Raw genomic sequence first — 57671 nt, forward strand, 5'->3', positions numbered from 1 at the left:
TAACAAATCATTTACGTGAAATGTTACCAATCGTATATACACCAACAGTAGGCGTAGCGATTCAAAGGTATAGTCATGAATACCGTAAACCACGTGGTGTGTATTTATCAATTAATGACCCGTCAGGTATTGAAGACGCATTTGCCAATATCGGTGCAACAGCTGAAAACATTGATTTAGTCGTTGTAACAGATGGAGAAGGCATACTTGGAATTGGTGACTGGGGTGTTGGTGGTATAAACATCGCAATCGGGAAATTAGCTGTTTATACGGCTGCAGTTGGTATCGATCCTAGCCGTGTATTACCGGTAATTTTAGATGTAGGTACAAATCGTGAGGAACTATTAAACAATCCATTTTATATTGGAAATCGTCACCCTCGTATAACTGGTGAAGCTTACGATGAATTTATTGATACATTTGTACAAGCAGTGAATAAACAATTCCCGAAAGCACTTTTACATTGGGAAGACTTTAGCTCTCGAAATGCACGAAAAATTTTAGATAAATATCGTCATGATATTTGTACATTTAATGATGATATTCAAGGTACAGGTGCAGTTTCACTGGCTGCAGTGTTATCGGCAGTGAAAGTTTCGGGTGTACCTTTAAGTGAACACCGCGTTGTTGTGTTTGGTGCTGGTACGGCTGGAATCGGTATCGCAGATCAAGTTAGAGATGCAATGGTCCGCGTTGGCGTATCAGAAGAAGAATCATATAAGCGTTTCTGGTGTATTGATCGTAACGGGTTAGTTACAGATAATATGGAAGATCTTCTTGATTTCCAAATTCCATATGCAAGAAAAGAAGCGGAAGTAAGTGAGTGGAAACAAAATGATGTGATCGGACTTGCTGAAGTTGTGAAGCATGTAAAACCGACAATTTTAATTGGTACATCAACTGTTGCAGGAGCATTCAAAGAAGAGATTATTAAAGAAATGGCTTCTCACGTAGAAAGACCAATCATTTTACCGATGTCGAATCCGACGCCACTTGCTGAAGCAAAACCAGCTGATTTAATCGATTGGACAGAAGGAAGAGCATTAGTTGCAACGGGAAGTCCATTTGAACCAGTTACATACAACGGTGTAACGTATGTGATTGGACAATCAAATAACGCACTTATTTTCCCAGGTCTTGGTCTTGGAACAATTGTTGTACGTGCAAGCGTCATGACGGATGGAATGTTCGCAGCAGCTGCTGAAGCAGTTGCAAGCATGGTAGATACAAGTCAGCCAGGAGCACCTATCTTACCAGAAGTTGAAGAGTTACGTAATATCTCGGAAATGGTTGCAATTGAAGTAGCGAAAGTTGCTGTTGCAGAAGGTGTTGCTAGAGAGAACTTAAGTGATAACGATATCAAGATTGCAGTGAAAGAAGCAATCTGGGAGCCAGAGTATCGCCAAATAAAAGCGGTAGAAAAGGTTAGAATATAGAAATAAAGCCCGTTTATATAATAAGCGGGCTTTCACTTTTACTACTGATAAAAAGTATAGGAAGTGGCATCTTTGAATTGGAATCAGTTATGGAAGAAAGATATATCCCTTTTAATTATATTAATGATAGTTGTTCCGATTGCTGGAGAGCTTAATTTTCATCCTTTTAACGATACGTTTCGTGTTAGCTTTGGGACACCGCTTTTCTTCTTTTTATTACTATTTTTAAGAAGAATACCAGCAGCGGCTGCAGGTATTCTTGTCGGTATATGTGTAGTATTATTCCGTGTATGTCTTGACTGGGTCCTGCAAGGTTCATTTCATATGACGGAATCATTTTATTTGCGCTATCCTGTGTTCTTTTATTATTTTATTTATGGAAGTCTTTTTTCGTTTTGTAGGGTGAATAAGTTTCATCAGAAACCAATCGTTATTGGGTGCCTTGGAATTACAATTGAAATTATCGCAAGTATGTCAGAACTTGCAATTTATCATATGGTAGTGCTCGGTACAACAATAACAGTTTCTGAAGTGAATAAATTAATTATTATTGCTATTTTCCGTAGTTTCTTTGCACTTGGCTTTTTAAATATGATGATTTTATATGAAACGAAATTAAAAGAGTCACAAGTCCGAAAAGAAAATGAAAAAATGTTCATGCACCTTTCAAATTTATATGTAGAATCTGTTCACTTGAAAAAAACGTTACAAAATGCAGAATTGATTACACAAGAAGCATATCAACTATATCGAAATTTACAGACAGATGATGATTCCAGTAGTAAAACAGCATTGAAAATAGCAGGAGAAGTGCACGAGATAAAAAAGGATAATCAAAGGATTTTTGCAGGGTTATCTAAACTGTTATTAGATAAAAATGTGGCTGAGTATGTAGAAGGACATGAGCTTACAGAAATGATCGTAAGAATAAATGAGAAATATGCTGAAATGCTAGGGAAAGATATACGTTTTTCTAAACATATAGAAGGTGAACACGCTGCATATCACGTGTATACAGTGCTATCAATCTTTAATAACTTAGTTGCAAATGCAGTGGAAGCAATTGAAAATAGAGGTCTCATTCGTATTAAGTTATATAAACGAGATCAACATGTAATCTTTGAAGTAATTGACGATGGCCCTGGTATTGCACAAAAGTATAAGAAATTAGTATTTAAGCCCGGGTTTACTTCCAAGTATGATCAAACAGGAACACCTTCAACAGGTATTGGACTTTCTTACATACACGAAATGGTTACAGAGCTCGGCGGAGAAGTAAGGTTAGAAGACAATGAAACTGAAAAAGGGTGTAAGTTTATCGTTTGTTTACCGGAGTGCAGTTTAAAGCGGGAAGGGGAATAGGTTTGTTTTATTATATCGTAGATGATGATGAAGTTTTCCGTTCGATGCTTTCGCAAATTATTGAGGATGGCGATCTTGGGGAAGTAATTGGAGAATCGGAAGATGGAGCATTTATTGAAGCAGAACAGCTAAATTATAAAAAAGTAGATATTTTATTTATTGATTTATTAATGCCGATGAGAGACGGTATTGAAACAGTTCGTCATATAGCCTCTTCATTTACTGGGAAAATTATTATGATTTCTCAAGTTGAGTCGAAACAACTCATCGGTGAGGCGTATACACTTGGTGTAGAATATTATATTACGAAACCACTAAACAAAATAGAAGTAGTATCTGTTGTACGAAAAGTGATGGAGCGTATTCGTTTGGAACGTTCTATATATGACATCCAAAAATCATTAAATAATGTGTTTCAGTGGGAAAAGCCGCAAATGCGTAGTGAAACAGTGCAAGAAGGAAAAAAGATATCAGATTCAGGACGCTTCTTACTAGCAGAACTCGGTATTGCGGGAGAGAACGGAAGTAAAGATTTACTTAGTATGCTGGAATATTTATACGGACAAGAAAAGGCACAAACATTTGAATTTGGATTCCCTGCGTTAAAAGATATTTTTCACCAAATAACATTAAAAAAATTAGATCATATAGCTTCGGATGCAGATATAGATAAGGAGAGAAAAGCATCTGAACAACGTGTAAGAAGAGCGATTTATCAATCATTGAATCATTTAGCCTCCCTCGGACTAACAGACTTTTCAAATCCAAAATTTGAAAGCTATGCTCCAAAATTTTTTGATTTTACGATAGTTAGAAAACGGATGACAGAAATGACAAAGGATGAACTAGCAACTTCTGGCCATATACGAATTAATACGAAAAAATTTATTCAAGTGTTATATTTTGAGGCGAAACGGTTGATGGAGATAGAGTGAAGAAGGTGCTTATAAATAAGCATCTTTTTTTGTTCAATCAATATTTTATATTTTCTCGTAGAGCATGTAAAATGTTAAGTAAGAGAAAATGGTTTTACATTAAGGAAGTGTCAAAACAATGAGTTTTACATTAAATAAATCGATTATAAAAGAAGTATGCGGAGAGACCTCATATAAAAGAGGCGAAGCTTATTATAAAGCAAATAAAGTAATCGTGAATCATTATGATGAAACGAAAGAAATTTGTGAGGCGACGGTAAAAGGGAATGAAGATTTTCATGTTACAGTAGAAAAAGCTAAAAAAGGTGATGTAGTTGCGAGATGTAGTTGCCCTTCATTAGCGTCTTTTCAAACGTACTGTCAACATGTTGCAGCCGTACTGATACAAATAAATTATAACCAGCAAACGGGCGTCATGCCCCCTGCAAGTAGTGAAAAAATGAGCGGGAATGCCGAATTAACGAGCGGAATGTTTCAGTTGTTTGCAGAAAAACCACTGAGGCCAAAAAGTAAACAACACCGTTTTGATACACGTGAAATATTAGATGTGGCGTTTATCTGTTCACCAGTAGCGACGAAAAGTGGTGGGGCCCTTCTTGGAATTCAGTTAAAACTTGCGAAAACATATTTTATAAAGCATATTAGAGAATTTCTTTCTAAAGTGGAGAAGAGAGAGACTTTTCATTGTTCTAATGAATTTACATACACACCAGATGTACATAGCTTCAGGCAGGAAACGGATGTGGTTATTCAGCAGCTTATTAAAATGTATCATAATGAAAAAATGTATGAAGATGCGTTAGAAGTACATGCGAAACAAGATGAAAGTATGATATTCATACCGCCAGCTTCGTGGAAAGATATGCTCTCTTCACTTTCTAAAGTTGCGTATGTACAGCTGAAACAACATGAGCAACTGTTTCATGGCTTACAAATTTCAAACGGTTTATTGCCATTACATTTTGAGTTTACGAAAGGAAATAATGGTGGATTCACACTTCATATAGACGGCTTAAATCGTGTTCAAGTTATGGAAATGTATAACAACGCTCTTTATGATGGGAAATTATATCATTTACCTATGGAAGATTGTATGCGACTTATTGAATTGCAAAAGATGATGAGTCGCTCAAATAGCAATCAGTTTTATATTCCTGAAAGTAAGATGGAACATTTCGTCGCGAAAGTTGTGCCAGGATTAATGAAACTTGGAACGGTACGAATTGATGAAGTAATATCAGATCGTGTTGAAACGCCGTCGCTAAAAGCAAAACTGTATTTAGATCGTGTGAAAAATCGCTTATTAGCCGGTCTGGAATTCCACTATGGAAACGTCATGATCAATCCGTTAGAAGAAGACGGACAGCCGTCTGTTTTTAATCGTGATGAGAAAAAGGAAAAAGAGATTTTAGATATTATGAGTGAAAGTGCCTTTGCGAAAACAGAAGGTGGTTACTTTATGCATAATGAAGAGGCTGAGTATAACTTTTTATATCACGTCGTTCCGTCGTTAAAAGGCTTAGTTGATATTTATGCGACGACAGCAATTAAATTACGTATTCATAAAGGGGATACAGCTCCTCTTATTAGGGTAAGAAGAAAAGAAAGAATTGATTGGTTGTCATTTCGTTTTGATATAAAAGGAATACCGGAAGCGGAAATTAAAGGTGTATTAGTGGCTCTTGAAGAGAAACGCAAATATTACCGATTAGCGAATGGTTCTTTATTATCACTAGAGAGCAAAGAGTTTAATGAAATTAATCAGTTTGTAAAAGAATCAGGTATTCGAAAAGAATTTTTACAGGGGGAAGAAGTGAATGTTCCGCTTATTCGGAGTGTGAAATGGATGAATGGACTTCACGAAGGTAATGTTTTAAGTTTAGATGAGTCTGTGCAAGATTTAGTTGAAAGCATTCAAAACCCAAAAAAATTAAAGTTTACAGTGCCGCAAACTTTACATGCTGTAATGAGAGAGTATCAAGTATACGGATTCGAGTGGATGAAAACACTTGCCTATTACCGTTTTGGCGGTATTTTAGCAGACGATATGGGACTTGGAAAAACGCTGCAAAGTATTGCTTTTATAGATTCTGTTTTGCCTGAAATTAGAGAAAAGAAACTACCTATATTAGTCGTTTCTCCGTCATCTCTTGTTTATAATTGGTTAAGTGAATTGAAAAAATTCGCTCCGCATATTAGAGCAGTGATTGCAGATGGAAATCAAACAGAGCGGCGAAAAATCTTAAAAGATATAGCGGAATTTGATGTCGTAATTACGTCATATCCATTACTGAGAAGAGATATAAGATCGTATGCAAGGCCATTTCATACACTATTTCTTGATGAAGCACAGGCGTTTAAAAATCCTACAACCCAAACTGCAAGAGCAGTGAAAACAATTCAAGCTGAGTATCGTTTCGGACTAACGGGAACGCCTGTCGAAAATTCATTAGAAGAGTTATGGTCTATCTTCCATGTCGTATTTCCAGAATTATTACCAGGAAGAAAAGAATTCGGTGATTTAAGGCGCGAAGATATAGCGAAGCGCATTAAACCTTTCGTATTAAGACGATTAAAAGAAGACGTATTACAGGAGCTTCCAGATAAAATAGAGCACTTACAGTCATCGGAGTTATTACCGGATCAAAAGAGGCTTTATGCTGCTTATTTAGCGAAGTTAAGAGAAGAAACGTTAAAACATTTAGATAAAGATACGTTACGTAAAAATAAAATTAGAATTTTAGCTGGTTTAACAAGACTGCGCCAAATCTGTAATCATCCGGCTTTATTCGTTGATGATTATAAGGGTAGTTCAGCTAAATTTGAACAACTGCTAGAGATACTAGAGGAATGTAGAAGTACTGGTAAGAGAATTTTAATCTTTTCTCAATTTACGAAGATGCTGTCTATTATTGGTCGTGAGTTAAATCGTCAAGCGATTCCATACTTTTATTTAGACGGGAGTACACCGTCACAAGAACGTGTAGAGCTATGTAATCGGTTTAACGAGGGGGAAGGGGATCTATTTCTCATTTCTTTAAAAGCTGGTGGTACGGGTCTTAACTTAACGGGTGCCGATACAGTTATATTATACGATTTATGGTGGAATCCAGCTGTTGAACAACAAGCAGCTGATAGAGCATATCGAATGGGACAAAAAAATACAGTACAAGTTATAAAATTAGTAGCCCACGGAACAATTGAGGAAAAAATGCATGAACTGCAAGAGAGTAAGAAAAATTTAATCGCTGAAGTGATTGAGCCGGGTGAAGAGAAATTATCATCAATCACGGAGGAAGAAATTCGAGATATTTTAATGATCTAATATAAAAAGCTATGCCTTCAAATGTATGAGGGCATAGCTTTTTTGTTGTAATAATTATATTTTGTTTTGTACAAAGTAAAGAAATCAAATGTTATTTAAATTACTTCTTTGTACCTTTACTTTTGTATGGCTTTGCAGCTGCCTTTTTTTTTGCACTTGATTGCCAACGATTCCATCCTTTACTTCCTGTACCTTGTCCTACACCTTTTTTCGGTTTTGCTTTCGTTTTACTCATATGATCACTCCGTTATATAAAAATCTTATTTGATAATAGTCAATGATTTAGAACATACTCTTTATAAATGACTATGATTGCTTTAAGTAAAAATAAACTGCTTGAATGCTATAGTATAACACGAATTTGCACGTAAACTGAAAGGAATTACAAAGAAAATGAAAATAATACGAAATACTGCGGATTCTATATTTCGAACGATTACATTACTTGTTGTGTATACGTTAGTTTCGGTTAGTGAAACATTTTTTGGATTGACGAGACAGAAAAAGTAAAGATGTTAAATTAGCAACAATCAATAAAGCCGTAAAATAAAGAATTGAAAAATATTTTGAAACTTTTTGTTGACTTTCTTTATTTTTTGTATAGAATAATCATTAATAAAATGTTTCAGAGATGTGACAACAAAACGACTATGAAAGGACGAGTAGTAGTAGGATGTAGTCTAAGCGAGTCAGGGGTGGTGTGAGCCTGATACGAAGCCTATTATGAAAAACCTCCTGGAGTTGCTAACCGAAATCCTTTATAGGAAAGTAGACTTAGCCGGGAACTTCGCCGTTACAAGAAGAACAGTATCGAGATATTTCATCTCCGTATTGTATAAGTGAGCAACCTCTGTTGCTAATTTGGGTGGTACCGCGGAACCAAAGTCTTTCGTCCCAGTTTTTTGGGAAAGAAGGGCTTTTTTTGTTGGCTTCTTTTCACAACATCCAAACATTTTAGGAGGAAACCACCATGTATCAATCATTAATGACAGTAAGAGAGACTCAAATCGCAATTAAGGAAGTTAAAACATTTTTCGAGGATCAATTAGCAAAACGCCTTGAACTATTCCGCGTATCTGCACCATTATTCGTAACGAAGAAATCAGGATTAAACGATCACTTAAACGGTGTAGAACGTCCAATTGAATTTGATATGTTACATTCAGGAGAAGAATTAGAAATTGTCCATTCACTAGCGAAGTGGAAACGATTTGCATTACATGAATACGGATATGAAGCTGGTGAGGGTTTATATACAAACATGAACGCAATTCGTCGTGATGAAGAACTTGATGCAACGCATTCTATTTACGTCGACCAATGGGATTGGGAAAAAATCGTTCAAAAAGAATGGCGCACTGTAGACTACTTGCAAGAAACAGTACAAACAATTTATGGAATATTCAAAGATTTAGAAGACCACTTATTTGAAAAATATCCGTTCCTTGGAAAGTATTTACCAGAAGAGGTTGTTTTCATCACTTCCCAAGAACTAGAAGATAAATATCCAGAACTAACACCGAAAGATCGTGAACACGCGATTGCGAAAGAACATGGCGCAGTCTTTATTATCGGAATTGGTGATGCACTTCGTTCAGGTGAAAAGCATGACGGACGCGCAGCTGATTATGATGATTGGAAATTAAACGGTGACATTTTATTCTGGCACCCAGTATTACAATCTTCATTCGAATTATCATCAATGGGAATTCGTGTTGATAGTAAATCACTTGATGAACAGTTAACGAAAACAGGTGAAGACTTCAAACGTGAGTACGATTTCCATAAAGGTATTTTAGAAGATGTACTACCATTAACAATTGGTGGTGGTATTGGACAATCAAGAATGTGCATGTACTTCTTACGTAAAGCACATATCGGTGAAGTTCAATCTTCTGTATGGCCTGACGAGTTACGTGAAGCTTGCAAGAAGGAAAACATTCATCTGTTTTAATAGAAGAGAGAGGATAACTCAAAGAGTTATTCTCTCTTTTTTATTGTGTAAACGAATGGTTTACAGTGAATTTTACCAATAGTTTCTTTCTTTTTTATCTCCTATTATGTAATAATTTGTTAAAGGAGGGGACGTTATGAGCTTAGGACAACAACTTAAAAAATTAAGAGAATCAAAAGGATTTTCGCAGAAAGATGTTGCTAAAAAGATTGGTATAACGAGGCAAGCGGTGTATAAAGTGAAACTTTAATCAGTGGGCGATTTATCCTACTGATTATTAGTTGAACCAATCGGGCTTTTATAGGCAGTTAATCGCATCTGGCTGCCTTGATTGTGCTCAAAAGCTTTGATGAGATTTACTGCCTGTTAAAGCGGGGTAAGTGGGAACATGATAAAAGTTGCCCTGATATTGAAAATTTGATCTTATTGAGTGAAATGTATAATGTTACGCTCGATGAGTTAATAAAAGGGAACCAAAATTTAAAAGAGAAAATACATATTGATGAAGATGAAGATTTTGAGAAAGAGAATGAATTTGGTTTCTACATTGGCTTTGGTTTGCTAATTGTGAGTGCTTTCGTTGATTATGAAGGAATGCAAGAGATCTTATTAGGAATAGCACTATTCATGATGGTTTTTTACTCTGGCGTGAAGAAAGTTATTTTGAATGAGTTCAGATCGCTTTTTAATAGAAAAGATATATATGATAAGAAGTGAGAAGAGTCCGTTATATTTCCTAGGAAAGAGTATAACAAGTAATTGAATTGTTTTATAATGATTTTGGGATGTTGATAGTATGTTAAAAAGTTTAAACAATCATAACCCCCGTTCTAAAGCTAGGACGGGGTTCAAAATTTAAGTTTTATTAAGCGTAAAGTTCTTTCAAATATTTTTACTTCGGTAAAGACTTCTAATAAAACATTACTTATTTATTACCGAGTTCTTCCGCTAAACCGATTAAAATTCCTTCGGTTCCACGAATGTAGCAGAGTCGATACGAGTTCTCATACTGAACTACTTCACCAACGAGCTGAGCACCATGCTTAGTCAGTCTCGATACCATTTCGTCAATGTCTTCAACGGTGAACATGACGCGCAAATAACCGAGGGCGTTTACAGGAGCTGTCCGGTGATCTGCTATAGTAGGTGGGGTGAGAAATCGCGAAAGTTCAATTCGGCTGTGGCCATCTGGCGTAACCATCATAGCAATCTCTACGCACTGAGAACCGAGTCCAGTTACGCGGCCAGCCCATTCACCTTCAACAGTAGCTCGCCCTTCGAGATTCAAGCCAATCTCCTCGAAGAAAGAGATTGCGTCATCAAGTGATTCTACAACGATGCTGACATTGTCCATTCGTAGTAATCGGTTGTTTGCCATAGTTTTTATCTCCTTTTATGTATAAATTTATTATTTAATTATCCTCATAATTATACTAAAATCTCTTCTAAACAAAAAACATCTTGTCACAGTGTAGGAAAATGTGACAAGGTGTTTTCGGGCATAGTATATAAAATCTTGTTAACGAATAACACTTCGTAAACCCTTTACTATTGAAATATGCGAGAACTTTATTTCGTGAATGCTATCATTTCAAAAATTTGATAATGTAATTGCTATTCGATAGAATAACTTCGACTTTCCCACAAAACAGACCTACCCTGTTTCTATTTATATAGGAAGGAAATAGATTCATATATTTTTTTTAAGTTTTACCGGTGGAAATTAACTCATCTGCACTAAAGGCTCAATTTTTGCCATAAATGATTGATGCAGCGCCTCAACACCTGTTACTAAATGAAGGCGGTCAATAACGACAGATACTTTAATTTCTGATGTACTTACCATTTTAATATGAATATTTTCTTCTTTTAAAGTAGTGAACATATTCGCAGCAACTCCTGGATTAGAGACCATACCAGATCCTACAATGGATACTTTTGCTAAATGATTTTCATATTCTACAGATTCATAGTGAAGTGTTTCTTGATTTTGTTCCAATACCTCTAATGTTTCTTTTAAATCATTAGAATGGATTGAGAAGGAGAGGTGAACAGTTCCTTCATTTGTAATACTTTGAATGATGATATCTACATTAATATGTGCTGTTGCTAATGTAGAAAAAACTGTTGAAAGTGCACCTTGTTCCAATCCTTTCATTGTGACGCGTGTAATATTATCTTCAAATGCAATACCTTTAACGATTGATTGTTGTTCCATGTTACATTCTCCTTTTACAATTGTTCCGTTTTCTTGTTCCATACTTGAGCGAACTTCTAAAATGACATTATGATTTTTAGCAAACTCAACAGCACGCGGGTGTAATACACCAGCACCGAGGTTTGCTAGTTCTAGCATTTCGTCATAAGAAATTTCATCTAATTTATAAGCATCTTTTACAACTCGTGGGTCCGTCGTATATACGCCGGTCACATCCGTGTAAATATCACATTTTTTTGCTTTCAGTGCAGCAGCTAATGCAACAGCAGTTGTATCAGAACCACCACGGCCAAGCGTTGTAATTTCATGGTTTTCACTGATTCCTTGGAAGCCAGCTACAATAACAATTGTGCCTTCAGTAAGATAAGACTGAATTCGATCAGTATTAATTTCAGTAATCCGTGCACTACTATGTACAGATTCTGTCGTAATACCAGCTTGCCATCCTGTTAATGAAATCGCGTTATAACCTTTTGCTTGTAGTGCCATCGTTAATAATGAAATAGTAACTTGCTCTCCTGTTGATAGAAGCATATCCATTTCGCGTTTACTCGGATTTTCTGAAATCGCGTTAGCGAGTGCTACGAGTTCATCTGTGCTTTTTCCCATCGCTGAAACGACAGAGACGATACTATGTCCTTGTTTATATTCTTCAATAATTAAATTTGCTACATGTTGAATGCGCTCAACGCTTCCAACAGAAGTGCCACCAAATTTTTGTACAATCGTTTCCATTACGAATTCCTTCTTTCATCCATTTTTAAGAATAGATTAGGACATATATAAATCCCAATATTCCTGTAGTTACCAGAGAAAAACAAAAAACACCATCTCAAATAAGTGAGGATGGTGCTGTTACAGGAAAAGGGAAACAGAAAACGGAGCTAATAAAAAAACCGCCAAAAAAGGAATACCATAAAAATGATATCTCTTTTTTGTAGATAGCTCTTCATACATACACGTCTGTACATATGACAGTTCTGTTTCTATTCGAAAACAGCCCCAATCGATAAATGCAGAGATATGTATCGATTTCGGCAATACTTCCTTTCATCTAATTTCATAGACATCTCTGTGTCTCCATTAGAATACTCATAAGTATCGCAACCTCTATCTCACGTTTTAGGCGAGAGTGTTTGATTTATGAAGTTGTTGGTAACATTTGTTTTATAATAATTTAAATTTTTCGGGGAATCAAGTGTTTTATATATATTTTAAAAATTCTTTCTATTTATGAAAAAGTTTGTGAAAAATGTAGCAAAATAAATTCATAGCATGTACATTAAATTTATAGTGTATTGGAGGTGGAAGAATGAAGAGGAAAAAGCCTATTTATGTTTCGACAGAAATGAACACAACAATGGAGAAATTATGGGATCATACGCAAGAACCAGATATACATACAGAATGGGATGCTCGTTTTACTGAAATTTCGTATTTAGAGAAAAAAGAAGGAGAACCGCAGAAGTTTTTATATAAAACAAAGATCGGATTTGGGCTTGAAATAGCTGGTGAAGGGGAATCGATAGGTGAAATAAGAAAAGAAACGGGTGAAAGAATTTCTTCTTTAAAATTTTGGACGGATAATAAATTATCACTTATTCAAATAGGGCGTGGTTATTGGAAGTATACACCGCGTGAAGAACACATTCATTTTGAGACACAATATGATTATGATACGAGGTTTGGTCGTATAGGGAATATAATAGATTTCTATATTTTTCGGCCTTTATTAGGCTGGGCGACTGCTTGGAGTTTTGATGCGTTAAAATTATGGATAGAAAAGGGACTTCATCCTAAGTTACTAATTAGAAGAACAATGACATATTGGCTCGTATGTTTTTTATTTGCATTTGTATGGATGTATCAAGGAATAGTGCCGAAACTAGTGTTTACTCATTCAGAAGAAGTAAAAATGCTATCTGTTATGATTGGTTCAACTGAACATAGTATTTTTGTACTTAAAATAATTGGATTACTAGAACTTATTTTTGGTGTCATATGGTTGTTGCCATTTCAAAAACGAAAAGTATTTATCATACATATTTTTATGTTAATAGCCTTAACGATAGTGGCGGGATTTACGAATATCGTAAGCTTTACAGAGCCGTTTAATCCAATTACATTAAACGTTCTACTAATGGGGTTATCGATTGTCGGTTATATAAATAGTTTTGATTTACCAAGTGCAAAAAATTGCAAGAGGAAGAGAAAGTGATAATGTATGGCTAATATTTATGAAAGACTATTAGGGGATTCTTATAAAAAACTTCATCCAAAATTACAGAAACGCTATGAGATTACGGAAGAAAATAGCTTTACTGGAGAAGGAAAGATGGATGAAATTTACGGAGGTTCTTTTTTCGTAAAATTAATATTAAAAATTGCATCGAAGTTTAGAATGTTTTTCTCTGAGCGTGGGAAGGAAGTGCCATTTACAATACATAATATCGCTGAGCGAGATGAACATGGAAATGAATTTGTTCGGTGGAATCGTACTTTTTATTTTCATAATAAGAAAAGGTATTTTAATGCCATTATGCAGTTGGATGAAGGGAATAATGAAATTGTAGATTATTTTGGTGAACCGCACATACTTGTTTCTACGTTGAATTTTCATATTGATGAGGTGGGGGCAATGCATATTTCTTCAAAGAAACAATGGTTTTATATGTTTGGAAGAAAAGTCCCGTTACCTAGATTTTTATACGGAGAGGCCAAAATTGTAGAAAGTTATGATGAAACACTACAATGTTTTCGAATTCATGTACAAGTACGCAATCCGTTAATTGGTTCATTATTTTCATATAAGGGAACATTTGTGGAGAGGAAATAAATGATATGAAAAATATAATAGTTGGGCTTGCTTGTTATATTATTTTTCTAATATGTGAGTGGTCAAATATAAACCCAGTGGAAGCAATTATATTATTATCTATTTTGTTATTTATACCGATGTCATTTTGCATCATTGATAAGAAAACAAGAAATGGATCATATGTATCCTTTTATAAACTAGTATCACTTTTATATCCAATCGCAGCAATTAGTGCAATGCTAGCTTTCGTAACAAATCACTATTTCTTTGCGTTACTTTGGTTTGTATATACAGGAATTGTTGCGTTATTTGGGATAAGTAGATTACTAGAAAGAGGGTGGAAACCGTTAGAGGAGACAGCTATCGATAGTGCGTTTATGTATTTGTTTTTAGGTGGTTTCTGGTTTTTTGCTTCTGTAGCAAAGCTTTCCATTATGCACTTTAGTTCCGACATTGTTTTGCTTACAGCTGCACACTTTCATTATTCGGCATTTCTATTGCCGTTATCAGCTGGTTTAATTGGGAGAAAAAGAGAAAAGAGAAGTAAAGTATATGATGCTATTATGTTTATCATCGTCATTTCACCTATGACAGTTGCAATAGGAATTACGTACTCAAGAGTATTTGAATTTTTTGCAGTGTTCCTATATTTATGCGCTATTTATGGTTATGGGATCTATGTTTGGCGCACGAAATTTAATGCTATTAGTGCAAAGGTTCTTCTGATCATATCGTCTAGCACACTCATGGTAACAATTATGTTTTCACTTATATATTCATATGGAAATTTGAAACATGTAATGACGATTACAATTGCTCAAATGGTTTGGATTCACGGTGTTGCCAATGGAATTGGAGTAGCGTTACCAGCATTTGTTGGTTGGATGATTGAAAAGAGTGCTCCGAATTATAAATATTACGGGAAACCAATGAGCAGGTTAAGAGGAAATACGACAGTTGGGGAAGCGTTTTTACATAACAGGAATTTAATAGATAGCAAGGAATACAAAGGTTTAGTTAATAAAATGAATGAGTTTCATAGTGATGCATTTGACGTGACCAAGATTTCTTTAAGTATTATTCGTTTCTATGAAAATACAAAAGAGTATGAGTTACAATCGCATATTAAATGGAATCGTTGGTTCCACCCGCTTGCATTTTGCTATGAAAAAATGAGTAAGCGTGTAGGACAAATACATTTAGGAATGGGCGGCAAGTGGGAAACGATGCATGGCTCTATCATCGGGGTAATAGATGAGAAGGATGGAAGAGAGAATGTAAGGGCTTGGCTAAGAAAAAATGAAGCAGGAGAATCTATTTTTGTAGCTCTTTACTCAAAACATACACATGAGAATGAGACATACATGAATATCGGATTACCTTTACCATATTCGAATATGACGGGGGTTTTGAAATTATGTAATATGAGTAATGATTTAATCATTACTAGTAAGCTGAGAAAAAATGGTAAGGGAGATGAGGGGATTTATTTACATACTCGTTTCTTTACAATACGGTTACCGTTAGCAGAGACTTTTATTATTAAAGAGTGCACGGATCAACTACTAGAAGCTAATCATAGAATGTGGATATTTGGGGTTAAGTTTTTAGAAATTGATTATGAGATTAAGAAAATAGAGAAGAAGTAAAAAAAGCTTGGAGAGATTCCAAGCTTTTCTACGTATGGGTAATTGTCATAGCAACTTGTTTATCTAAGTCTCGGTCCCAAACACGTTGAATTTCAAACGAACCTTTTTCAAAAAATAATGGGAATCTTTCTTTAAACCAATCTTGCATAGGAAGGTTTAATGCTGTATCGATTGGTACCCATAATAATTCGCCTTCAGGAGGATTCAAAAGGAGTTCACCTTCAAATGAATCTGTCCAATAGTTAAATACCATATATCGAACATTTTCTTTCGGATTTACGTATTCATCTAATCCCTTAAAAGTTAAATTTGAAACAAATAATCCAGTTTCTTCTTTTACTTCTCGCTGAGCAGCTTGAACGATACTTTCTGGAAAATCTACTTTACCGCCAGGAGCGATGTAACCAGGGAAGCCTAGATGATCGGGGCGTTTTATAAGTAAGACTTCATTATTTCGCTGGATCATACACATTGTATAAATACGGTGCTCTATATCTTTCCAATTGTTGCTCATATGAATCTCTCCTCTTATAAAATCTTATAGTTTTTAACTATAGCTATGTATGACAAAAAATACAATAATAATACAAAATTATACAATTTTCAATTGACTATTACTAATTTTCAGAACTATAATTAGTCTGTTACATAAAAACATTGTACTTGAGAGGGGAATATATTCTATGAGAAATAGAATAATCGCAGCAGGAGTAATCGCAGCTAGTATATTATCTTATTCATCTAGTAGTTTCGCACAAACAAAAAAATTTCCAGATGTCGTAGCTAAACATTGGGCAGAAGATTCTATTTACTATTTAGTAGATAAAGGTGCAGTTACAGGTAACGATAAAGGAATGTTCGAGCCTGGAAAAGAAATCACTCGTGCAGAAGCAGCTACAATGATGGCTAAAATCTTAAACTTACCAATCGATAAAAATGCTAAACCATCTTTCGGTGATTCTCAAAACGATTGGTACACTCCATTCATCGCAGCTGTAGAAAAAGCTGGTGTTGTTAAAGGGAAAGGCCCAGGCGTCTTTGACCCAACTGGGAAAATTGACCGAGTTTCAATGGCCTCTCTTCTTGTAGAAGCTTACAAATTAGATTCTAAAGTAAATGGTACTCCAGCAACTAAATTCAAAGATTTAGAAACATTAAACTGGGGTAAAGAAAAAGCTAACATCCTAGTTGAATTAGGCATCTCTCTTGGTACTGGTGAGAAGTGGGAGCCTAAGAAAACTGTAACGAAAGCAGAAGCAGCACAGTTTATTGCAAAGGCTGACTCACTTAAAGTAGGTAATCCTTTAGTAGAAAAGGTAGTTATTATTGATCCTGGTCATGGAGGATTTGATCCAGGGAATCCAGGGCAAGGTGTAGAGGAAAGTAAAATTGTATTTGATACATCTTTAAGATTACAGAAGTTGCTAGAAAAAAATACACCTTTAAGACCTTTGTTAACACGTGAAGAGAACGGAAATCCAGGAAGTAACAGGAATGAATCTCTTGCGAATCGAGTGAAATTTGGTCAAGAGAACAATGCAGATATATTTGTAAGCATTCATGCAAATTCTTCTGAAAATCATGATGGTCATGGAACGGAAACATATTATTATAAAAAATCCAAGCGTGGAGAAGAGACACAGATTGAAAAGGATAGTGAAGTATTAGCGAAGAAAATTCAAACACGAGTAGTAGAAGCACTACATACAAGAGATAGAACTATAAAAGACAATCACTCACTTTATGTAGTAAATAATAATACAGTACCAGCAGTTTTAACAGAGCTTGCCTTTATTGATAATGATATAGATAATGGTAAATTAGCTACTGAATCAGGAAGACAAATTGCTGCTGAGGCAGTTTATGCTGGGATTTTAGATTATTATGAATGGAAAGGTTTCGATGTTTCTAAATATCGTTTATCTAAATAAAAAACATGAATTGTTAAGTCCATCATCTATATAGGGATGATGGACTTTTTATATGGGTTTATATAATTTTGTATCAAAATAAAAAGATATATCGTATTATACCGATTATAAATAAAATAATGGTAGATTAGTTTATTTTTATCACGTATAATTTTACTGTTAACGACTTAAGAGTTTATTAGTTTAATAGGGAAAATTATACGATAAAGGGAGGCAAGTTAACACGGGACAAGCATATACATAACGTGTTAAAAAATTTATGAAAAAAGTTATTTCTAATGTGTTAGCAGTGACAGTCGCACTTCAAGTAGTGATGGCTCCAGCAACTTCGTTTGCATCCACAAAAGAATTTCCAGACGTTCCGAAAAATCATTGGGCGCTTGAAGCGATTACTGATTTAACGTCAAAAGGGGTTATTGCAGGTTACGATAATGGTAAATTTGGCTTTGGAGATGTTGTAACTCGTGAGCAAGTAGCAGCATTAATGTATCGCGCATTAAAACCAGAAGTAAAAAGTGATTATAAAAATCCATACTCTGATATTAGTGCAGGAACGACGATGTTCCCAAAAGAAATTTTGGCATTAACAGATATGGGGATTTTCGTAGGTGATGGTAAAGGGACGTTTAGACCGAAAGAATCATTAACTCGTGCTGAAATGTCTGTTATTTTGCAAAGAGCATTTAAATTAGCAGTAAAAGCACCACATACATTTAATGATATAGATGAAACACACTGGTGGGCAAAAGAAGCAATTAGTGCATTGCAATCCAATGGTGTAGCGGAAGGGAATGGGCTTGGAGGATTTGATCCCTCAGGTGTATTAACACGTGAAAGCTATGCACAACTACTATATAAAGCGATGAAAATTAAAAATGATGTTCCTGTTGAACAGCCATCGTATATTAATCTAGATGTGACATTACCATCGAACGTAACGGCACTAGAGATTGATAATTTCATAAAAAAATCTCACCCGGACAGTCCGCTTATTGGAACTGGTAAAGATTTTATTCAAGCACAAAATGAGTATGGTGTGAGCGCATTATACTTAGCTTCACATGCAATCTTAGAATCTGGTTACGGGAAATCAGAAATTGCATATCGTAAACATAATCTATTTGGACTAAAGGCATTTGATTGGGATCCATTTGCATATGCAAAATATTTACCATCGTACGGGCAAAGTATTTCGTACAATGCTGATTATGTAAGAAAGAACTACTTAGAAGAAGGTGCTCCTCATTTCAATGGTTACACATTACCTGATATGAATGTTAAGTATGCAACAGATAAAGCATGGGCTGGAAAAATAGCTAATATTATGGAACGTATTAAACCGTTTAACAAGAAAGATTATGAAAATGTAAAACGATTAGCGAAAAATCCTAATACATTAAATGTAAATGCACTAGGCGAAGCGATTCCATATAAAGATTATGCAAAAGATGCAAAAGCTACAGTTCAATCGGTAGGATCTTACTACCAAGTTCCATTTCCGTTTAACAATCCAATTAAGAGTGTACCAAATATTACACAAAATGAAGTTGGAAAATTAGAAAATGGTACAAAAGTAAATGTATATCGTGAAGATCCAAATGGTTGGGTAGAATTTTCACTTGAAAATGCTCAAGAAAAATATTGGACATTGAAGCAGAACTTAAAATTATAGACAAAAAGGGTGTTTTCATTTATGAAAACACCTTTTTATATTTTGACCAATAATTTAACAGTTTCATATATAATTAAAGGCATTAAAGTTTGAATTTTCTGTTTTATTTTTAGTGTTAACTTAATTTGAAAAGAGGAGAGAGGTATGCCAGGAGAAATACGAACAGAGAAAAATGTAAGTTATGTTGGTAAATTGATATTGCCGGTTAAAGCGTCACCACATTTTAAATTTTTATGGATTGGGCAATTACTTTCGACTTTAGGTAGTTCGATAACGATGGTTCGCTATTGTCATAGGTGGTGAGATAACGATTATAACACTAGCTATATTAGGACTTGTAACAATTAGAATAGCGTTATGTGTACCAAGTATTCGACGATTTGATTGATGATATAAGGGAAAGGGGAACGACTTATATGATTATAGAAAACTTGAACGATATAGTAGCAAAGGAATTGGTCAGCCAATACACTTTGCAGGAAAAGGTTTTTGAAGCAAAAAATTTCATAGTCTATATTGCTACCCATAGAGAAAATAAGCTAGCATATAACCAACTCGTATTAATAAAACATTTTTGTAACGACAAGCCTTCCGTACATATTTGGGACAAGAAAATTAGTACAGAAGCAACAGAACTAGAAATCACAGAAGAAGTGACGGAAGCGATTCAATCTGGTTTTGTAAATGAAGAATAAGTCCTAATCAAATTAGGGCTTATTCTTCATTAAATACAAATGTTTGTTTCATTTGTTCCCCCTCATTTACCGGATGACCGTTGTAGGAGAAATTTTTTTCTTCCCAAGTAATGACGACTTTAAAATTATGGCTATTAAAGTCTAAAGGGAATACGATGTAGTCAGAGCTTGTCTGACTTTTAGAAACGTTGCTATTTAACGTAGTGGGATTAAAAGTGGCTTTAGAGGTAGGAGTGTTATCAAGTATTTCCACTGATACATTTGATACATCATTACCGATGTTTTTTACGAGTAAACTATACGTATCATATATATCTTGTTTTGGCTGCATTGCTTGTTTGTTTGCGTTATAAGATTTGTCAATTTCGATAGACCACTGTTTTGACTTTGATTCAATTGGTAGTGATTGAAATGTGTATGCACTAGCTTGTATTGGTAGTGCTAAACAGATTAGTGCAAAGAGAGAAAGTATTTTTCGTTTCATTTTTAGAGAGCTCCCATTCTGTAACGGATTTATTTGTTATTATCTTCTTTTTGTGAGAGGGTATACCATAATTCAATTGTAAAAAATATAGTCTCTTTTAGTGAATAAGATGGAGATATTTCTCTTGGTTTAACCAATCGACTGCAGCAATTGCGTTATGGATTGGAACGATGTATTTATTCATAAAAAGAAAACCGCATGTTGTTTCCTTAATTCCAGCAATATTCATGACACTCATGACTGTAATTTACATTTTGAATGCGAAAATTGGTTTTAATATCTCGTTAACCACATCTTATATGGTAGATGTGATTATTACCGTTATATTAACTGCTGTATTCTTTATAAAAGCTGTGAAAAATAAAAATGAGAATATTGAAGTAGATGTGCAATTAGAGAAGGAAGCTGTGTAGAAATTTTTCTAATGTTAAAAAATTTCCAATAATATGTTAAAATAACATTGTCATACAACAAGGGGGATTTGTTTTATGGGAAATGGACATCTTGCTAAAGTAGATGTAACGAAAAGAATTGAATCGAAATCTAAGTACAATAAGAAGTTAGAAAAATATCAAATGCGCTTATTAGCATTGCAGCAAATTGTAAAAGAAGAAAAAATCGCAGTTATGCTCGTTATGGAAGGTTGGGATGCGGCTGGAAAAGGTGGAGCGATTAAGCGAGTTACGGAACACCTTGATCCGCGTGGGTTCCAAGTAAATCCAATTGGAGCACCAGCACCTCATGAAAAAAGGTACCACTACTTGCAACGTTTTTGGCGGAAACTACCTCAATACGGGCAAATTACTATTTTTGATCGCTCATGGTACGGCCGTGTGTTAGTTGAGCGTGTTGAAGGGTTTGCTACAAAGGAAGAGTGGACGAGAGCGTATGATGAGATTAATGATTTTGAAAAACTATTAACAGATGATCATTATATAATAGGGAAGTTCTTCTATCATATTAGTAAAGAGGAACAATTAAAGAGGTTTAAAGATAGAGAAAAAAATCCTTTGAAAAGATGGAAAATTACAGACGAAGATTGGCGTAACCGTGAAAAATGGGATGAGTATGTTGAAGCAATGGAAGACATGTTTGAAAAAACAAATAAGCCAAATGCAAAATGGCAAATTATCGCGAGTAACGATAAATTATACGCACGTTTGAAAACGTTGAAGGTAATTATTTCATTAATTGAGGATTACCTTTTAGAACGTAATATAGAATTACCTTCTTATTATTATGAAATAAAAGAGGGAAAGACAGAAGGCTTTGAAACTATTCAAGATGAAGTTGTAAAATAGTAAAAAGTTTGTATATGAAATATAAAGTAGAGTTACCCTGTAATTTTAGATAATAAAATTACAGGGTGTTTTTATTTAGAAACATTTTACAATTAACGGAATAAGGTATATAATCAATAATCATATTAACAATGTTAATATGATTATTGATTATATACAGTATGGAGGTTTTATTTTGAAGGGAAGAGATGTTGTTTTAGGCTTGTTAATGGGAAAAGAAATGGCTGGTTATGATATTAAAATTGTGTTTGAAGACGTATTTACTCATTTCTTTGATGGGAGTTTTGGAATGATTTACCCAACGTTACGACAGTTGGAAAAAGAGGGGAAAATAAAGAAAGAGGTTATTATGCAAGAAGGAAAACCGAATAAGAAAATGTACTTTATTACAGATGAAGGGCGTGAAGAGTTTTATCAGTACATGCAAACAGATGTAGAGAAAGATGTTTTACGTTCAGATTTTTTAATGAGGATGTATTTTGGTAATTATAGCGATGACAAAGCGATAAAAAAATGGATTGAGGACGAAATTGAAAGAAAAGAGGTATACATTGCGGATCTTCGTTTGAAATATGAAAAGTGGAGAGAAGGTATTACTTTTGTTGAGGAAATTTCACTTGATGTAGGTATTGCAACATATAGTGCACAAGTAGAGACGCTGAAGAGAAAGTTAGAGCAGTTAGAAGCGAAAGAAAATAATAAAACAGAAGAATGAAAAATGTGTTCAAAATAAATAAAGGGGTAGATGAACATGGAGCAATCAAAGGGTATTAAGATTGTCTTTTTAATGTGCTTAGGTATATTTCTTTGTATGATTGATACAACGATTATGAATATAGCTTTACCAGCTATACAAACAAGTGTGAATACTTCATTAGAAAAGATGTCTTGGATATTAAATGTTTATACGATGACGATTGCAGTACTAGCCATTCCACTAGGACGGATAGCTGATATTTTTGGGAAAGCAAAGATGTATATTCTTGGTTTGATAATTTTTGGTGGTGGATCAGTGCTTTGTGCTTTTGCTAATACGGGCGATTTTCTCATCTTTTCTCGTTTTATACAAAGTATTGGTGCAGCAATTTTATTTCCGACAAGTATGGTAATCGGCGTATCAGCAATGCCATTAGCAAAGAGGCATGTTGCACTTGCAATTTTAGGTGTAACACAAGGACTATCAGCCGCAATGGGACCAGTAATAGGTGGAATTATTACACAAAATTTCGGTTGGAGATGGGTGTTCTTCGTAAATGTTCCAATTTGTATTCTTGGAATCATTTTATGCTGCATTATGCTGCAAATAAAAAATGAAGAACGTATTATCTCAAAAATAGATTGGGTAGGACTACTATTAAGTAGCACAGCAATTTTTTCTTTTACTCTCATATTAGTAAAAGGCAATACATGGGGATGGCAAAGTAATATTGCTTTGTCTTGTTATGCAATTAGCACTATTTCTCTTATTCTATTTGTTTTAGTGGAAAGAAAAATTCATAATCCGATGATAAATTTAAAATTATTTAAAGATCGAATGTTTGTAGGAGCATCTATCGTTGTTATATTAAGTAATTTATTTTTAATTGGAGTAACAGTATTGCTTCCGACATTCTTGACGAAAATACAAGGTCGAACGGAAATTGAAGCAGCTTTTTTAGTAACACCTATTTCAGCAATGATATTTTTTGTTTCACCAGTTGCAGCAACTTTAATTAAAAAACTCGGAAAAGTAACTATTATTTTGTCAGGCTTTCTTGTTATGGGTCTATCTTATTATTGGTTGCAAATGATTGCTGTTAATTCAACAAATATAGAAATTATTATTCCATGTATGATATTAGGTGTTGGATATGGTTTAGTAGTAGGGCCAATTACAGTTTTAAGTGCGTCTTCGTTTGAAGGAGAATTATTAACTGCTTCTCAAAGTGTTGTATCGATGTTGCGGCAAGTAGGAATTGTATTAGCGGTCGCAATATTTGTATCTAACTTAACTCACAATTTATCTGTAAATAAAGAGAATGTATATCGTTATGCAGAAGAAAAAGTGAGCAATATTCATGTGAATCGTGCTCAGCAAGCTGAGGTATTACAAATAGCAAAAGAAAAAATAGAGAATCAAAGTATAGAAAAAAATATAGAAAAGCAGCAAACTGAAACATTTGTAGGGTTAAATAAAGAGAAAAAAGACGAATTAATTCAACAAAAAGTGGATGAAGTATTAAATGCTATCCCAGTAGAATATAGAGATATAAAAAGAGAAGAAGTTATGAATCAAGTGATAAAGGAAGTTGAAAAGCAAGAGGAAATTGTAAAGAAAGAGGTACTCGCATTTTCAGATGACGTGAATCATTATGCTAAGAATCAGATGGCGATGAGTTTTACAGATTTATATAAAGCGAGTGTACCAATTATTTTAGTTTGTGCTTTAGTAAGTTTGTTATTTTTGGGAGGAACGACTTTGAGTAAAAAGAGAAGGGAAAGAGTGGTAGAGGAAGTGTAAAAAAACAGGCTAATAGTAGCCTGTTTTTTTATTGTTTTCTTCTTGCATATTGCGAGTAGTAGTATTTTTAATATAGCATGAGAGAAGACGAATTTGGTTAGAGAGTTTTTTAGAATGAAAGAGAAGAATGGGAAATGCCATTGAATATGTAACGTTAAACATAGTACATTAACAAGAGGGTTTAATTTTAAAGGGAGGATGAGGAATTGTTGGAGAAGGCGGGGGCTTTAAAAAGTAATCGTATGTATACAGAAGAAGACCAACAAAAATTATATAAACGAACATTAATAATCGTCAGCATCTCACAAATGTTCGGTGGAGCAGGGTTAGCGGCTGGAATTACAGTAGGTGCACTCCTTGCGCAGCAAATGCTTGGGACAGATGCATATGCAGGGTTACCAGCTGCTATGTTTACAATGGGATCTGCGGTAGCGGCTTTCTTTGTTGGGAAATTATCGCAAAAACATGGTCGCCGCATAGGACTTGCAGGAGGTTTTATAGTAGGTGGGCTAGGGGCTATTGGAGTTGTGGTGGCAGCTTTAACAAATAGTATTATTCTTTTACTAGTTTCTTTACTTATATATGGCGCGGGCACAGCTACGAATTTACAAGCACGTTATGCTGGAACCGATTTAGCGAATAAAAAGCAAAGAGCAACTGCTATTAGTATTACGATGGTAATGACGACTTTTGGTGCAGTCGCAGGTCCAAATTTAGTAGGTGTAATGGGAAGGTTTGCTCATTCAATTGGAATTCCTGAACTTGCTGGTCCGTTCATATTATCGGCAGCAGCATTTATACTAGCTGGTCTTGTTCTATTTGTTATGCTTCGTCCAGATCCGTTACTTATTGCTAATATGATAGAAACATATAAACAAGAGCATACATATAAAGGGCAACCAGTAATAGGAGAAGCGACAGAAAATAAACGAGGTATTACAGTTGGGGCAATCGTAATGATACTTACTCAAATCGTGATGGTTGCAATTATGACGATGACTCCAGTTCATATGGGGCATCACGGTCACGCTTTAAGTGCAGTAGGACTTGTGATTGGTTTTCATGTAGGTGCAATGTATCTTCCATCTCTCGTTACAGGAATGTTAATTGATAAAATTGGAAGAACTACGATGAGTATAGCTGGCGGAGTAATTTTACTAGCAGCAGGTGTCATAGCTGCAATAGCGCCGAGTGATTCTTTAATACTATTAATTGTTGCTTTATCTTTACTTGGATTAGGATGGAACCTCGGTTTAATAAGTGGAACGGCTCAAATTGTTGATGCAACTATACCTTCCACACGTGCAAAAACACAAGGGAAAATAGATGTGTTTATTGCGCTAGCGGGAGCCTCAGGTGGAGCGATGTCAGGAATGGTAGTAGCGAATTCAAGTTATGCGGCATTGTCATTAGCAGGGGGCGTTTTAGCTTTCATGCTTATTCCTGTTGTGATATGGGCTCGGACAGGTAAATAAAATTAAGAGAGTAGAAGCAGCGTTCAAAGTGGGGTAACCAATCTTTGGATGCTGCTTTTTTGTAGTTAGTTGTATAAAAGAAAAATGTTAGTTTAAATCCCACTCCACAATAAGGCCTAAATGCGTAAGACCACCGCCAAATCCGTATAGTAAAAGTGTGTCTCCGTTATTTAATTTCCTTTCCTTTCTAGCTAAATCTAGAGCGAGTGGAATAGAGACAGAAGATGTATTCCCCATATATTCTACGCTCGTTAATGTTTTTTGTATTGGAATTTGAGATTTTTCACAAATAGATTCGATCATTCGTAAGTTAGCGCTATGAGGAATGAACCAATCTATATCATCTATTTGCATATTTGCGGTATGTAATAGTTCTTTTATACCTGCTGGTACCGTACGTGTTGCCCATTTATATACTTCTCTCCCATTTTGAACGATTTTTTCTTTTATTTGCAGTGGTGTGCCATTCATAGTAGTAGATAGATTTGTTCTGTATAGATGAATGCCACCAGCACCATTTGTTCCCATGTGAGCGGCGACAAAGCTTGGTTTGTTTTCATCTCTTTCTAATAAAATAGCGCCAGCACCATCACCGAATAAAATACAGGTCGTTCTATCGCTGTAATCAGTAACTTTAGATAATGTCTCTGTTGCTACGACAAGTACTTTTTCATGTGATCCAGAAGTAATCAAGCTATTACCGATGTGCAGGCCATATGTGAAACCAGCGCAAGTTGCATTTAAATCAAATGCTATTGTATGAGGTATGCTGAAGTGTTGTTGTATTTGACACGCGACACTCGGAAAAACATAGTCAGCGGTTGTTGTAGCGACGATGATACAGTCTATATCTTCTAAGTTCTTTTTAAAAGTTGTACATAAATTTTCAATTGCTTTAATGGCTAAGTGTGAGGAGTATTCGTCTTCGCTCGCGATTCGTCTTTCCTTCATTCCTGTTCTTTGTACAATCCATTCATCATTCGTATCAATCATTTTCTCTAAATCGTTATTAGATAATATTTGATTTGGAACATAAGTACCAATTGCAGTAATACGAGATTTAGAATGCATGAGAACATCTCCTAACTTATTTTTATAACCTGATACTATTATTAGGTTGTAAAAATGTCAATAAAGACTTTTATTGTATTGAAACGAAAAAGCTTAACTTACTTTGAAGGAATTTGGCGAGTGTTGTAAAAAATAATATACGATAAGTTTTTAAAATTGATAATGAAGAGAGTTGGGCTCTTTGAAAAGAATTTTGTATATATTGCCTGTTGTCATTATTTGTAGCTTTATTCTTATTATTTTTCCAGGGAAATCTTATGCTTGTGATTGTATTAACGTATCAGCAGAAGATGCATTCCAAAAAAACGATGTAGTATTTGAGGGGAAGGTAATTGAGGTTGGAAGGAAAGAAGGGATTGGGATTGAAGTATTATTTGAAGTGAAGGAAATTTGGAAAGGGACAACTTCTTCGCAAATTATTGTATATACAAATGGTGGTGATTGTGTGTTTCACTTTGTAGAGGGAGGAGAGTACTTAGTATATTCTTCTCAAAGAGGATCTGAAAAACAATTACACACACATAGTTGTAGTGGAACGAAGAGATTAGATGAGGCAGGAGCGGACAAAGTGGCTTTAAGTCAAATTGCAAAAGAGTCTATTCCGACGAAGAAAGTCGATTTAAAAGGGGAAATGGTGAGTAGTTTAAGTTGGTGGCAAGTTTCTATCATTTCCATTGGGCTGTTATTGATAATTACTTTTGTTATTTTTGTTGTGAAAAGCACTCGCAAAAAATGACGATTAAAGTAAAAATATAAGGATTTTCTTTCGCGTGATATAGGTTGTTAAACCTTGTGAAAGCGAATTACTTATGCTACACTTTATGTAACTTAAAATGAACGGAGGGGCTTCCTTTGATCTTAATCAGATTACGTCTCAATACTTTGTGCCAATAATTGAATAGCGCTCAAAGGCTCTGTCTGTGTGCAGAGTGAACGGGATTGGTCTGCCTATTTTAAAGGAACCCTTTATTAAGCTTATATGTGAAAAAGAGGGAGGGACGAATACGCCCTCTTTTTGTTTTGCCTTTATAAATAGAATGGGATCGTATAGGTGAACACTTATTGTGGATGCGTATATGATCTTGGGACTTTTTGACTATGAGATAGGACGAAAGTATAACTTTCTTCTATTTCTTTGGTGAACCCTTATCCGTTTACGAAAACACAGGCAGTAACCTGTGTTTTTTATTTTACGTAATCGAAATGGAGGAATAAATATATGGAAGAATTATTACAAAGAGCAGTTTTAGTTGGAGTAAATTTAGGTAATGAAGATGATTTTGCATATTCAATGGAAGAGCTAACAAATCTTGCAGAAGCTTGTGATGTAGAGGTAATTGGGCAAGTGACGCAAAATTTACAACGAGTAAATCCGTCCCATTATATTGGAAAAGGAAAGATTGAAGAAGTAGCAGCCTATGTAAATGAAGTAGATGCGAATATGGTAATCTTTAACGACGAATTATCTCCTTCACAAATTCGAAATTTAGAAGCGGATTTAGATTGTAAAGTTATTGATCGTACCATATTAATTTTAGATATTTTTGCGCAGCGTGCGAAAACGAAAGAAGCGCAGTTGCAAGTAGAGGTAGCGCACCTTCAGTATATGATGCCTCGTTTAATCGGTCTTCGTGAATCGTTAGGAAGACAGAGCGGCGGAGTTGGTACGAAAAATAAAGGTGTCGGTGAGAAGAAATTAGAGTTAGATCGTCGTAAAATTGAAGAACAAATTTCAGTTTTAAATAAAGATCTAGAAGCACTTGTTGCCCAGCGTCAAACGCAGCGAAAGCAACGTAAGAAAAATGAAGTACCAGTTGTAGCATTAGTAGGCTATACGAACGCCGGAAAGTCAACGACGATGAATGCGATGCTTGAAATTTACAACGGTACAGAAGAGAAACAAGTATTTGAAAAAGATATGTTATTCGCGACGTTAGAAACATCTGTACGAAATATTGATTTGCCAGATAACAAATCATTTTTATTAACAGATACAGTTGGATTTGTAAGTAAATTACCACATCACCTTGTGAAAGCATTCCGTTCAACGTTAGAAGAAGTAGCGGAAGCAGACTTACTTATTCACGTTGTAGATTACGCAAATCCAAATTATGAACAGTTAATTGATATTACAAATGAGACGTTAAAGAAAATTGGAGTAGAAAATATCCCGACGATTTATGCTTATAACAAATCAGATATGGTAGATGTTGAAATTCCGAAAGTACAAGAAGACCGCGTTTATTTATCAGCGAAGAAACATGTTGGGATAGAAGAGCTTGTCGAAATGATTCGTTCACACATTTATAAAGAGTATACGAAGTGTGAAATGTTAATTCCGTATGATCAAGGACAGGTAGTTTCTTATTTCAATAATCATGCGCACGTTTTATCTACAAGTTATGAAAACGAAGGTACAAAACTAGAGGTAGAATGTAAGACGAGTGATTACGAAAAGTATAAGCGTTTTGCAATTTAATAAAGAAGGCGATCCTAATATATGTTAGGATCGCCTTTTTCTTATTCTGTAATAGAGGCCCACTTATAAGAATAAATTCCTGCAAATGGACGAATAACAACACCTTTTACTGTTGGACGTTCTAAATATACAAGCCCTGATTGGAATATTGGAGCGATAGCTGCATCATCTTCAAGTAAGATTTTCTCTGCATCTTGGAACGCTTTCCAACGTGCTGGTAAATCAGTTGCTAAAGTAGAGCTCGTTTTCTCAATTAATTCGTCGTATTGTTTGTTTGAATAGCTCATCTTATTAAACGGTCCGTCAGTGACAAACATATTTAAGAATGTTGTAGGATCAGGATAATCTGGTCCCCATGTAGAAAGTGAAATTTCATAGTCACCATTTCCTTCACGATCTAAAAATGCTTTTACTGGAAGTGGCTGTAATGTGATTTTAAGTCCAGGTAAGTTTTTCTCCAGTTCACCTTTTAAAAACTCGCTAATTTTTTTATCGTTAGACTCATCTGTTGTTATGATTGAAAGAGAGGCATTTTGTAAATTTGTTTCTTTTTTCGCAGTTTCCCATAGTGATTTAGCTTCTTTCACATTTGTTTCTACTTTTACATTACTTGTACTGCGAAAGTCTTTATTATCAGGTCCTTTTACGAATCCTTTCGGAACGAATGCATTCGCTGGTATAGAACCATTATTTAAAATCGTTGTTGCGATTCCTTGTTTATCAAAAGCGAGCGAAATAGCTTTTCGAGCATTCTTGTTTGCTAATAAAGGATTCTTTTGGCTAAATCGGAAAAATGTCATAGAAGGACGTTCCATTTTCTTTAAGCTCGGATCTTTTTGATATTTATCAACAAACTCTGAATTAATCGTAATTCGGTCTACTTGTTTGCTTTCAAATAAATTAACGGCTGTGGAAGTATCTTTTACGATATTTACATTAATTTCACTTAACTTCACATTTTTATTATCCCAGTAGTTCGGGTTTTTTGACATTTTATAACTTGTATCATGTTTCCATTCACTTAATTGAAACGGCCCGTTATAAACTACATTTGCAGCTTCAAGTCCGTAATTTTTCCCTTGCGCTTCTACAACTTTTTTGTTTTGAGGATAAAATGTTGCAAATCCCATTAACCCTAAAAAGTATGGAACAGGGTGTTCTAACTGTACTTCAAGCGTTTTATTATCAATCGCCTTTACACCAAATGAATCAATTGGTAATTCTTTTTTATTTATTTTTTCAGCGTTTTTAATATCGAACATAATATGTGCGTATTCAGAAGCAGTTTCTGGATTTATAGCACGCTTCCATGCATATTCAAAATCATGAGCAGTCACTGGATCACCATTTGACCATTTTGAATCGTGTAATGTGAATGTATATGTTTTTCCGTCTTCGCTCAGTGTGTATGATTCAGCTGCCGCGGGAACAGGTTTATTGTCAGGACCAGGCATATATAATCCTTCCATTACGTTGTTTAATGCAGCGTAAGAAAACCCATCAGTTGCGATAGATGAATCAAGTGTAGAAATTTCCCCAGCTTCTACAATGTTTAATACTTGTTTTGAAGATTCTTTTTTCTTTTCTCCGGTAGTTGTTGCCTCTTGTTTTTGACCACATGCTGTTAAAAACATAGATAATGTGATTGAGAGTGCAACGATTCCTTTAGTTTTTTTCTTCATAGTTGTCATCCTTTCCTTCATCTCTGTCCTAGTATAAAAGAAAATATAGAAAATTTCTATAAATAAATCCGATAAAACATATAGAAAAAATATATTATTAAAGAAGTGATATTTCTGGAAAAAGAAATGAAACCAGTATAGAATAGAAATGTTTTAAAAGTCAGAATTTATCTAGGTTAAAGTTTTACTTTATTACACTATCTGTAATAAATATATATTTTGTACAGGAAGGAGAAATACACGTATGCAGGCAGTTTCGCAAAAAAACACTGTTGAAACACCGACGATATATCGAATACTATTTGCGATTAGTTTCGGTCACTTTTTAAATGACTCGATGCAAGCAGTCGTGCCGGCATTGTTTCCTATTTTGGAAAAAACGATGAATTTATCCTATATGCAAGTAGGGTGGATTGCGTTTGCATTAAATATGACGTCATCGATCATGCAGCCGGTCTTTGGTATGTATTCAGATAAGAAGCCATCACCATTTTTATTACCGCTCGGTATGTTTTCGAGTATGCTTGGAATGATTGGACTTGCATTTGCACCGAACTTTATTATTGTTATTATTTCTGTTTTATTTATCGGATTAGGTTCCGCAGTCTTTCATCCAGAAGGTGCTCGTGTTGCTTATATGGCAGCCGGTGCAAAACGAGGTTTAGCGCAAGCGATTTATCAAGTGGGAGGAAATACAGGGAATTCTCTAGCTCCTATTTTTACAGCGTTAATTTTCGTTCCGCTTGGCCAAATTGGTTCTTTAGGTTTTACCGCATTTGCAGCAGTAGGAATTGTATTATTAATTTTCGTATCAAATTGGTATAGGAATGAATTAGCAACTGGCGCTGTGAGAAGAAAAAAGAGGGCTGCGCTTGAGGCGGAAAATGCGATTGTAAGTACACATATTAAATTTGTTATTCTACTTCTTGTTTTTCTTACTTTTGTACGTTCTTGGTACGGTGCTGGTATCGGGAATTTTTATCAATTTTACTTAATTGAACATTACGGTTTATCTATAAAAAATGCTCAGTATTTCGTATTCGCATTTATGATTGCCGGTGTATTAGGAACTTTCTTTGGTGGACCGTTAGCAGATCGATTTGGAAAGAAAACAATTATTGTATTTTCAATGATAGGTTCGGCGCCACTTGCCCTTTTATTACCTCACGTTTCGCTCGTGTGGGTCGTACCGCTATTTTTATGTATCGGTTTTATTAGTTCAAGTAGTTTTAGTGTAATTGTTGTTTATGCGCAAGAGCTTGTTCCTGGAAAAGTAGGGATGGTATCTGGGTTAATTGTAGGGCTTGCGTTTGGACTCGGAGCTTTAGGATCTGTAGTTCTTGGGAAATTGGCGGACATATATAGTCTACAATTCATTATGTTACTATGTAGTTGTCTACCATTAATTGGACTTACTTCTTGGTTATTACCAAGTGATAAGAAAACGATAGAATAGGGGATGCACTATGAAATTATGTGAAAATGTTACAGAATTAATAGGAGATACACCTGTCGTCCGATTATCTAAATTTATTCCAGAAGACGCAGCAGATGTGTATGTAAAACTAGAAATGTTTAATCCGTCACGCAGTGTGAAAGACCGTGCTGCCTATAATTTACTGCATGTTGCAGAAGAGAATGGTCTCATCAAACCAGGAGATACAATTATTGAACCGACAAGCGGAAATACAGGAATAGGCTTAGCAATGAATGCAGCTGCGAAAGGGTATAAAGCGATTTTAATTATGCCAGACAATATGTCAAAAGAGCGTATAAATTTATTGAAAGCATACGGAGCGGAAGTAGTTTTAACACCGGCAGAACAAAGAATGCCAGGAGCAATTGCGAAGGCATTAGAACTGCAAAAGCAAATTCCAAATAGTTTTATTCCACAACAATTTGAAAATCCAGCAAACCCGAATATTCATCGTTATACGACTGCACTTGAAATTTATGAACAAATGGATGGCGAGCTTGATGCATTCGTAGCAACGGCTGGAACTGGTGGAACTATTACAGGGACTGGGGAAACGTTAAAAGAGAAACTACCAAACTTATATATTGCAGTAGTAGAACCGAAAGGATCACCTGTTTTATCAGGCGGTGTTCCAGGTCCTCATAAACTAGTAGGAACAAGTCCAGGGTTTATCCCGAAAAATTTAAATACAGAAGTGTATAGCGAAATTATTCAAATTGCAGACGAAGAGGCTTTAACGACAATGAGAAACTTAGCTAGACAAGAGGGATTATTAGTTGGGCCGTCTTCAGGAGCTTCTGTTTACGCAGCGATTATGATAGCGAAACGATTAGGCGCTGGTAAAAAAGTTTTATGTATTGCACCTGATACAGGTGAGCGTTATTTGAGTATGGGATTATTTGAATGAAATTGATAGAAACACCTTAATAGTGAACATGTCGCTATTAAGGTGTTTGTTTTAGGGGATAAAAAGGGGGGAGAATGACAATGAAACTATTAAAGCCAACATATGAATATGGTAGACAAATTAAGGAGTATAGGCAGGCATTTTTACGTGTTGGAGAACAACCACACGGCAGTAGTTCTTTACAAAATTTTGATTCTCTCGATGAATGGTTTGAAAAAGTGAGTAAACAAGAAGTGGGAGAAAACTTACAAGGTAATCGAGTACCGTCTAGCCAATTTTTAAGTTTTGAAAACGGGGAACTTATAGGTTTTGTGAATATTAGACATCGATTAAACGAAGAATTATTGCGGGAAAGCGGTCATATTGGATATAGTGTTCATCCGAATAAACGTCGCCAAGGTTACGCTACAAAACAACTACAACTTGCATTAGGTGAAGCACAAAAGTTAGGGTTGCAGAAAGTGTTAATAACTTGCTATAAAGTTAACATTGCTTCGGCTAAAACGATTCAAAAGGTTGGCGGTATGTTAGAAAATGAAGTAGTTTCTTCTCATACTGGGGAAATTGTTCAACGTTATTGGATAGAAATATGATTTAGTGGGAATTTGAAAAGGGAATAAAATACGTGATATCGAAATAGATAAATGAAAATTAAGGGTGTACTGCGATTATAGGGGGAAATGAAGTGGGATTAAAAGAGAAAGCAATAGAAATGTCGGAGATTTATAGGAGAAATCCGAAGATCGAAGCTATTATTTTAGCGGGTTCAGTAGCTAGAAAGTTAGAAGATGAACATTCAGATATAGAATTACATATTTTATGGTCAGCGCCACCAGAGGACGTGGATCGTAAAGGGCCTATTAATCATATTGGTGGAACAATTTTGTCATATTACCCTTACGAGGAAGAGGAATGGTCGGAAACGTATTTGACAAAAGAGGGAATTAAATTAGAGATTAGTAACTTTTTAACTGAAACAGTAGAGAAAGTTATTTTGGATGTGGTGGTTCAATATGATATAAGTTATGAAAAACAATGTATTGTATCATCCGTTCATGATGGTGTTAGTTTGTATGGAGAAGAGAAAGTGAATGAATTAAAAGGGAGAGTGGTAGCATATCCAGAAGATCTAGTGAAACGGATGATTTCAGAAAATCTTTGGTTAAGCAATCGCTGGCATAATCGAGAGGCACTTTTAAAACGAAAAGATTGGCTTATGCTATATGATGTTATTTGTGAAGTGCAAAGAAATATATTTGGGGTCTTATTTGGTTTGAATAAAATGTATGTACATCACCCAGCGTTTAAATGGATGTCATATAATGTGGAACGAATGAGTATTAAGCCAGAAAATCTAAACGAGCGAATGGCAAATACGTTAATAGGGAAACCCGAGTATAGTGTACAGGAATTAGAAGTGTTAATCGAAGAAATATTACATTTAGTAGAACAACATGTTCCAGAATTACATATTGCGGAACAACAAAAACGTATTCAATATGCGAAATAAACAAGAAGGGATGTAACAATGAGTTACATCCCTTCTTGTTTATTTGATTAATTTACTTAGTACGGGTAATCGTTGAATTCTATCACCAAGAATATGTGAAGCAAGTCCGCTTGTTAGGACGAATAAAAGGTAAACAAGCCCTCCTGCAGCGCCACATATAAAGACAATGAGAAGTGATTCCATATAAGATTGTCCAGGAATTAACCATTTTAAAATTGCTTTTAATGCAATTACTACAGCAGACATTGCTGCGGAATAAATCGTGATAAGAAATACTGTTTTTGCTGTTTCGCCAATTTTAAATTCCGCAAACTTAACGATGCAGTACAACATAATAACATTTGAAACGAGGTATCCAAGAATTGTTCCAAGTACAGCACCGTGTCCGCCAAATAAATGTAAGAGCGGTGTATTTACTAAAACTTTAACGAGAATACCGGCTGAGAATGCAATCATTGTTTTTCTTTGATAATCGATTCCTTGTAAAATAGCTGCCGAAACTGTGAAAATCGCACTTAATATAGCAGAAGGTGCAAATGAAATTAAATATTGTGATCCACCAAGTGCAATTTCAGGATTTACATAAACCATACGGAATGCATCGTAAGCGATGCTAGCAAGACCGAATGCAGCTGGGATAGTGAAGAATAACAAGACTTGAAATATCTTTGAAATTTGTTCTTGTAATTCTTCTAGTTTCCCGCTTGTATAAGATTTCGTTATAGCTGGAATGATCGTTAACGAGAATCCAGTTGCAAGTGAAGCTGGAATCATAATTAACTTTTGGGCATAGTTTGTTATATAAGCGAACACTGCATTCGCTGTTTCTAAAGGTTCTCCCATCGCTCTAAGGACATCAGCTACAGTATATTGATCTACTAACGTATAGAGCGGGATTGCAATACCGACAAATACAATTGGGATTGCATATCGAAGTAATTCCATATAAATATTTTTTAATGGAATATTCGATGCCCTTGATTTTAATTCACCTTCGGGAGGTTTTAATCGGTTATACTTTTTCCAGTACATCATTAAAATAGAGACGCTGGCAAGTGCCCCGATAACAGCGCCAAACGTAGCAACTGCAACAGAAGAAGCTACGGAACCCCCTAATAGTTTTGAAACGATAAAACTACCAACTAAAATGAAAACAACGCGTGCAATTTGTTCTACGACTTGAGAAACAGCACTTGGTTTCATATGCTGAAATCCTTGGAAATAACCACGTGTAACACTCATAGCTGGTACGATAATAAGTGCGAAACTTAATGCTCGCATCGTAAGTGTTACGTCGGCAATAAATTGTGGATCTGGCGTTTTCGAACGAATAATAAATTGTGATATGTACGGTGCTCCAATAAATAAAATTAAAAACCCTAAAAAGCCCATAAACAACATTAATTTTACGCTAGAGTTGTATAATTTTTTGCTTGTACTATAATCACCAAGCGCATTATGCTTTGCAACAAATTTGGAGACGGCAATAGGGATACCAGCTGTTGAGAAGCTTAATAAAATACCGTACCAAGAGTATGCATATCCATACAAAGCGACCCCTTGCGTCCCAACTAATAATTGAAAAGGGAAGAAGTATATAAAACCTAATATACGTGAAATCATTGTCGCACCGCTTAATAAAGCAGTTCCTTTTAAAACTTTTGAAGTAGACAAAATTCTTTCCTCCTACTCGTGCTGTCTTGCATTCATCGTATATTACTATAAACCTGTTAGAGAAGTTAACATAGTATGAAACATAAATATTCTAATATTATTCATTTAAAAGTCATATTTTACATTTTAAAATAGAATGTAATACATAAAAATTCAAAATATAAGTTGACACTATTTTTAATGTATGATAAAAATGATAGTAATCAATTCGGAAAATAATATTTGGGCAATGAAAGGGTATAGTAGTGAATATCTCCCTATTTCAGAGAGCTGATGGTTGGTGTGAATCAGTATATAGATTATTCATGAAGTTCGTCCTGGAGCATCTTTCATAAATCTCACATTATGAGGAAATGAAAGACGGTAGTTTATACCGTTATCAAATAAAGTGGTGAAGATTGTTTCACAACTAGGGTGGTACCGCGATATTTATCGTCCCTACGTATTTACGTAGGGACGTTTTTTATTTAGGTCCTAACTTTGGTGTGGCTTCATAACTAGGGTGGTACCGCGATATTTTATCGTCCCTACGTATTTGCGTAGGGGCGTTTTTTATTTAGGTCCTAACTTTGGTATATCTTCATAACTAGGGTGGTACCGCGATATTTTTGTCGTCCCTACGTATTTACGTAGGGGCGTTTTTTTATTATTAGGGAGGAAGTGAACGTATTAGAAAAGAGTATTGATAGAACAATATAAATACTGAACTGAAACAAAGAAAAAGAGACAGAGAGGAGATTAACAAATGAATTCACAGCAATGGACATCGAAATTAGGTTTCGTATTAGCTGCAGCAGGTTCAGCAATTGGTCTTGGGGCGATTTGGAAATTCCCATATATGGCCGGCATCGGAGGAGGCGGGGCGTTCTTCCTTATTTTCATCGGTTTCACATTATTAATTGGTTTACCGCTATTATTAGCTGAATTCGTTATCGGAAGAAGTACACAAAAAGAGGCTGTTGATGCATATAGAGAAATCGCACCAAAAACATTATGGCCATGGTTAGGGAAATTAGGGATTGTAACTTGTTTCATATTACTTTCTTTCTACAGTGTTGTAGGGGGATGGATTTTATTATACTTATGGAATGCAATTACAGGTAGACTATGGGAAGGAAATGGCGCATACGAAGCTACGTTTGGTGAAATCATTTCCAATCCTTATTTAGCAGTAGGAGCACAGTTATTATTCATTCTTATTACTATTTTTATCGTAAGTAAAGGCGTACAAAACGGTGTTGAAAAAGTAAATAAATATTTCATGCCAGCGCTATTCGTTTTATTCTTTGTATTAATTGTTCGTGCCCTTACATTAGACGGCGCGGGAGAAGGAGTTCGTTTCTTCTTACAACCTGATTTCTCACATGTAACATCAGAAGTTATTTTATATGCGATGGGTCAATCGTTCTTCTCATTATCGGTCGGTGTAGCAGTAATGGTAACATATAGTTCATACTTACCGAAGGAAGAAAGTTTACCGCGTTCAGCATTTTCTATCGTAGCTTTAACATTAGTAATTACATTACTTGCAGGACTTGCAATTTTCCCAGTTGTGTTCGCATTTGGAATGGAACCATCTCAAGGACCAGGACTATTATTTATCGTATTGCCGGCTATTTTCAGTAAAATGGCGTTCGGAAAATTATTCTTCATCGTTTTCTTATTACTATTCTTCTTTGCTACTATTACATCAGCAATTTCGATGTTAGAAATTAGCGTTGCATCTTTAACTGCAAAAGGTAAAGGAAAACGTGAAAAAATGGCTTTAATCGTAGGATTATTAATCTTCGTTGTCGGGGTACCATCAGCATTATCATTTGGTATATTAAGTGATCTGAAGATTTTCGGAAAGACAATCTTTGATTTAGCGGACTATGCGGTTAGTAACGTACTAATGCCACTTGGTGTTTTATTAGTTTCCATCTTTGTTCCTTTAAAAATGAAGAAAGATGTATTAATGAAAGAACTTGGTGTAAGTAAAAATAAGGGCTATAAATTATTCGTATTATGGTTATTCTTACTTCGCTTTATCGCACCAATTGCGATTATTATCGTATTCTTAAATGTACTTGGCATTATTTAAAAAGAAAAGTAGCGTATCGTTTTATGATACGCTACCTTTTTATTTTGCTCTTTTTTGTAGTTCGTTTACTGTTACGAACTGATAGCCCTTCTTAGATAAAGAGTCTAAAATACCTTCAATGGTCTGTAAACTTTCATTAGACTCATCATACATAGAGTGCAGTAAAATGATAGAACCTGGTTTTACATTTTTATTAACGTAGTCAATTTTATCTGCCGCAGATTTATAAAAAGTATCAGGCTCAAGATCCCATGTAATCGTTTCGATATTATTTTTATTTAAATAATATGGTAGTCCAATTAATTTTTTTCCGTTAGGGGGTCTAAAATCAATTTCGTCTGTAAATCCTGTTTGGCGAATTAATGAATTTGTTTTTTCTATTTCTTCTTTAATAAAAGAAGGTGTTTTGAAAACCATTCTGTTATGAGAATATGTATGGTTTCCAAGTTGGTGTCCTGATTGTACGATAGCTTCTCCTAACGATAGATTTTTCTCTAATTCATTTCCGATTAAAAAGAAAGTAGCTTTCGCATTGTATGTATCTAGTAGTGGTAATATTTGTTTTACATTGTTAGTAGGACCATCATCAAAAGTTAAAGCAATTATTTTTTCATTTGTTTCTACGCGATTTGTTAAATCTCCAAACAATTGAAAACTTCTTGCATTCATCAATTTGTATGTTCCGAATAATGCTACAGTAATAATGAATAATGTAACGATTGTAATGATTATTTTCTTCTTCATAATGTAACCTCACTATAGTTTTTGATTGGACTAAAAAGTATTATATCAAACTAAGTAATTTCATGCTTTAAAAAAGGATGTGGATGCAAGGGGAAGGGATTTATCATATAATAAAATACAAAAGGTATATTAGGAGGTGTTTATATGGCGATTATAATTCAATTGCCAGACACTGCAGCGTCTCATGCAAAGCCAAGTATGGAAATGGCGATACTTTGCGTGAGGTAGACAAGTAATATACAATCGCCTAAATGAGCTCGTATCATTTTTTATATTTGGCTTTGCACCTTATTGAAATGAACCATAAAAAATAAGGGGCGAGCAGAAATGAAATACGTAAAAGCTGCGACGGTTTTACCAGAAAGTTTAATTGCTGAAATTCAAAAGTATATACAAGGTGAAACAATTTACATTCCAAAACAAGAAACGAAACATTATAAATGGGGTACACGATCTGGAGGAAGAAAACAACTAGATGAAAGAAATAAAGCCATTAAAGAAGCGTTTAAAAGCGGAATTGCTATTCATCAACTTGCAGAAGAGTATTTTCTTTCCGGAGAAACGATTAAAAAGATTGTGTATTCTAAATGAACATAAAAGAGTCTAGTTCAAATATTAATTTGAACTAGACTCTTTTTGCTTTGTATCTATTGGATATGAATGGGCATGATAATAGCAATATTGTGCCGTTTTTTTATTAAATAGGCTACATAGCATTTGAGTGAAAAGCAGAAAGGTGAGCAACTATGAATCATATTGGACAAATAACGATAGAGCTTTTAATTGGTTTCTTTGTTCTATTAATTGCTACAAAAATACTAGGGAAAACACAAATATCTCAGTTAACACCCTTTGATTTTATTTCTGCTATCGTCCTTGGTGAGCTCGTTGGAAATTCAATATATGATCCTAAAATTAAAGTGTGGTCTATATTATATTCAGTATTTGTTTGGGTAATTTTAATTTATACAATAGAAGTGATAACACAAAAAATAAGAGGAACAAGAAGGTTTTTTGAAGGATATCCTTCCATTATTATCCGTAATGGAAAGATTGATCGTGAACAATTAAGTGTAAATCATTTGGACATAAACCAATTACAACAAATGCTTAGGCAACAAAAAGATATTTTTTCAATTCGAGAAGTTGAATATATGATATTGGAACCTAACGGAAACATAAGCGTTCTGAAAAAGAGCAAATATGAATCTCCCACTATAAATGATTTAAGCTTAAAACATAAGCCTGTATACTTACCGATTTCATTAATTAGTGATGGAAAAGTAGTGAAAGATAATTTGAGAGAAGCAGGCTTTGATGAAGGATGGCTTTATAAACAAATAAAGCAAAAAGGGATTACTAAATTTGAGGATGTATTATATGCAGAATGGAAAACAGACGATGGTTTCTTTTGTCAGGAAATGGAGCGGTAGAACATAATCGGAGTATGTAATATTCGTTTCTAAGTTATCTTTTACATATCAAAAAGCTGAATCATTGTATACAATAAGACTAGATCAACAATTTGTATGGAGTGATAAAGATGGAAGCTTTTATTAGAAGTGATCAATACAATTTTATAAAATCACAAGCTTATATTTTAGCAAATGGGCACGCAACGGCAAATGATAGAGGTGTAATTCAAGCGTTAAAATCACTAGCGATTGAAAAGATAATACATGTATTTGAGAATTTAACGGATGAGCAGAAAGAGTTAATTGATACGGTATTAACAGTTCAAAATAGAGAAGATGCAGAATCGTTTTTACTGAAAATAAATCCGTATGTCATTCCGTTTCAGGAAGTTACAGCGCAAACATTAAAAAAATTATTTCCTAAAGCGAAAAAATTAAAACTTCCTGATATGGAAGAACTGAACATGAAAGAATTATCTTATTTAAGTTGGATTGATAAAGGGTCAAGCAGGAAATTTATTATAGCGAAAAATGATAAAAATAAGTTTGTTGGTCTGCAAGGTACGTTCCAAAGTTTAAATAAAAAGAGCATTTGTTCATTATGTCATGGACATGAAGAAGTAGGAATGTTTTTAGTTGAAATTAAAGGTGATGTACAAGGAACATTCGTTAAAAAGGGAAACTATATTTGCAAAGATGGTGTAGCTTGTAATCAGAATATGAAATCACTTGATAAATTGAACGATTTTATTGAACGATTGAAGAAGTAAAGAAAAAACCTCTAGTATTTAAACTGGAGGTTTTTATTTTTTGAAGAAGTAATAATAGGCTTCTTTTGTAGCTGTAAATTTATAAAAAAAGTCGGGTCATTTATAATGAAATTAGATAAAAATATCTATTTGGATACAGTTGCTTATATGCAAGGAGGTAAAACATGAATTACAAAGAGATATTAAAAGTGAAACGGTGGCCTAAAGGTACGATAGCGACAGGTCGTGGTCATACAGTTGCTCTTAAATCGGATGGAACAGTTGTGGCAGTGGGGCGAAATAAAGAAGGAGAATGCAATGTAAGCCGTTGGTGTGATATTGAAGCAGTCGCAGCGGGCAATGTTCATATGGCGACGAACACGGGTAATGCTCATACAATCGCTCTGAAAAGTGATAATACTGTGGAAGCGGTGGGGTGGAATAAGCATGATCAATGTGATGTAAACGAATGGCATAATATCGTATCGGTTGCGACAGGGTGGCGTCGTACCCTTGGCCTTAAACCGGATGGTACGGTAATAGCGGTGGGCCGAAATAAAGAAGGAGAATGCAATGTAAGCAGCTGGCGTGATATTGTGACGGTCACGGCGGGTGACTGGCATACAGTCGGTCTTAAATTGGACGGCACAGTGACCACTGTGGGGAATAATCGATATGGCCAATGCAATGTAAGTGGATGGCGTGGTATGGTGGAGTTGGCGGCAGGTTATCTTCATACTGTTGGTTTGAAATCGGATGGAAAAGTGATGGCAGTGGGTAATAATAAACTTGGTCAATGCGATGTAGGCAGCTGGAAAGATATTATGGCAATAGCAGCTGGTACGAATCATACAATCGGACTTAAATCAGACGGTACCGTGGTGGCAGTCGGCTGGAATGAGTATGGTCAATGTAATGTAAGCGATTGGCGTGATATTGTAGCGATAGCGGCGGGTTGTGCGCATACGGTCGGTCTGAAATTAGATGGTACGGTGGTAGCAGTAGGTGATAATACATATGGTCAATGCGATGTAGGTAGCTGGCGTAACATCCGATTGCCTAGCAAATAGTTAATTCACAACAAATCACTAGTAATATTATTCTAGTTTAGGAGTAATTATGGAATAGGATATGTAGATAAGAACCCTTTTTAAAAGAGGTTCTTATTCTTTTTCCATAAAATGAGTGTCTAAATGGAATTTTTGAACAAACTTTATTTCAAAGCTACAGTAGAAAGTATAAATTACAAATAAAGCATAGGAGAGCTGAAGAAATGCTTAAAAAGTTTTTGCTTTCTTTACCGGATGTTTTACTTGTATGCATTGTTATCTACATAACATACACAACTACTCTTAGTTTTGTACAGATGTTAGTAATTTCAATTGCAATCGGAATCGTCGGTGGTCTTGTTATAAGAATTTGTAAGGATGTATTCACGTATATAAGGTGGACAATTAAACAGAGGAAATCTTGAATATGTTGTACTGCTATTAGGAGGAGAGGAAATGAATAAGAAAAAGAGTAGAGTAAAAAATGAAATAGCACTTTGGACATTAACAGCGGTTGTTCTCATCATTGTATGGTACTTTTTTCAAAGATAAAAACGCATCGCACTTTGAAAAAAGAGTACGATGCGTTTTTATTATTTTTTTTGCCAATTTTCTTTTATAAAGTCTTCACGGCCAGATTCTTTTTGCTCAGTAGCATATTTCTCCGGATTTTTTTTATAAAAATGTTGATGGTATTCTTCAGCCTCATAAAAAGGTGCAGCCAGGCGAATTTCAGTTACGATTGGTTCTTTAAACATACCGCTTTCTGCAAGAGCTTGTTTTGATTTTTCAGCAAGCTCTTTTTGCGTTTCATTATGATAAAAAATAGCAGTGCGATAAGATGGACCGCGGTCAAAGAATTGTCCGCCATCATCAGTTGGATCGATTTGTGGCCAATATAAATCTAGTAATTTTTCATATGGAAAAATAGAAGGGTCGAATGTAATTTGTACAACTTCTAAATGACCAGATGTACCAGCTTTTACTTGTTCATATGTTGGGTTTTCTACATGACCACCTGCATAGCCAGAAAGTACTTTATGAATACCAGGAAGTTCATCAAATGGCTTTACCATGCACCAAAAGCAACCGCCTGCGAAGGTTGCGAGTTCGTATGTTTTTTCGGACATTGTTGTAATCCTCCTAAATGTATATGTTTTATATAGTATTATACAATCTTTTTTATTGCGCAATAAAAAAGATTTAGAAGTAAAGAAAAATTGAAATATATTTCTTTATAAAGTCTTTAAAATTCCTTCAAAGTTTCTTTTTTTCTGAGTGTTATGATGTAAATCGAAGTGAATATGTGAGGTGATAGGCAATGAATCCACGTATGAAAATTAATAGTTTACAACAAAAAATGAAAGAGAGACTAATATGAAAAAGGAATTTATACAAAGCGATTTAAGAAATATATTGATTGCGGCATGCTTACTATTAGGGTTAGTTATTTTTGGATATTTTTTAATAAATAATTACCCAGGTACAAATGAAAAAAAGAAGTTAACAGATGCAACATCTACTTCAGAATCAATTACATCTATTGATAATTCAGATGCCAAAAAAAGGGTTACAAAAACTTTTAATATTACGGCGAAAGTAGCAAGTTTAGATTTGGGAGATGGGAAAAAGATAGATGCATGGACCTTTGATGGAACATCACCGGGTACTCAAATTAGAGTTAAACAAGGTGAACGTATTGTTGTAAATTTGAAAAATGAATTGCCAGAACCCGTTACAATCCATTGGCATGGATTAGATGTTCCTGCAGCGGTAGACGGTGTTCCAGGTGTTACGCAAAATGCTATAAAACCAGGTGAAACATATACATACGCATTTAATGCTGATCAGGTGGGGACATATTGGTATCATTCACATCAAAAAAGTGCAAAACAAACGGAGCGGGGACTATTTGGAACCATTGTTATTGAACCGAATAAACCAGCTGTAAAATATGAAAAGGATTATACAGTGGCGATCCATGAATGGAAAACAGGAGCCATAAAAACCGGTAAGCATAATGGCGAACAAGATAAAGATTGGGATAGCTATCCTAGCAATCATATTCGAAATGAAAAGGCGCAAACTTTAGAAGGCCCGTTAATGATGCCAAGTAATGATCAACTCAAAGATTTATCTGATGGAGATGATTACGATGTATTTACATTAAATGATACAAGTGAGGGACTACGATTGGATGCAAAACCAGGTGAAACAGTACGCCTTCGCTTAATTAATGCTGGGAATAATACGCATTTAATGACATTAGTTGGGGCGCCATTTCAAATTATCGCACTAGATGGTCGTGATATAAAAGGTGGGGACGAGCTAGATAAAGCAATTCTTCCGATGGGAGCTGCACAACGTTATGACCTTGTTTTTAAAATGCCGGAAACAACGAGTGTAAAACTTATTAATGTGGATCCATCTAAGAAAATGAATCGAATGTTAACGACGACGATTGGGAACGGTTCTTTGCCGAAAAAACCTATTGATATAAAGAGTTATCCATGGTTTGATTTTACGAAATATGGAGAAAAAGAAGTTGGCAAGTTTACGATAGATTCAAAGTTTACAAAGGTCTATGATATGGATTTGGCAGAAGGTGTGAAAGATGTAAATGGACAAGAAAAATGGGTGTATACGATTAATGGAAAGACATCACCTGATATTCCACCCATTAAAGTAGAGAAAGGAGATAAAGTTAAGATTCGCTTTAAAAATAAGGGAGAAGAAATTCATCCAATGCATTTGCATGGACATACATTCCAGGTTATTTCTAAAAATGGTAAACCAATGGAGGGAAGTTCGATTTACTTAGATACAGTTAATGTTTTTCCGGGAGAAGAATATGAAATTGCTTTAGAGGCAAATAATAGTGGACTATGGATGGTTCATTGTCATCATCTCGTTCATGCGGAAAAAGGAATGCATACGATGATGAATTATGAGGGGGTAACTACTCCATTTTCTACCGGAGATCACTCAGGTAATCATCCAGAATAATAATACGGAGGTTTTCATGCTTTATAGAATGATAGTATTTATTTTAACAAGTGTAAGTATATTTTTATTTTCTCATAGTAGTGTATTTGCTCATACAAGTGTTGTAGGAGCCACCCCTAAAGAGGGTGAGGTTCTTACAGTACAACCGGAACAGATTATTCTTGAATTTAGTGAACCAGTTACAGGAAATGTAGTCAATATTGAACTGCTAGATCCAAGTGCAAAGAGAGTGCAAGTATCAAAGGTTGAAATATTAGATAATCCAACAAAAATAAAAGTGAAATTACCAAACTTAAATAATGGTACTTACACAGTAAGGTGGTCTATGATTTCTGCAGACGGACATCCGAGTAAGGGAGGCTATCCCTTTTCAATTGGAGAAGAAGTACAAACTAATGTAGTGGTAGAGGGAAATGCGAGTAGGAGTGGCTCAGTATTTTCAGATGTTATGATAGTAACACTACGCTATATTGTAGAGGGAATGATTTTAATTGGAGCAGGAGTAAAGTGGCTCGATATGCTTGTAAAACGTTATAGATTACCTTCCATATTGCAAAGAATGAAGAATATGAAAAAGATTTTTTTCTCTATACTTGTAGTAGGATTAATAGCCGAATTAATAGTGTATAAGTCAATTATTCCGAAGGAGAGTTTACTTATTCATTCGCCATTTTCAGTTATTATTATGATTCAACTGCTATTATTGGTTCTTATGTCTTTGCAGCATATGGGGAACGAATGGTATGCGCTAATTTGGGGATTTCTTGTTGCGAGTTTTTCTTTCACAGGCCATGTATGGATTGCTAATCCAAATTGGGCAGCAGTTATAATTAGAATGGTCCACGTTATGAGTATAGCGGTGTGGCTAGGAGCACTTATTTATTTAGCTCTTGTTATAGCGTGGACAACATTATACAAAATTACATTTGATCAAAAGAGTTTCCGTAAGCATTTTAGTAGTATTGCTGGTATTTCATTTATTCTAGCATTTCTTTCTGGAGAATTAATTGTGTTTTTACAGACAAGGAATTGGGTACTTTTTAATTTTAATTCAATATGGACGAACCTTTTAAATATAAAGATTCTTACTGTATGTATAATTACAATTGTAGCATGGAGACAAACGAAAACATGGGGTATCGATATTGGAACAGTTAATCGCCGTTTATTGCTCTTAGAAATTGTTCTAGCTATACTCGTATTATTAGCTGGTATTTGGATGAGTCAAGTTTCGTTTCCGGTGAATTCTGTAACAAGCTAAAATTATAATGTTCATAGGAGTTCTGTAATGTCAATCCGTATTAGATTGCTGTTGTCGTATGTTGCGATGGTAATTATTCCAATCGTTTTTTGCGGTATAGCAGTTATGTTGATTAGTGTTACTTTATTTGGTGATATTCGTATTGCAAAAGCAATCATTGGTCTTAATCAAAATAGTCATTCTCTCATTGATAAAGAGCAGGAGGGAGCTATTCGTACAAAAGAAGATGAAGATGATATTTTTAGTAGGTTGAAAATTCTTTCATCGTATGCTCCAGATAAATTGGAGGATATAAATTTTTTAAAGGAAACTGATAAAGAATTAAACGATAATCAAGCAGGATTACTAATTCGAAAAAATGATGAGCTTACATATTCATCCCCATATTTTAAAATCTCTTCGTTTGATAAATACCTACCCGCATTTGAAACGGAAGGACAAAGAAAGGGAATGGATGTGAAAATAGAGGGTAATTCTTTTTACTATAAGCAATTTGATTACTACGATGAAGAGAAGGATAAGGTAAGTATTTTTGTATTTGAGTATGTAAATCCTTTAGAAGAAATGATTAGAGAATTTTTCCCGTATTTCGTATTCTCTTTAATACTTGGGTTAATTATTACGAATGGAATATTAACATATTTTATATCACGGAGTATTATTAAACCATTGCATTCATTAAAGCAGGCAACTGAAAGAATTCAAAAGGGTGATTTAGATTTTCAAGTAAAGCCACTTGCGAAAGATGAAATAGGTGAATTAAGTTTATCGTTTGAAGAGATGCGTGGCAGGTTGAAGGAATCGGTCGAGTTGCAAATGCAATATGAAAAAAATCGTAAAGAGTTGCTTTCAAATATTTCTCATGATTTACGGACGCCAATAACGGCTATTAAAGGTTATGTACAAGGAATTAAAGAGGGTATCGCTCGAACTCCAGAACAATTAGATAAATATTTAACGATTATTTATCATAAAGTGTTTGATATGGATCAATTAATTGACGAGCTTTTTCTCTTTTCAAAACTTGATTTAAAAGAGGAACCGTTTCAATTTGAAGAGGTTGAAATTAATCAATACTTATCTGATTGCATAGAAGAACTACAGCTTGAATTACAAGATAAGGGAATTGCAGTGAGATGGGATACTCAAAAGGATACTTCTATTTTGGTAAAAGGTGATCGTGAAAAATTACGACGTGTTATTACAAATATCATTTGGAATAGTGTGAAGTATATGGATAAAGAAGAGGGCTATATAGGAATTCGCATGACTGAATCTATTGATTATGTAACGATTTACATAAAAGATAATGGGGTAGGAATAGAAGAGAAAGCATTACCTCATATATTTGAAAGGTTTTATCGTGCAGATCATTCTAGAAATTCTAAAACGGGTGGAAGCGGACTTGGTTTGTCAATTGCACATCAGATTATCACACAACATGGTGGTGATATTTGGGTAGAAAGCAAAAAAGGTAAAGGGACGACGCTGGCATTTACATTACAAAAAATCAATTAGAAAAAGGAGAGCATCTTGAAAAGGATTTTAATTATTGAAGATGAAGCTATTATAGCAGAGTTAGAAAAGGATTATTTAGAGGTTGCTGGATATACAGTAGATATTGATTACTCTGGTGAAAAAGGTTTACAAAGAGTTCTTCTGGAGGATTATGACTTGTTAATTTTAGACATAATGTTACCGGGAATAGATGGATATGAAATTTGTAAACAAGTTCGATTGAAAAAGGACATCCCAATACTTATGGTGTCCGCTAAACAAGAGGAAATCGATAAAATTAAAGGGTTAGGTTTTGGAGCAGATGATTATATTATAAAACCGTTTAGCCCGAGTGAAATGGTGGCACGTGTAAACGCTCATCTAGCTCGTTATGATCGTTTAACAGGAAAACGAGAACTAATAAAAGATGAAATTCGTATTCGAGGGTTGTTTATTGATAAATCAGCACGACGTGTATTTGTAAATGGAACTGAGGTCATGCTAACAGGAAAAGAATTTGATTTATTAACTTGTATGGCAGAACATCCAAATCAAGTATTTAGTAAAGATCGTCTCTTTGAAACTGTATGGGGGATGGATGTAATTGGTGATGCAGCAACGGTTGCTGTACATGTGAAAAATATTCGTCACAAAATTGAACTCGATCCATTCGATAAATCATACATCGAGACAATTTGGGGAGTAGGGTATCGTTTTACACAGTGAAAAAGGCCAGCAAAAATGCTGGCTTTTTTTGCGTAAGTAGATTAAGAAATTACAAACAAGATCCTCCGCTCACATCAATTAATTGTCCAGTAACCCACCGGCTGTCTGGAGAAGCAAGAAATGCCGCGGTATCGGCAATGTCTTCTACTTCACCTAAGCGATTAAAAGCGGAAATGGTAGTAGCGTACTGTTTCATCATTGGGTCGCTCAAGAGTTCCGCATTCATATCTGTTTTAATAAATCCAGGAAGTATTGCATTCACTGTTATTCCTCGTGCTCCGAGCTGTTTTGCTAGTGTGAAAGTCATTGTATTAATAGCGCCTTTCGTCATACTATATGCAACGAAATCAGGTAAAGAAATACGAGTGGCAGCGGATGAAATATTAATAATTCGGCTATTGTCACGTAAACGAGATAGAGCTTGTTGGATGATAAAGAATGGTGCTTTTGCATTAACTGAAACCATCCTATCAAAAAATTGTTCAGTCGTTTCTTCAATAAAGGCACCAGGACCAATTCCAGCGTTGTTTATTAAAATATCAAATTTAGTACTACCAGTTCTTTTTTGTAATTCGCTATCTAAAGAACTAAAAAGGGTTTCTACACCATGTAAAGATTCAAGGTTTGCACCGATAGAAAAAGCAGATCCGCCATTTGATTGAATTTCATACACAGTTTCTTCAGCATCTTCTTTTCGATTTCCGTAATGAATAGCAACTAATGCACCGTCGTTTGCTAAACGTTTTGCAATAGCACGTCCAATTCCTCGGCTTGCTCCTGTAACTAATGCCACTTTTCCTTTTAACATAGTTTTCTCATCTCCTCATAAAATTTTATATGTTATTAAGTTGTTTTTTTATGTAGTAATGCGAACATACTTAAGTAATATATGAGGATGTGTAAGGAATTCATTCCGATTTTGTTTTGAGAAAAAATAAATAGACTTCTAGTAAAATGGATTGAATTTTAAATCTTTTTTTGGAAAACATGTTGACAATGAAAAGAACAACGTCCTATAATACGTTTAACAAATAAAAGTTAATTAAGAATTTTCTAACTTTATATGTTGTATATGCAAAGAAGAGGAAAGTAGATGGTTATGATCGTTTCAGAGAGCTGCTCCTAGGCTGTGAGAGTAGTAACAATCGAATCATTGAAGATCACCTCGGAGCATCGCTTGCGAAAGGGAAACTGAGTAGAGAGCGACGGCATCGTCTCCGGTAAAAGGACGGGGGTCTAATTGGACCTACAAAGCTTATATTTCGCGAGAAGTATAAGGAAGCTGAGTGGTAACGCGAAACTCTCGCCTCAGCAATCAAAGCTACTAAATTGTAGTAGTTGATTGCTGAGGCGAGAGTTTTTATTTTAAAAAATAGAATAAGAGAATGCGTAGAAGAAGAGAGTAAATGATAAACATTGTTTCAGAGAGCTGCCCAGAAGCTGTGAGGGTGGTAACAATTTCATCATTGAAGATCACCTCGGAGTACTACTTTTGAAAACTAGTAAAAAGTAGCGGAGTTGTTTCCGATAGAAAAACCAAAAGTCTAATTGGACTTGCAGAGTTTATATTTCGTGAGAAGTATAAGGAAGCTGAGTGGTACCACGATTCCCTCGTCTCAGCAATGGATTGCTACAAGTATGTATGTAATCGATTGTTGAGACGAGTATATTTTTAAGGTGTATATACTGAATATTCTGTTAAAAATACTCATCTCAGCAATCGATATAGAAATAGATTGCAAAAATAGAGAGAAAAAAAGAGGAGCGATGTGAGATGGGAAACCAGTACATTTATATGAATGGAGAATTTGTAGAAAAGGAAAAGGCAGTTGTTTCAGTATATGATCACGGTTTTTTATACGGAGACGGTGTATTTGAAGGAATTCGTAGTTACGGTGGAAATGTATTTTGTTTAAAAGAACATGTAAAACGATTATATGAATCGGCAAAATCTATTTTACTTACAATCCCATTGACGGTTGAAGAAATGGAAGAAGCGGTTTTACAAACATTGCAAAAAAATGAGTATGCGGATGCTTACATTCGTTTAATTGTTTCACGAGGAAAAGGTGACTTAGGGCTCGACCCTAGAAGTTGTGTGAAACCGAGCGTTATTATCATTGCAGAACAATTAAAGTTATTCCCACAGGAATTTTACGATAATGGACTAAGCGTTGTATCTGTAGCATCAAGACGTAATACGCCAGATGCATTAGATCCACGTATTAAGTCAATGAACTATTTAAATAACGTACTTGTGAAAATTGAAGCGGCACAAGCAGGAGTGTTAGAGGCCCTTATGTTAAATCAACAAGGATATGTTTGTGAAGGATCTGGAGATAATGTTTTCGTTGTGAAAGATGGAAAAGTGTTAACACCTCCTTCTTACTTAGGAGCGCTAGAAGGGATTACGAGAAATAGTGTTATCGAGCTATGTGAGCGACTTAATATTCGGTGTGAGGAAAGACCGTTTACTCGTCATGACGTATATGTAGCTGATGAAGTATTTTTAACGGGAACGGCAGCAGAATTAATTCCGGTTGTAAAAGTTGATTCAAGAGAAATTGGAGATGGGAAACCAGGAAGTGTAACGAAACAATTGACAGAGGAATTTAAAAAGTTAACGAGAGAAAGAGGAGTACGTGTTCCAGGGCTGGCGGAGAGCTTACTGTAGATAGGGAGAGGAGTTAATTAAAATGGAGCAGCATACAACACGTGAGAAATTACAGTGTGAAGATGTGACAGGTGCCGGACATGTTATTCAATGTTTGAAAAAATTAGGTGTAACGACCGTTTTCGGTTATCCGGGCGGAGCGATTTTGCCAGTGTACGATGCGTTATATGGAAGTGGTTTGAAGCACGTTTTAACTCGTCATGAACAAGCTGCCATTCATGCGGCAGAAGGATATGCGAGAGCTTCTGGAAAGGTTGGGGTAGTCTTTGCTACCTCTGGCCCAGGGGCGACAAATTTAGTTACGGGTTTAGCAGATGCTTATATGGATTCGATTCCTTTAGTTGTCATTACAGGGCAAGTTGCAAAACCTCTCATCGGAAAAGACGGATTTCAAGAAGCAGATGTTGTCGGGATTACAGTACCTGTTACGAAGCATAATTACCAAGTTCGTGATGTGAATCATTTATCACGTATTGTACAAGAAGCTTTTTACATCGCCGAAAGCGGGCGACCAGGACCCGTATTAATTGATATTCCAAAAGATGTTCAAAATGAAAATGTAACAAGTTTTTATAATGAAGTAATTGAGATTCCAGGGTACAAATTAGAGCCTATGCCAGACAGTAGGAAGCTTAGAGAGGTAGCTAAAGTAATTTCCGAAGCAAAACGTCCACTTCTTTATATTGGAGGAGGGATCATTCATTCGGGTGGTTCTGATGAACTTATTCAGTTTGCGAGGGAAAATCGTATTCCTGTCGTTTCCACTTTAATGGGACTTGGTGCATATCCGCCGGGAGATTCGTTATTTTTAGGAATGCTCGGCATGCATGGAACGTATGCTGCAAACATGGCAGTAACAGAATGTGATCTACTACTTGCTTTGGGTGTTCGCTTTGATGATCGTGTAACAGGAAAATTAGAACTCTTTTCTCCGCATTCGAAAAAGGTACATATTGATATAGATCCTTCGGAGTTCCATAAAAATGTAATTGTGGAATATCCGATTGTTGGAGATGTGAAAAAAGCGTTACACATGTTGTTACATATGCCAATTCGTACACAAACAAATGAATGGCTTACGAAAATAGAGGAATGGAAGGAGGAATATCCTCTTTCCTACAATCAAAAAGAAGGTGAGTTAAAACCACAGCATGTTATTAGTCTAGTAAGTGAATTAACGAACGGTGAAGCGATTGTTACGACAGAAGTAGGACAGCATCAAATGTGGGCTGCGCATTTTTATAAAGCGAAAAACCCACGGACTTTTCTAACATCTGGCGGACTAGGAACGATGGGGTTTGGTTTCCCGGCGGCAGTTGGTGCTCAGCTTGCGAAAGAAGAAGAACTCGTCATTTGTATTGCAGGCGATGCTTCTTTTCAAATGAACATTCAAGAATTACAAACAATTGCTGAAAATAACATCCCTGTAAAAGTATTTATTATAAATAACAAATTTTTAGGGATGGTAAGGCAATGGCAAGAAATGTTTTATGAAAATCGTTTGTCAGAATCAAAAATTGGATCGCCAGACTTTGTGAAAGTGGCAGAAGCTTATGGAGTGAAAGGATTAAGAGCGACAAATTCAACCGAGGCGAAACAAGTGATGTTAGAAGCATTTGCTCATGAAGGTCCTGTCGTAGTTGATTTTTGTGTAGAAGAAGGTGAAAACGTATTTCCAATGGTTCCGCCAAACAAAGGGAATAACGAAATGATTATGAAGAGGTGGGAAGAATGAGTCATACTTTTTCACTCGTTATTCATAACGAGCCAAGCGTCTTATTACGTATAAGTGGGATTTTTGCTCGGCGTGGTTATTATATTTCTTCTTTACATTTAAACGAAAGAGATACTAGTGGTGTTTCTGAAATGAAACTCACAGCAGTTTGTACTGAAAATGAAGCGACATTACTTGTTGGTCAGTTGAAAAAATTAATTGATGTACTGCAAGTAAATAAATTATAAGGAGTGTATGGAATATGAAAACGTATTATGAGAAAGATGCAAATTTAGAGTTATTACAAGGGAAAACAATTGCGGTAATTGGTTATGGATCTCAAGGTCATGCGCAGGCACAAAACTTACGTGATTCTGGTGTGGAAGTTGTAGTTGGTGTTAGGCAGGGTAAGTCTTTTGAAGTGGCAAAAGCAGATGGATTTGAAGTAATGTCTGTTTCAGAAGCGATTCGAACCGCGCAAGTTGTACAAATGTTATTGCCAGATGAACAGCAAGCACATGTGTATAAAGCAGAAGTAGAAGAAAATCTCCGTGAAGGACAAATGTTACTTTTCTCACATGGATTTAATATTCACTTCGGACAAATTAATCCGCCAAGTTATGTAGATGTAGCGATGGTCGCACCAAAAAGTCCAGGTCATCTCGTTCGCCGTGTATTCCAAGAAGGGAATGGTGTTCCGGCATTAGTCGCAGTACATCAAGATGCTACGGGCACTGCATTAAGTGTAGCGCTTGCGTATGCAAAAGGTGTAGGTTGTACACGTGCAGGTGTAATTGAAACGACATTCCAAGAAGAAACGGAGACAGATTTATTCGGAGAGCAAGCAGTGCTTTGCGGCGGGGTAACTGCACTTGTGAAAGCTGGTTTTGAAACATTAACAGAAGGTGGATATCGTCCTGAAATTGCATACTTTGAATGTTTACATGAATTAAAGTTAATTGTTGATTTAATGTACGAAGGTGGTTTAACGAACATGCGCCATTCTATTTCAGATACGGCTGAGTTCGGAGATTATGTAACAGGATCGAGAATTGTTACAGATGAAACGAAGAAAGAAATGAAACGAGTACTTACAGAAATTCAGCAAGGTGAATTCGCGAAGAAATGGATTTTAGAAAATCAAGCTGGGCGTCCAACATATAATGCGATGAAAAAAGCAGAGCAAAATCATCAGTTAGAAAAAGTAGGGGCAGAGCTTCGTGAAATGATGAGCTGGATTCATGCACCGAAAGAATTAGTAAAGAAATAGAGTAAGCGATTGTAAGTGAAAAATACGTAAGAGGGGATTTGACAAGATGAGAAGTGACATGATTAAAAAAGGTTTTGATAAAGCGCCGCATCGTAGTTTATTAAAAGCAACTGGTTTGAAAGATGAAGATTTTGATAAACCGTTTATAGCTATCTGTAATTCTTTTATTGAAATTATTCCAGGTCATAAGCATTTAAATGAATTTGGAAAACTTGTTAAAGAAGCAGTGCGTGCAGCAGGTATGGTTCCATTTGAATTTAATACAATTGGAGTAGATGACGGTATTGCGATGGGGCATATCGGTATGCGTTATTCACTTCCGAGTCGTGAAATCATTGCAGATTCAGTAGAAACGGTTGTAAATGCACATTGGTTTGATGGCATGATTTGTATTCCAAACTGTGACAAAATCACACCTGGTATGATGATGGCTGCACTTCGTATTAACATTCCAACTGTTTTTGTTTCAGGTGGTCCGATGGCGGCTGGAAAAACATCTAAAGGAGAAGTTGTCGATTTAAGTTCTGTTTTTGAAGGAGTAGGAGCTTATCAATCTGGTAAAATTTCAGAAGAAGAATTAAAGGATATTGAAGATCATGGCTGTCCATCTTGTGGTTCTTGTTCCGGTATGTTTACAGCAAACTCTATGAACTGTTTATGTGAAGTGTTAGGTTTAGCTCTTCCGGGTAACGGAAGTATTTTAGCCATCGATCCAAGACGCGAAGAATTAATTAAACAAGCAGCAGAGAAATTAAAGATTTTAATTGAAAGAGATATTAAACCGCGAGACATCGTAACGGAAGAAGCGATTGATGATGCGTTCGCGCTTGATATGGCAATGGGTGGATCGACGAATACAGTATTGCACACATTAGCTCTCGCACAAGAAGCGGGTTTAGATTACGATATGAACCGCATTGATGCCGTTTCAAGACGTGTACCACATTTATGTAAAGTAAGCCCTGCTTCCAATTGGCATATGGAAGATATTGATCGAGCAGGCGGGATTAGTGCAATTTTGAAAGAGATGAGTCGAAAAGAAGGGGTGCTTCATTTAGACCGTATTACTGCTACTGGGCAAACATTAAGAGAAAACATTGCTCATGCAGAGATTAAAGATAAGGAAGTTATTCATTCTCTCGAAAATCCTCATAGTGAAGAAGGGGGATTACGTATATTAAAAGGAAACCTTGCGAAAGATGGGGCAGTTATTAAAAGTGGGGCAACAGAAGTAAAAAGATTTGAAGGACCTTGCGTTATTTTTAATTCACAAGATGAGGCACTTGCGGGCATTATGCTTGGAAAAGTTAAGAAAGGCGATGTAGTTGTTATTCGCTATGAAGGACCAAGAGGCGGCCCTGGTATGCCGGAAATGTTAGCACCAACATCAGCGATTGCTGGTATGGGATTAGGTGCAGATGTTGCGCTATTAACGGATGGTCGTTTTTCTGGAGCTTCACGTGGTATTTCGGTAGGGCATATTTCACCAGAAGCAGCTGCGGGCGGAACGATTGCACTTCTCAAGCAAGGGGATATCGTTTGTATCGATGTTGAGGAAAGATTGTTAGAAGTAAGAGTTAGTGATGAAGAATTAGATAAGCGTAAAAAAGAATGGAAACGACCAGAACCGAAAGTGAAAACTGGCTGGCTTGGACGTTATGCACAGATGGTAACATCGGCGAATACAGGTGCAGTTCTAAAAATCCCGAATTTTGATTGAGCCAATTTAAAAGAGATAAGGATGATATGAAATGGTGCAGAAGGTAAAGGAGAGAGTCAAAATTGAAGATATCTTAATGGCTCATAATTGCATGAAAGATATCGTTATTAAAACACCGTTACAACGTGATACAGTTTTATCTGAGAAATATGATTGTGACGTTTATGTAAAAAGAGAAGACTTACAATTAATTCGCTCTTTCAAAATTCGTGGTGCGTACAATTTAATTCAAAGTTTATCGAAAGAACAATTACAAAACGGTGTTGTTTGTGCAAGTGCTGGTAATCATGCACAAGGAGTTGCTTATACGTGTAATTTATTGAAGATTCCGTCAAAAATCTTCATGCCAACAACGACACCTAAACAAAAAGTATCGCAAGTACAATTTTTCGGTGGTGATTTTGCGGAAATTGTATTAGTTGGTGATACATTTGATAGCTCGTTCCAAGAAGCGCAGTGCTATTGTGAGGATAATAGAATGACGTTCGTTCATCCGTTCGATGATCCGTATGTTATTGCTGGTCAAGGAACAGTGGCAGTTGAAATTATGCATGATATGGAGAAACCAGTTGATTATATCTTTACAGCAATCGGCGGTGGTGGATTAGCATCAGGTGTTGGTACATATGTTAAAGGTGTTAGTCCTGCTACAAAGATCATTGGTGTAGAGCCAATGGGAGCTGCATCTATGAAAGAGGCTTTTCTTCAAAATGAAAATGTCGCATTGGAGAAAATAGATAGTTTTGTTGATGGGGCAGCTGTTAAAAAGGTAGGGAAGTTAACATTTGAAACTTGTAAAGATGTAATTGATGATATTGTTTTAGTACCAGAAGGAAAGGTTTGTACGACGATTTTAGAACTGTATAAGAAAAATGCAATTGTAGCTGAACCGGCTGGTGCACTATCTATTGCAGCGCTTGATTTATATAGAGATGAAATAAAAGGTAAAACAGTTGTATGTACGCTAAGTGGTGGAAATAATGATATTGATAGAATGCAAGAAATGAAAGAACGTTCGCTCATTTACGAAGGGTTAAAGCATTATTTTATCATTGAATTCCCGCAGCGTTCAGGTGCGCTAAGAGAATTTCTTGATAAAGGATTAGGGCCAGAAGATGATATTACACGCTTTGAGTATATTAAGAAACATAATAAAGAAAATGGACCAGCACTAGTCGGAGTAGAGTTAAAACATAAAGAGGATTATG

Annotated in this window: 49 protein-coding genes, 3 pseudogenes, 1 riboswitch and 4 other annotated features (2 of these 57 only partly in view); of the genes and pseudogenes, 41 read left to right on the forward strand and 11 right to left on the reverse strand. The window is 35.4% G+C overall.

Features of this window, described 5'->3' with window-relative positions:
• From malS to J0835_RS08865, 4 genes are all read left to right on the forward strand, one after another.
• On the forward strand, nt 1-1436 hold the 3' portion of the coding sequence (gene malS / locus J0835_RS08850; protein WP_140386727.1) for an oxaloacetate-decarboxylating malate dehydrogenase. It extends 277 nt beyond the left edge of the window; 1436 of the gene's 1713 nt are visible here — the last part of the coding sequence; its start codon lies beyond the left edge, outside the window; the stop codon is at nt 1434-1436.
• 63 nt (nt 1437-1499) lie between these two features.
• Entirely contained in the window at nt 1500-2798 is a 1299-nt protein-coding gene (locus tag J0835_RS08855; protein ID WP_087980124.1) for a sensor histidine kinase, read from the forward strand.
• A gap of 2 nt (nt 2799-2800) precedes the next feature.
• Nucleotides 2801-3733, forward strand: a complete 933-nt coding sequence (locus tag J0835_RS08860; RefSeq protein WP_087980125.1) for a response regulator — start codon at nt 2801-2803, stop codon at nt 3731-3733.
• 118 nt (nt 3734-3851) lie between these two features.
• A complete protein-coding gene (locus J0835_RS08865) occupies nt 3852-7058 on the forward strand; it encodes a DEAD/DEAH box helicase (RefSeq protein WP_087980126.1) in 3207 nt (1068 codons plus the stop codon).
• Nucleotides 7059-7158: 100 nt separating this feature from the next.
• On the opposite strand, the gene J0835_RS08870 is transcribed toward J0835_RS08865, so the two are convergent.
• Nucleotides 7159-7293, reverse strand: a complete 135-nt coding sequence (locus J0835_RS08870) for a DUF3934 domain-containing protein (protein WP_000047588.1) — start codon at nt 7291-7293, stop codon at nt 7159-7161.
• Between the two features lie 406 nt (nt 7294-7699).
• Nucleotides 7700-7958, forward strand: a binding site (T-box leader).
• A gap of 70 nt (nt 7959-8028) precedes the next feature.
• Between J0835_RS08870 and asnA the strand changes: the two genes are divergently transcribed.
• From asnA to J0835_RS08885, 3 genes and pseudogenes are all read left to right on the forward strand, one after another.
• Nucleotides 8029-9012, forward strand: coding sequence for an aspartate--ammonia ligase (gene asnA, locus J0835_RS08875; protein WP_087980127.1), 984 nt, complete (start codon nt 8029-8031; stop codon nt 9010-9012).
• A 136-nt stretch (nt 9013-9148) separates the two neighbouring features.
• Complete coding sequence (locus tag J0835_RS08880; RefSeq protein WP_087980128.1) at nt 9149-9262, forward strand: helix-turn-helix transcriptional regulator; 114 nt, start codon at nt 9149-9151, stop codon at nt 9260-9262.
• Nucleotides 9263-9390: 128 nt separating this feature from the next.
• A pseudogene (locus tag J0835_RS08885) lies at nt 9391-9729 on the forward strand (helix-turn-helix domain-containing protein); the annotation flags it as partial.
• A gap of 208 nt (nt 9730-9937) precedes the next feature.
• Here the strand turns inward: J0835_RS08885 and J0835_RS08890 are convergent.
• Nucleotides 9938-10390, reverse strand: a complete 453-nt coding sequence (locus J0835_RS08890) for a VOC family protein (protein WP_087980130.1) — start codon at nt 10388-10390, stop codon at nt 9938-9940.
• Between the two features lie 345 nt (nt 10391-10735).
• A complete protein-coding gene (locus J0835_RS08895) occupies nt 10736-11965 on the reverse strand; it encodes an aspartate kinase (RefSeq protein ID WP_087980131.1) in 1230 nt (409 codons plus the stop codon).
• 199 nt (nt 11966-12164) lie between these two features.
• Nucleotides 12165-12351, reverse strand: a riboswitch (Lysine riboswitch).
• A 191-nt stretch (nt 12352-12542) separates the two neighbouring features.
• Here J0835_RS08895 and J0835_RS08900 point away from each other — a divergent pair.
• The 3 genes from J0835_RS08900 to J0835_RS08910 are packed head-to-tail and all read left to right on the forward strand — an operon-like array spanning nt 12543 to nt 15697.
• On the forward strand, nt 12543-13448 hold the full coding sequence (locus J0835_RS08900; protein ID WP_087980133.1) for a DoxX-like family protein: 906 nt from the start codon (nt 12543-12545) through the stop codon (nt 13446-13448).
• A 6-nt stretch (nt 13449-13454) separates the two neighbouring features.
• A complete protein-coding gene (locus tag J0835_RS08905; RefSeq protein ID WP_087980134.1) occupies nt 13455-14066 on the forward strand; it encodes a DUF4166 domain-containing protein in 612 nt (203 codons plus the stop codon).
• A 5-nt stretch (nt 14067-14071) separates the two neighbouring features.
• Nucleotides 14072-15697, forward strand: coding sequence for a YndJ family protein (locus tag J0835_RS08910; RefSeq protein ID WP_087980135.1), 1626 nt, complete (start codon nt 14072-14074; stop codon nt 15695-15697).
• A 28-nt stretch (nt 15698-15725) separates the two neighbouring features.
• Here J0835_RS08910 and J0835_RS08915 read toward each other — a convergent pair whose 3' ends face one another.
• Nucleotides 15726-16211, reverse strand: a complete 486-nt coding sequence (locus J0835_RS08915; protein WP_087980136.1) for an 8-oxo-dGTP diphosphatase — start codon at nt 16209-16211, stop codon at nt 15726-15728.
• A 169-nt stretch (nt 16212-16380) separates the two neighbouring features.
• On the opposite strand from J0835_RS08915, the gene J0835_RS08920 reads away from it, so the two are divergent.
• The 4 genes and pseudogenes from J0835_RS08920 (at nt 16381) to J0835_RS08935 (ending at nt 19995) form a co-directional block, all read left to right on the forward strand.
• Nucleotides 16381-17628, forward strand: coding sequence for an N-acetylmuramoyl-L-alanine amidase (locus J0835_RS08920; RefSeq protein ID WP_087980137.1), 1248 nt, complete (start codon nt 16381-16383; stop codon nt 17626-17628).
• Nucleotides 17629-17887: 259 nt separating this feature from the next.
• Complete coding sequence (locus J0835_RS08925; protein ID WP_087980138.1) at nt 17888-19300, forward strand: S-layer homology domain-containing protein; 1413 nt, start codon at nt 17888-17890, stop codon at nt 19298-19300.
• 144 nt (nt 19301-19444) lie between these two features.
• Nucleotides 19445-19582 (forward strand): annotated as a pseudogene (locus J0835_RS08930) (MFS transporter); the annotation flags it as partial.
• 134 nt (nt 19583-19716) lie between these two features.
• Nucleotides 19717-19995, forward strand: coding sequence for a hypothetical protein (locus J0835_RS08935; protein ID WP_087980139.1), 279 nt, complete (start codon nt 19717-19719; stop codon nt 19993-19995).
• Nucleotides 19996-20014: 19 nt separating this feature from the next.
• Here the strand turns inward: J0835_RS08935 and J0835_RS08940 are convergent, their stop codons facing one another.
• Nucleotides 20015-20479 (reverse strand): hypothetical protein, encoded by a 465-nt coding sequence (locus J0835_RS08940; protein WP_087980140.1) that lies wholly within the window; start codon nt 20477-20479, stop codon nt 20015-20017.
• 110 nt (nt 20480-20589) lie between these two features.
• Here J0835_RS08940 and J0835_RS08945 point away from each other — a divergent pair.
• The 5 genes and pseudogenes from J0835_RS08945 to J0835_RS08965 all read left to right on the forward strand — a co-directional run.
• Nucleotides 20590-20892, forward strand: a pseudogene (locus J0835_RS08945) (carbon starvation CstA family protein); the annotation flags it as partial.
• Nucleotides 20893-20967: 75 nt separating this feature from the next.
• Nucleotides 20968-21780 (forward strand): polyphosphate kinase 2 family protein, encoded by an 813-nt coding sequence (locus J0835_RS08950; RefSeq protein WP_087980141.1) that lies wholly within the window; start codon nt 20968-20970, stop codon nt 21778-21780.
• 175 nt (nt 21781-21955) lie between these two features.
• Nucleotides 21956-22495, forward strand: a complete 540-nt coding sequence (locus J0835_RS08955) for a PadR family transcriptional regulator (protein ID WP_087980142.1) — start codon at nt 21956-21958, stop codon at nt 22493-22495.
• A gap of 36 nt (nt 22496-22531) precedes the next feature.
• Nucleotides 22532-24280, forward strand: coding sequence for an MFS transporter (locus J0835_RS08960; RefSeq protein ID WP_087980143.1), 1749 nt, complete (start codon nt 22532-22534; stop codon nt 24278-24280).
• 206 nt (nt 24281-24486) lie between these two features.
• Nucleotides 24487-25755 (forward strand): MFS transporter, encoded by a 1269-nt coding sequence (locus J0835_RS08965; RefSeq protein WP_087980144.1) that lies wholly within the window; start codon nt 24487-24489, stop codon nt 25753-25755.
• 87 nt (nt 25756-25842) lie between these two features.
• Here the strand turns inward: J0835_RS08965 and J0835_RS08970 are convergent, their stop codons facing one another.
• Nucleotides 25843-26826, reverse strand: a complete 984-nt coding sequence (locus tag J0835_RS08970) for a ketoacyl-ACP synthase III (protein WP_087980145.1) — start codon at nt 26824-26826, stop codon at nt 25843-25845.
• A gap of 181 nt (nt 26827-27007) precedes the next feature.
• On the opposite strand from J0835_RS08970, the gene J0835_RS08975 reads away from it, so the two are divergent.
• Together J0835_RS08975 and hflX are read left to right on the forward strand one after the other, a co-directional pair.
• Nucleotides 27008-27562 carry a cobalamin biosynthesis protein CbiN gene (locus tag J0835_RS08975; protein WP_087980146.1) on the forward strand — a complete coding sequence of 185 codons (555 nt, stop codon included), beginning with the start codon at nt 27008-27010 and terminating at the stop codon, nt 27560-27562.
• Between the two features lie 483 nt (nt 27563-28045).
• Nucleotides 28046-29305 carry a GTPase HflX gene (hflX, locus tag J0835_RS08980; protein WP_061673188.1) on the forward strand — a complete coding sequence of 420 codons (1260 nt, stop codon included), beginning with the start codon at nt 28046-28048 and terminating at the stop codon, nt 29303-29305.
• 41 nt (nt 29306-29346) lie between these two features.
• Here the strand turns inward: hflX and J0835_RS08985 are convergent, their stop codons facing one another.
• Complete coding sequence (locus J0835_RS08985) at nt 29347-30987, reverse strand: peptide ABC transporter substrate-binding protein (RefSeq protein WP_087980147.1); 1641 nt, start codon at nt 30985-30987, stop codon at nt 29347-29349.
• Between the two features lie 244 nt (nt 30988-31231).
• Between J0835_RS08985 and J0835_RS08990 the strand changes: the two genes are divergently transcribed.
• From J0835_RS08990 to J0835_RS09005, 4 genes are all read left to right on the forward strand, one after another.
• Nucleotides 31232-32443, forward strand: coding sequence for an MFS transporter (locus J0835_RS08990; protein ID WP_087980148.1), 1212 nt, complete (start codon nt 31232-31234; stop codon nt 32441-32443).
• Between the two features lie 10 nt (nt 32444-32453).
• Nucleotides 32454-33371 (forward strand): cysteine synthase A, encoded by a 918-nt coding sequence (gene cysK, locus J0835_RS08995; RefSeq protein WP_087980149.1) that lies wholly within the window; start codon nt 32454-32456, stop codon nt 33369-33371.
• Nucleotides 33372-33451: 80 nt separating this feature from the next.
• The gene (locus J0835_RS09000) at nt 33452-33964 is read left to right on the forward strand and encodes a GNAT family N-acetyltransferase (protein ID WP_087980807.1); all 513 of its coding nucleotides are present in this window, start codon (nt 33452-33454) and stop codon (nt 33962-33964) included.
• A gap of 92 nt (nt 33965-34056) precedes the next feature.
• Nucleotides 34057-34881, forward strand: a complete 825-nt coding sequence (locus J0835_RS09005; RefSeq protein WP_087980150.1) for a DUF4037 domain-containing protein — start codon at nt 34057-34059, stop codon at nt 34879-34881.
• 39 nt (nt 34882-34920) lie between these two features.
• On the opposite strand, the gene J0835_RS09010 is transcribed toward J0835_RS09005, so the two are convergent.
• On the reverse strand, nt 34921-36555 hold the full coding sequence (locus J0835_RS09010) for a putative polysaccharide biosynthesis protein (RefSeq protein ID WP_087980151.1): 1635 nt from the start codon (nt 36553-36555) through the stop codon (nt 34921-34923).
• A 220-nt stretch (nt 36556-36775) separates the two neighbouring features.
• Nucleotides 36776-36998: a binding site (T-box leader), on the forward strand.
• A 302-nt stretch (nt 36999-37300) separates the two neighbouring features.
• On the opposite strand from J0835_RS09010, the gene J0835_RS09015 reads away from it, so the two are divergent.
• Entirely contained in the window at nt 37301-38638 is a 1338-nt protein-coding gene (locus J0835_RS09015) for a sodium-dependent transporter (RefSeq protein ID WP_087980152.1), read from the forward strand.
• A gap of 39 nt (nt 38639-38677) precedes the next feature.
• Here the strand turns inward: J0835_RS09015 and J0835_RS09020 are convergent, their stop codons facing one another.
• Nucleotides 38678-39382, reverse strand: coding sequence for a polysaccharide deacetylase family protein (locus J0835_RS09020; protein WP_087980153.1), 705 nt, complete (start codon nt 39380-39382; stop codon nt 38678-38680).
• A 327-nt stretch (nt 39383-39709) separates the two neighbouring features.
• Here J0835_RS09020 and J0835_RS09025 point away from each other — a divergent pair, with 327 nt between their 5' ends.
• From J0835_RS09025 to J0835_RS09045, 5 genes are all read left to right on the forward strand, one after another.
• The gene (locus J0835_RS09025) at nt 39710-39973 is read left to right on the forward strand and encodes a CD3324 family protein (RefSeq protein ID WP_087980154.1); all 264 of its coding nucleotides are present in this window, start codon (nt 39710-39712) and stop codon (nt 39971-39973) included.
• A 155-nt stretch (nt 39974-40128) separates the two neighbouring features.
• The gene (locus J0835_RS09030; RefSeq protein WP_001015532.1) at nt 40129-40815 is read left to right on the forward strand and encodes a DUF421 domain-containing protein; all 687 of its coding nucleotides are present in this window, start codon (nt 40129-40131) and stop codon (nt 40813-40815) included.
• A gap of 110 nt (nt 40816-40925) precedes the next feature.
• Nucleotides 40926-41567, forward strand: coding sequence for a FusB/FusC family EF-G-binding protein (locus J0835_RS09035; RefSeq protein WP_087980155.1), 642 nt, complete (start codon nt 40926-40928; stop codon nt 41565-41567).
• A 164-nt stretch (nt 41568-41731) separates the two neighbouring features.
• Complete coding sequence (locus J0835_RS09040) at nt 41732-42616, forward strand: RCC1 domain-containing protein (protein ID WP_087980156.1); 885 nt, start codon at nt 41732-41734, stop codon at nt 42614-42616.
• Nucleotides 42617-42819: 203 nt separating this feature from the next.
• Nucleotides 42820-43020, forward strand: coding sequence for a hypothetical protein (locus J0835_RS09045; RefSeq protein WP_000913388.1), 201 nt, complete (start codon nt 42820-42822; stop codon nt 43018-43020).
• A 168-nt stretch (nt 43021-43188) separates the two neighbouring features.
• Here J0835_RS09045 and msrA read toward each other — a convergent pair whose 3' ends face one another.
• Nucleotides 43189-43725 (reverse strand): peptide-methionine (S)-S-oxide reductase MsrA, encoded by a 537-nt coding sequence (gene msrA, locus J0835_RS09050; RefSeq protein ID WP_087980158.1) that lies wholly within the window; start codon nt 43723-43725, stop codon nt 43189-43191.
• Between the two features lie 247 nt (nt 43726-43972).
• Between msrA and J0835_RS09055 the strand changes: the two genes are divergently transcribed.
• The 4 genes from J0835_RS09055 to J0835_RS09070 are packed head-to-tail and all read left to right on the forward strand — an operon-like array spanning nt 43973 to nt 49085.
• The gene (locus J0835_RS09055) at nt 43973-45601 is read left to right on the forward strand and encodes a multicopper oxidase family protein (protein WP_087980159.1); all 1629 of its coding nucleotides are present in this window, start codon (nt 43973-43975) and stop codon (nt 45599-45601) included.
• A gap of 16 nt (nt 45602-45617) precedes the next feature.
• Entirely contained in the window at nt 45618-46862 is a 1245-nt protein-coding gene (locus J0835_RS09060; protein WP_087980160.1) for a copper resistance CopC/CopD family protein, read from the forward strand.
• A 27-nt stretch (nt 46863-46889) separates the two neighbouring features.
• The gene (locus J0835_RS09065; protein WP_087980161.1) at nt 46890-48380 is read left to right on the forward strand and encodes a sensor histidine kinase; all 1491 of its coding nucleotides are present in this window, start codon (nt 46890-46892) and stop codon (nt 48378-48380) included.
• 15 nt (nt 48381-48395) lie between these two features.
• Nucleotides 48396-49085: a response regulator transcription factor gene (locus tag J0835_RS09070; RefSeq protein ID WP_087980162.1), complete on the forward strand. Its 690-nt coding sequence runs from the start codon at nt 48396-48398 to the stop codon at nt 49083-49085.
• A 49-nt stretch (nt 49086-49134) separates the two neighbouring features.
• Here the strand turns inward: J0835_RS09070 and J0835_RS09075 are convergent, their stop codons facing one another.
• Nucleotides 49135-49893 (reverse strand): SDR family oxidoreductase, encoded by a 759-nt coding sequence (locus tag J0835_RS09075; RefSeq protein ID WP_087980163.1) that lies wholly within the window; start codon nt 49891-49893, stop codon nt 49135-49137.
• A gap of 260 nt (nt 49894-50153) precedes the next feature.
• Nucleotides 50154-50399: a binding site (T-box leader), on the forward strand.
• Nucleotides 50400-50466: 67 nt separating this feature from the next.
• Nucleotides 50467-50707 (forward strand) — a binding site (T-box leader).
• Nucleotides 50708-50859: 152 nt separating this feature from the next.
• Here J0835_RS09075 and ilvE point away from each other — a divergent pair.
• The 6 genes in view from ilvE to ilvA are tightly spaced (at most 46 nt apart) and all read left to right on the forward strand, a layout consistent with a single transcriptional unit that may run on beyond the window.
• Nucleotides 50860-51759 (forward strand): branched-chain-amino-acid transaminase, encoded by a 900-nt coding sequence (gene ilvE, locus J0835_RS09080; protein ID WP_000528140.1) that lies wholly within the window; start codon nt 50860-50862, stop codon nt 51757-51759.
• A 22-nt stretch (nt 51760-51781) separates the two neighbouring features.
• Nucleotides 51782-53494: an acetolactate synthase large subunit gene (gene ilvB / locus J0835_RS09085; RefSeq protein ID WP_087980164.1), complete on the forward strand. Its 1713-nt coding sequence runs from the start codon at nt 51782-51784 to the stop codon at nt 53492-53494.
• The gene (locus J0835_RS09090) at nt 53491-53721 is read left to right on the forward strand and encodes an ACT domain-containing protein (protein ID WP_000019914.1); all 231 of its coding nucleotides are present in this window, start codon (nt 53491-53493) and stop codon (nt 53719-53721) included. Before ilvB ends, J0835_RS09090 begins: the two co-directional genes overlap by 4 nt.
• Nucleotides 53722-53735: 14 nt before the next feature.
• Complete coding sequence (gene ilvC, locus J0835_RS09095) at nt 53736-54743, forward strand: ketol-acid reductoisomerase (protein WP_087980165.1); 1008 nt, start codon at nt 53736-53738, stop codon at nt 54741-54743.
• A gap of 46 nt (nt 54744-54789) precedes the next feature.
• Nucleotides 54790-56463, forward strand: coding sequence for a dihydroxy-acid dehydratase (gene ilvD / locus J0835_RS09100; RefSeq protein ID WP_064476429.1), 1674 nt, complete (start codon nt 54790-54792; stop codon nt 56461-56463).
• Between the two features lie 31 nt (nt 56464-56494).
• Nucleotides 56495-57671 carry the 5' portion of a threonine ammonia-lyase IlvA gene (gene ilvA / locus J0835_RS09105; RefSeq protein WP_087980166.1) on the forward strand. 86 nt of this gene lie beyond the right edge of the window, so the window shows 1177 of its 1263 coding nt (coding positions 1-1177); it begins with the start codon at nt 56495-56497; the stop codon falls past the right edge of the window.

Source organism: Bacillus cereus group sp. Sample62 (assembly GCF_036851315.1).
Taxonomy (GTDB): Bacteria; Bacillota; Bacilli; order Bacillales; family Bacillaceae_G; genus Bacillus_A; species Bacillus_A wiedmannii.

Excerpts from the sequence above, each read along its gene's own strand:
- msrA (WP_087980158.1), bottom strand. The coding sequence starts at position 43,725 with ATGTCCGAAAAAACATACGAACTCGCAACCTTCGCAGGCGGTTGCTTT.
- J0835_RS09000 (WP_087980807.1), top strand. The coding sequence starts at position 33,452 with ATGAAACTATTAAAGCCAACATATGAATATGGTAGACAAATTAAGGAG.
- ilvC (WP_087980165.1), top strand. The coding sequence starts at position 53,736 with ATGAAAACGTATTATGAGAAAGATGCAAATTTAGAGTTATTACAAGGG.
- asnA (WP_087980127.1), top strand. The coding sequence starts at position 8,029 with ATGTATCAATCATTAATGACAGTAAGAGAGACTCAAATCGCAATTAAG.
- ilvE (WP_000528140.1), top strand. The coding sequence starts at position 50,860 with ATGGGAAACCAGTACATTTATATGAATGGAGAATTTGTAGAAAAGGAA.
- J0835_RS08915 (WP_087980136.1), bottom strand. The coding sequence starts at position 16,211 with ATGAGCAACAATTGGAAAGATATAGAGCACCGTATTTATACAATGTGT.
- J0835_RS08895 (WP_087980131.1), bottom strand. The coding sequence starts at position 11,965 with ATGGAAACGATTGTACAAAAATTTGGTGGCACTTCTGTTGGAAGCGTT.
- J0835_RS08925 (WP_087980138.1), top strand. The coding sequence starts at position 17,888 with ATGAAAAAAGTTATTTCTAATGTGTTAGCAGTGACAGTCGCACTTCAA.
- J0835_RS09090 (WP_000019914.1), top strand. The coding sequence starts at position 53,491 with ATGAGTCATACTTTTTCACTCGTTATTCATAACGAGCCAAGCGTCTTA.
- J0835_RS08890 (WP_087980130.1), bottom strand. The coding sequence starts at position 10,390 with ATGGCAAACAACCGATTACTACGAATGGACAATGTCAGCATCGTTGTA.
- J0835_RS08950 (WP_087980141.1), top strand. The coding sequence starts at position 20,968 with ATGGGAAATGGACATCTTGCTAAAGTAGATGTAACGAAAAGAATTGAA.
- J0835_RS09045 (WP_000913388.1), top strand. The coding sequence starts at position 42,820 with ATGCTTAAAAAGTTTTTGCTTTCTTTACCGGATGTTTTACTTGTATGC.
- hflX (WP_061673188.1), top strand. The coding sequence starts at position 28,046 with ATGGAAGAATTATTACAAAGAGCAGTTTTAGTTGGAGTAAATTTAGGT.
- J0835_RS08960 (WP_087980143.1), top strand. The coding sequence starts at position 22,532 with ATGGAGCAATCAAAGGGTATTAAGATTGTCTTTTTAATGTGCTTAGGT.
- J0835_RS09075 (WP_087980163.1), bottom strand. The coding sequence starts at position 49,893 with ATGTTAAAAGGAAAAGTGGCATTAGTTACAGGAGCAAGCCGAGGAATT.
- J0835_RS09040 (WP_087980156.1), top strand. The coding sequence starts at position 41,732 with ATGAATTACAAAGAGATATTAAAAGTGAAACGGTGGCCTAAAGGTACG.
- ilvD (WP_064476429.1), top strand. The coding sequence starts at position 54,790 with ATGAGAAGTGACATGATTAAAAAAGGTTTTGATAAAGCGCCGCATCGT.
- J0835_RS08870 (WP_000047588.1), bottom strand. The coding sequence starts at position 7,293 with ATGAGTAAAACGAAAGCAAAACCGAAAAAAGGTGTAGGACAAGGTACA.
- J0835_RS09025 (WP_087980154.1), top strand. The coding sequence starts at position 39,710 with ATGAAATACGTAAAAGCTGCGACGGTTTTACCAGAAAGTTTAATTGCT.
- J0835_RS09060 (WP_087980160.1), top strand. The coding sequence starts at position 45,618 with ATGCTTTATAGAATGATAGTATTTATTTTAACAAGTGTAAGTATATTT.
- J0835_RS09030 (WP_001015532.1), top strand. The coding sequence starts at position 40,129 with ATGAATCATATTGGACAAATAACGATAGAGCTTTTAATTGGTTTCTTT.
- J0835_RS09015 (WP_087980152.1), top strand. The coding sequence starts at position 37,301 with ATGAATTCACAGCAATGGACATCGAAATTAGGTTTCGTATTAGCTGCA.
- J0835_RS09065 (WP_087980161.1), top strand. The coding sequence starts at position 46,890 with ATGTCAATCCGTATTAGATTGCTGTTGTCGTATGTTGCGATGGTAATT.
- J0835_RS08935 (WP_087980139.1), top strand. The coding sequence starts at position 19,717 with ATGATTATAGAAAACTTGAACGATATAGTAGCAAAGGAATTGGTCAGC.
- J0835_RS08940 (WP_087980140.1), bottom strand. The coding sequence starts at position 20,479 with ATGAAACGAAAAATACTTTCTCTCTTTGCACTAATCTGTTTAGCACTA.
- J0835_RS08865 (WP_087980126.1), top strand. The coding sequence starts at position 3,852 with ATGAGTTTTACATTAAATAAATCGATTATAAAAGAAGTATGCGGAGAG.
- J0835_RS08985 (WP_087980147.1), bottom strand. The coding sequence starts at position 30,987 with ATGAAGAAAAAAACTAAAGGAATCGTTGCACTCTCAATCACATTATCT.
- J0835_RS08970 (WP_087980145.1), bottom strand. The coding sequence starts at position 26,826 with ATGCATTCTAAATCTCGTATTACTGCAATTGGTACTTATGTTCCAAAT.
- J0835_RS09035 (WP_087980155.1), top strand. The coding sequence starts at position 40,926 with ATGGAAGCTTTTATTAGAAGTGATCAATACAATTTTATAAAATCACAA.
- J0835_RS08990 (WP_087980148.1), top strand. The coding sequence starts at position 31,232 with ATGCAGGCAGTTTCGCAAAAAAACACTGTTGAAACACCGACGATATAT.
- J0835_RS08880 (WP_087980128.1), top strand. The coding sequence starts at position 9,149 with ATGAGCTTAGGACAACAACTTAAAAAATTAAGAGAATCAAAAGGATTT.
- J0835_RS08920 (WP_087980137.1), top strand. The coding sequence starts at position 16,381 with ATGAGAAATAGAATAATCGCAGCAGGAGTAATCGCAGCTAGTATATTA.
- ilvB (WP_087980164.1), top strand. The coding sequence starts at position 51,782 with ATGGAGCAGCATACAACACGTGAGAAATTACAGTGTGAAGATGTGACA.
- J0835_RS08905 (WP_087980134.1), top strand. The coding sequence starts at position 13,455 with ATGGCTAATATTTATGAAAGACTATTAGGGGATTCTTATAAAAAACTT.
- J0835_RS09020 (WP_087980153.1), bottom strand. The coding sequence starts at position 39,382 with ATGAAGAAGAAAATAATCATTACAATCGTTACATTATTCATTATTACT.
- J0835_RS09055 (WP_087980159.1), top strand. The coding sequence starts at position 43,973 with ATGAAAAAGGAATTTATACAAAGCGATTTAAGAAATATATTGATTGCG.
- J0835_RS08910 (WP_087980135.1), top strand. The coding sequence starts at position 14,072 with ATGAAAAATATAATAGTTGGGCTTGCTTGTTATATTATTTTTCTAATA.
- J0835_RS08900 (WP_087980133.1), top strand. The coding sequence starts at position 12,543 with ATGAAGAGGAAAAAGCCTATTTATGTTTCGACAGAAATGAACACAACA.
- cysK (WP_087980149.1), top strand. The coding sequence starts at position 32,454 with ATGAAATTATGTGAAAATGTTACAGAATTAATAGGAGATACACCTGTC.